The 55550-nt window shown below is 65.4% G+C and carries 56 protein-coding genes and 1 tRNA gene (2 of these 57 cut by a window edge); 25 read left to right on the top strand and 32 right to left on the bottom strand.

All coding sequences use genetic code 11. The features are described from left to right. Nucleotides 1-95 carry the beginning of a metal-sensing transcriptional repressor gene (locus tag HG718_RS14320; RefSeq protein ID WP_160586319.1) on the bottom strand. Its footprint begins 166 nt before the window's first position, so the window shows 95 of its 261 coding nt (coding positions 1-95); its start codon is at nucleotides 93-95; the stop codon falls past the left edge of the window. 88 nt (nucleotides 96-183) lie between these two features. Here HG718_RS14320 and HG718_RS14315 point away from each other — a divergent pair, with 88 nt between their 5' ends. The 3 genes from HG718_RS14315 to HG718_RS14305 are packed head-to-tail and all read left to right on the top strand — an operon-like array spanning nucleotide 184 to nucleotide 2082. Next, nucleotides 184-606: a hypothetical protein gene (locus HG718_RS14315; RefSeq protein WP_160586318.1), complete on the top strand. Its 423-nt coding sequence runs from the start codon at nucleotides 184-186 to the stop codon at nucleotides 604-606. Nucleotides 607-662: 56 nt separating this feature from the next. Further along, nucleotides 663-1391 carry a HupE/UreJ family protein gene (locus HG718_RS14310; protein WP_160586317.1) on the top strand — a complete coding sequence of 243 codons (729 nt, stop codon included), beginning with the start codon at nucleotides 663-665 and terminating at the stop codon, nucleotides 1389-1391. Between the two features lie 16 nt (nucleotides 1392-1407). Next, the gene (locus HG718_RS14305; RefSeq protein WP_160586316.1) at nucleotides 1408-2082 is read left to right on the top strand and encodes a transmembrane anchor protein; all 675 of its coding nucleotides are present in this window, start codon (nucleotides 1408-1410) and stop codon (nucleotides 2080-2082) included. A 102-nt stretch (nucleotides 2083-2184) separates the two neighbouring features. Here the strand turns inward: HG718_RS14305 and HG718_RS14300 are convergent, their stop codons facing one another. After that, the gene (locus HG718_RS14300; protein WP_160586315.1) at nucleotides 2185-3027 is read right to left on the bottom strand and encodes a helix-turn-helix domain-containing protein; all 843 of its coding nucleotides are present in this window, start codon (nucleotides 3025-3027) and stop codon (nucleotides 2185-2187) included. Nucleotides 3028-3192: 165 nt separating this feature from the next. On the opposite strand from HG718_RS14300, the gene HG718_RS14295 reads away from it, so the two are divergent. Both HG718_RS14295 and HG718_RS14290 read left to right on the top strand, forming a co-directional pair. After that, entirely contained in the window at nucleotides 3193-4044 is an 852-nt protein-coding gene (locus HG718_RS14295; protein WP_160586314.1) for a CPBP family intramembrane glutamic endopeptidase, read from the top strand. A gap of 19 nt (nucleotides 4045-4063) precedes the next feature. Continuing rightward, nucleotides 4064-5071, top strand: a complete 1008-nt coding sequence (locus HG718_RS14290; RefSeq protein WP_160586313.1) for a zinc-dependent alcohol dehydrogenase family protein — start codon at nucleotides 4064-4066, stop codon at nucleotides 5069-5071. Between the two features lie 20 nt (nucleotides 5072-5091). On the opposite strand, the gene HG718_RS14285 is transcribed toward HG718_RS14290, so the two are convergent. Next, the gene (locus HG718_RS14285) at nucleotides 5092-5784 is read right to left on the bottom strand and encodes a Crp/Fnr family transcriptional regulator (protein WP_160586312.1); all 693 of its coding nucleotides are present in this window, start codon (nucleotides 5782-5784) and stop codon (nucleotides 5092-5094) included. A 131-nt stretch (nucleotides 5785-5915) separates the two neighbouring features. Between HG718_RS14285 and HG718_RS14280 the strand changes: the two genes are divergently transcribed. Then, entirely contained in the window at nucleotides 5916-7049 is a 1134-nt protein-coding gene (locus HG718_RS14280; RefSeq protein WP_160586311.1) for a glutathione S-transferase family protein, read from the top strand. An 83-nt stretch (nucleotides 7050-7132) separates the two neighbouring features. Next, nucleotides 7133-8251 carry a bifunctional DNA-binding transcriptional regulator/O6-methylguanine-DNA methyltransferase Ada gene (ada, locus tag HG718_RS14275; protein WP_160586310.1) on the top strand — a complete coding sequence of 373 codons (1119 nt, stop codon included), beginning with the start codon at nucleotides 7133-7135 and terminating at the stop codon, nucleotides 8249-8251. Here the strand turns inward: ada and HG718_RS14270 are convergent. From HG718_RS14270 to HG718_RS14255, 4 genes are all read right to left on the bottom strand, one after another. Then, on the bottom strand, nucleotides 8248-8907 hold the full coding sequence (locus HG718_RS14270) for a TetR/AcrR family transcriptional regulator (protein ID WP_160586309.1): 660 nt from the start codon (nucleotides 8905-8907) through the stop codon (nucleotides 8248-8250). The genes ada and HG718_RS14270 overlap by 4 nt on opposite strands. Nucleotides 8908-8911: 4 nt before the next feature. Further along, nucleotides 8912-9394, bottom strand: coding sequence for a nuclear transport factor 2 family protein (locus tag HG718_RS14265; protein WP_160586308.1), 483 nt, complete (start codon nucleotides 9392-9394; stop codon nucleotides 8912-8914). A 79-nt stretch (nucleotides 9395-9473) separates the two neighbouring features. Continuing rightward, nucleotides 9474-9956 (bottom strand): 2TM domain-containing protein, encoded by a 483-nt coding sequence (locus tag HG718_RS14260; RefSeq protein ID WP_160586307.1) that lies wholly within the window; start codon nucleotides 9954-9956, stop codon nucleotides 9474-9476. A 168-nt stretch (nucleotides 9957-10124) separates the two neighbouring features. Beyond that, nucleotides 10125-11321 carry an acyl-CoA dehydrogenase family protein gene (locus HG718_RS14255; protein ID WP_160586306.1) on the bottom strand — a complete coding sequence of 399 codons (1197 nt, stop codon included), beginning with the start codon at nucleotides 11319-11321 and terminating at the stop codon, nucleotides 10125-10127. A gap of 186 nt (nucleotides 11322-11507) precedes the next feature. On the opposite strand from HG718_RS14255, the gene HG718_RS14250 reads away from it, so the two are divergent. Beyond that, nucleotides 11508-12050, top strand: a complete 543-nt coding sequence (locus HG718_RS14250; protein WP_160586305.1) for a methylated-DNA--[protein]-cysteine S-methyltransferase — start codon at nucleotides 11508-11510, stop codon at nucleotides 12048-12050. A gap of 3 nt (nucleotides 12051-12053) precedes the next feature. Here the strand turns inward: HG718_RS14250 and HG718_RS14245 are convergent, their stop codons facing one another. The 3 genes from HG718_RS14245 to HG718_RS14235 form a co-directional block, all read right to left on the bottom strand. After that, nucleotides 12054-12212 (bottom strand): YqaE/Pmp3 family membrane protein, encoded by a 159-nt coding sequence (locus HG718_RS14245; RefSeq protein WP_160586304.1) that lies wholly within the window; start codon nucleotides 12210-12212, stop codon nucleotides 12054-12056. Between the two features lie 101 nt (nucleotides 12213-12313). Beyond that, a complete protein-coding gene (locus HG718_RS14240) occupies nucleotides 12314-14557 on the bottom strand; it encodes a copper-transporting P-type ATPase (protein ID WP_160586303.1) in 2244 nt (747 codons plus the stop codon). 72 nt (nucleotides 14558-14629) lie between these two features. Beyond that, on the bottom strand, nucleotides 14630-15244 hold the full coding sequence (locus tag HG718_RS14235) for a TetR/AcrR family transcriptional regulator (RefSeq protein ID WP_160586302.1): 615 nt from the start codon (nucleotides 15242-15244) through the stop codon (nucleotides 14630-14632). Nucleotides 15245-15399: 155 nt separating this feature from the next. Here HG718_RS14235 and HG718_RS14230 point away from each other — a divergent pair, with 155 nt between their 5' ends. Beyond that, the gene (locus tag HG718_RS14230) at nucleotides 15400-16935 is read left to right on the top strand and encodes a flavin-containing monooxygenase (protein WP_160586301.1); all 1536 of its coding nucleotides are present in this window, start codon (nucleotides 15400-15402) and stop codon (nucleotides 16933-16935) included. Nucleotides 16936-16964: 29 nt separating this feature from the next. On the opposite strand, the gene HG718_RS14225 is transcribed toward HG718_RS14230, so the two are convergent. The 9 genes from HG718_RS14225 to HG718_RS14185 all read right to left on the bottom strand — a co-directional run bounded on the left by HG718_RS14225 (nucleotide 16965) and on the right by HG718_RS14185 (nucleotide 27523). Next, nucleotides 16965-17327 carry a hypothetical protein gene (locus tag HG718_RS14225; protein ID WP_160586300.1) on the bottom strand — a complete coding sequence of 121 codons (363 nt, stop codon included), beginning with the start codon at nucleotides 17325-17327 and terminating at the stop codon, nucleotides 16965-16967. Between the two features lie 111 nt (nucleotides 17328-17438). Continuing rightward, complete coding sequence (locus HG718_RS14220) at nucleotides 17439-18206, bottom strand: SDR family oxidoreductase (RefSeq protein WP_160586299.1); 768 nt, start codon at nucleotides 18204-18206, stop codon at nucleotides 17439-17441. 47 nt (nucleotides 18207-18253) lie between these two features. Beyond that, nucleotides 18254-19069 (bottom strand): enoyl-CoA hydratase/isomerase family protein, encoded by an 816-nt coding sequence (locus tag HG718_RS14215; protein WP_160586298.1) that lies wholly within the window; start codon nucleotides 19067-19069, stop codon nucleotides 18254-18256. A gap of 80 nt (nucleotides 19070-19149) precedes the next feature. Further along, nucleotides 19150-19776, bottom strand: a complete 627-nt coding sequence (locus HG718_RS14210) for a TetR/AcrR family transcriptional regulator (RefSeq protein WP_160586297.1) — start codon at nucleotides 19774-19776, stop codon at nucleotides 19150-19152. A gap of 40 nt (nucleotides 19777-19816) precedes the next feature. Next, nucleotides 19817-21010, bottom strand: a complete 1194-nt coding sequence (locus tag HG718_RS14205; protein ID WP_160586296.1) for an acyl-CoA dehydrogenase family protein — start codon at nucleotides 21008-21010, stop codon at nucleotides 19817-19819. Nucleotides 21011-21096: 86 nt separating this feature from the next. Next, the gene (locus HG718_RS14200; protein ID WP_160586295.1) at nucleotides 21097-21900 is read right to left on the bottom strand and encodes an enoyl-CoA hydratase/isomerase family protein; all 804 of its coding nucleotides are present in this window, start codon (nucleotides 21898-21900) and stop codon (nucleotides 21097-21099) included. A gap of 162 nt (nucleotides 21901-22062) precedes the next feature. Beyond that, on the bottom strand, nucleotides 22063-23118 hold the full coding sequence (locus tag HG718_RS14195; protein ID WP_160586294.1) for a WD40/YVTN/BNR-like repeat-containing protein: 1056 nt from the start codon (nucleotides 23116-23118) through the stop codon (nucleotides 22063-22065). A 308-nt stretch (nucleotides 23119-23426) separates the two neighbouring features. Further along, a complete protein-coding gene (locus tag HG718_RS14190) occupies nucleotides 23427-24791 on the bottom strand; it encodes a DUF1329 domain-containing protein (protein ID WP_027840538.1) in 1365 nt (454 codons plus the stop codon). Between the two features lie 167 nt (nucleotides 24792-24958). Then, a complete protein-coding gene (locus HG718_RS14185) occupies nucleotides 24959-27523 on the bottom strand; it encodes a DUF1302 family protein (RefSeq protein WP_160586293.1) in 2565 nt (854 codons plus the stop codon). A gap of 673 nt (nucleotides 27524-28196) precedes the next feature. Here HG718_RS14185 and HG718_RS14180 point away from each other — a divergent pair. The 3 genes from HG718_RS14180 to HG718_RS14170 all read left to right on the top strand — a co-directional run bounded on the left by HG718_RS14180 (nucleotide 28197) and on the right by HG718_RS14170 (nucleotide 32483). Continuing rightward, nucleotides 28197-29558: a parallel beta-helix domain-containing protein gene (locus HG718_RS14180; protein ID WP_160586292.1), complete on the top strand. Its 1362-nt coding sequence runs from the start codon at nucleotides 28197-28199 to the stop codon at nucleotides 29556-29558. Beyond that, the gene (locus tag HG718_RS14175; protein WP_205345608.1) at nucleotides 29555-30646 is read left to right on the top strand and encodes an SO2930 family diheme c-type cytochrome; all 1092 of its coding nucleotides are present in this window, start codon (nucleotides 29555-29557) and stop codon (nucleotides 30644-30646) included. Before HG718_RS14180 ends, HG718_RS14175 begins: the two co-directional genes overlap by 4 nt. Nucleotides 30647-30758: 112 nt before the next feature. Next, nucleotides 30759-32483, top strand: a complete 1725-nt coding sequence (locus HG718_RS14170; protein WP_205345607.1) for an N-acyl-D-amino-acid deacylase family protein — start codon at nucleotides 30759-30761, stop codon at nucleotides 32481-32483. Nucleotides 32484-32488: 5 nt separating this feature from the next. Here the strand turns inward: HG718_RS14170 and HG718_RS14165 are convergent, their stop codons facing one another. After that, complete coding sequence (locus HG718_RS14165) at nucleotides 32489-32872, bottom strand: limonene-1,2-epoxide hydrolase family protein (RefSeq protein ID WP_160586290.1); 384 nt, start codon at nucleotides 32870-32872, stop codon at nucleotides 32489-32491. Nucleotides 32873-32902: 30 nt separating this feature from the next. Beyond that, nucleotides 32903-33367, bottom strand: coding sequence for a tellurite resistance TerB family protein (locus HG718_RS14160; protein WP_160586289.1), 465 nt, complete (start codon nucleotides 33365-33367; stop codon nucleotides 32903-32905). Nucleotides 33368-33578: 211 nt separating this feature from the next. Here HG718_RS14160 and HG718_RS14155 point away from each other — a divergent pair, with 211 nt between their 5' ends. After that, nucleotides 33579-34028, top strand: coding sequence for a hemerythrin domain-containing protein (locus tag HG718_RS14155; RefSeq protein ID WP_160586287.1), 450 nt, complete (start codon nucleotides 33579-33581; stop codon nucleotides 34026-34028). A gap of 72 nt (nucleotides 34029-34100) precedes the next feature. Here HG718_RS14155 and HG718_RS14150 read toward each other — a convergent pair. The 6 genes from HG718_RS14150 to hemC form a co-directional block, all read right to left on the bottom strand. Next, a tRNA-Thr gene (locus HG718_RS14150) sits at nucleotides 34101-34176 on the bottom strand. A gap of 159 nt (nucleotides 34177-34335) precedes the next feature. Continuing rightward, a complete protein-coding gene (locus HG718_RS14145) occupies nucleotides 34336-35505 on the bottom strand; it encodes an alpha/beta fold hydrolase (protein ID WP_160586286.1) in 1170 nt (389 codons plus the stop codon). A gap of 38 nt (nucleotides 35506-35543) precedes the next feature. After that, the gene (locus HG718_RS14140) at nucleotides 35544-37295 is read right to left on the bottom strand and encodes a heme biosynthesis protein HemY (RefSeq protein ID WP_160586284.1); all 1752 of its coding nucleotides are present in this window, start codon (nucleotides 37293-37295) and stop codon (nucleotides 35544-35546) included. Further along, on the bottom strand, nucleotides 37292-38791 hold the full coding sequence (locus HG718_RS14135; protein ID WP_160586282.1) for a COG4223 family protein: 1500 nt from the start codon (nucleotides 38789-38791) through the stop codon (nucleotides 37292-37294). Before HG718_RS14135 ends, HG718_RS14140 begins: the two co-directional genes overlap by 4 nt. A 95-nt stretch (nucleotides 38792-38886) precedes the next feature. Then, complete coding sequence (locus tag HG718_RS14130) at nucleotides 38887-39594, bottom strand: uroporphyrinogen-III synthase (RefSeq protein WP_160586280.1); 708 nt, start codon at nucleotides 39592-39594, stop codon at nucleotides 38887-38889. An 18-nt stretch (nucleotides 39595-39612) separates the two neighbouring features. Then, complete coding sequence (hemC, locus tag HG718_RS14125; protein ID WP_160586278.1) at nucleotides 39613-40560, bottom strand: hydroxymethylbilane synthase; 948 nt, start codon at nucleotides 40558-40560, stop codon at nucleotides 39613-39615. Between the two features lie 132 nt (nucleotides 40561-40692). Here hemC and tsaD point away from each other — a divergent pair, with 132 nt between their 5' ends. After that, on the top strand, nucleotides 40693-41739 hold the full coding sequence (tsaD, locus tag HG718_RS14120) for a tRNA (adenosine(37)-N6)-threonylcarbamoyltransferase complex transferase subunit TsaD (RefSeq protein ID WP_160586758.1): 1047 nt from the start codon (nucleotides 40693-40695) through the stop codon (nucleotides 41737-41739). 171 nt (nucleotides 41740-41910) lie between these two features. Here tsaD and HG718_RS14115 read toward each other — a convergent pair whose 3' ends face one another. Both HG718_RS14115 and HG718_RS14110 read right to left on the bottom strand, forming a co-directional pair. Next, nucleotides 41911-42054, bottom strand: coding sequence for a hypothetical protein (locus HG718_RS14115; RefSeq protein WP_160586276.1), 144 nt, complete (start codon nucleotides 42052-42054; stop codon nucleotides 41911-41913). Nucleotides 42055-42609: 555 nt separating this feature from the next. Then, complete coding sequence (locus HG718_RS14110; protein WP_160586274.1) at nucleotides 42610-43245, bottom strand: TetR/AcrR family transcriptional regulator; 636 nt, start codon at nucleotides 43243-43245, stop codon at nucleotides 42610-42612. Nucleotides 43246-43320: 75 nt separating this feature from the next. Between HG718_RS14110 and HG718_RS14105 the strand changes: the two genes are divergently transcribed. From HG718_RS14105 to HG718_RS14080, 6 genes are all read left to right on the top strand, one after another. Next, complete coding sequence (locus HG718_RS14105) at nucleotides 43321-44325, top strand: NAD(P)H-dependent glycerol-3-phosphate dehydrogenase (RefSeq protein ID WP_160586272.1); 1005 nt, start codon at nucleotides 43321-43323, stop codon at nucleotides 44323-44325. Between the two features lie 129 nt (nucleotides 44326-44454). Next, nucleotides 44455-44733, top strand: coding sequence for a YciI family protein (locus HG718_RS14100; RefSeq protein ID WP_027845697.1), 279 nt, complete (start codon nucleotides 44455-44457; stop codon nucleotides 44731-44733). Between the two features lie 18 nt (nucleotides 44734-44751). Then, nucleotides 44752-45168 (top strand): EVE domain-containing protein, encoded by a 417-nt coding sequence (locus HG718_RS14095; RefSeq protein ID WP_027845696.1) that lies wholly within the window; start codon nucleotides 44752-44754, stop codon nucleotides 45166-45168. Between the two features lie 39 nt (nucleotides 45169-45207). Beyond that, the gene (locus tag HG718_RS14090) at nucleotides 45208-45699 is read left to right on the top strand and encodes a GFA family protein (RefSeq protein ID WP_244617557.1); all 492 of its coding nucleotides are present in this window, start codon (nucleotides 45208-45210) and stop codon (nucleotides 45697-45699) included. Nucleotides 45700-45715: 16 nt separating this feature from the next. Then, nucleotides 45716-46090 (top strand): Rieske (2Fe-2S) protein, encoded by a 375-nt coding sequence (locus tag HG718_RS14085; protein ID WP_244617556.1) that lies wholly within the window; start codon nucleotides 45716-45718, stop codon nucleotides 46088-46090. A gap of 51 nt (nucleotides 46091-46141) precedes the next feature. Beyond that, entirely contained in the window at nucleotides 46142-46543 is a 402-nt protein-coding gene (locus HG718_RS14080) for a DUF1761 domain-containing protein (RefSeq protein WP_160586268.1), read from the top strand. Between the two features lie 292 nt (nucleotides 46544-46835). Here the strand turns inward: HG718_RS14080 and HG718_RS14075 are convergent, their stop codons facing one another. Then, nucleotides 46836-47582: a creatininase family protein gene (locus HG718_RS14075; protein WP_160586266.1), complete on the bottom strand. Its 747-nt coding sequence runs from the start codon at nucleotides 47580-47582 to the stop codon at nucleotides 46836-46838. Between the two features lie 5 nt (nucleotides 47583-47587). Next, complete coding sequence (locus HG718_RS14070; protein WP_160586264.1) at nucleotides 47588-48082, bottom strand: GNAT family N-acetyltransferase; 495 nt, start codon at nucleotides 48080-48082, stop codon at nucleotides 47588-47590. 46 nt (nucleotides 48083-48128) lie between these two features. Here HG718_RS14070 and HG718_RS14065 point away from each other — a divergent pair, with 46 nt between their 5' ends. The 5 genes from HG718_RS14065 (at nucleotide 48129) to HG718_RS14045 (ending at nucleotide 55198) form a co-directional block, all read left to right on the top strand. Beyond that, nucleotides 48129-48572 carry a GNAT family N-acetyltransferase gene (locus HG718_RS14065; protein ID WP_160586262.1) on the top strand — a complete coding sequence of 148 codons (444 nt, stop codon included), beginning with the start codon at nucleotides 48129-48131 and terminating at the stop codon, nucleotides 48570-48572. A 32-nt stretch (nucleotides 48573-48604) separates the two neighbouring features. Continuing rightward, nucleotides 48605-49864: a CaiB/BaiF CoA transferase family protein gene (locus HG718_RS14060; protein WP_160586260.1), complete on the top strand. Its 1260-nt coding sequence runs from the start codon at nucleotides 48605-48607 to the stop codon at nucleotides 49862-49864. 410 nt (nucleotides 49865-50274) lie between these two features. Next, on the top strand, nucleotides 50275-52227 hold the full coding sequence (gene acs / locus HG718_RS14055; protein WP_160586258.1) for an acetate--CoA ligase: 1953 nt from the start codon (nucleotides 50275-50277) through the stop codon (nucleotides 52225-52227). Nucleotides 52228-52358: 131 nt separating this feature from the next. Then, nucleotides 52359-53216 (top strand): MBL fold metallo-hydrolase, encoded by an 858-nt coding sequence (locus HG718_RS14050; protein WP_160586256.1) that lies wholly within the window; start codon nucleotides 52359-52361, stop codon nucleotides 53214-53216. Nucleotides 53217-54370: 1154 nt separating this feature from the next. Further along, nucleotides 54371-55198 carry an SDR family NAD(P)-dependent oxidoreductase gene (locus HG718_RS14045; RefSeq protein WP_205345648.1) on the top strand — a complete coding sequence of 276 codons (828 nt, stop codon included), beginning with the start codon at nucleotides 54371-54373 and terminating at the stop codon, nucleotides 55196-55198. A 3-nt stretch (nucleotides 55199-55201) separates the two neighbouring features. Here HG718_RS14045 and HG718_RS14040 read toward each other — a convergent pair whose 3' ends face one another. Then, nucleotides 55202-55550, bottom strand: partial view of an extensin-like domain-containing protein gene (locus tag HG718_RS14040; RefSeq protein WP_205345647.1) — the final stretch only. It continues 398 nt past the right edge of the window; 349 of the gene's 747 nt are visible here — the last part of the coding sequence; the start codon falls outside the window, past its right edge — the gene reads right to left on this strand; the stop codon is at nucleotides 55202-55204.

Genomic DNA, 55550 nt, shown 5'->3' with positions numbered 1-55550 from the left:
TCGATCATGCCGATGACCGCGCGCAGATGCCCGTTGGCACGTTTGAGCCTGGCGATGATGGCAGGATGGCTTGCATGAATATGAGGCTGTGACATATAAGAACAATATCCCCCCAGGGGGGATAGAGCAAGCAACCGCCATCACAGCGTTTTGCCGTCCACCGCCGCCACCCGGGCTATCCTGATGAACTCTTTCGCACAGCAGGCAGATCGCGCCCTCTGCACCCTGCTCTGCATTGCGATCCTGGCCTGGTGCATCGGACCATCCATTCCGCATGTCCCGGCCATCGGAACCGCCGCAACAGCCCTGTCCGTCCATGGCCACAGCCACGGCGCTGCTGACCTGGGGACAGACGGCATCACTGCGGCGGCATTGCAGTCCGGCAACCTGGGCGCAGATGGCGATACAGGCGCCTCGGTGATGGATATCTACTGGGCTTTCCACGGGCACCCGCGCACCATGATCGACCATGATCACAGCACTGCCCTGCCCTTCATGCCCGGCGGCCTTGCCGCCTCACCCTGGGCATCAGACATGACAGCCGGAGCGCCTGGCCTCCTGCTGCCCGCACATGCCTCCCGCATAGAGCGACCTCCGCGAGGGTGATTGACCGGGCCTTCCAAGGCCCATCCCGTCAATCATTTCCCTACGGAGTAATCTGCATGCACCTCCTGAACCGGAGCGGGCACGCGCCATGCTGGCGCAGCCTGCTGCTTCTGCCTGCTCTCCTGCTTCTCTGCCTCGCAACAGGCGCAGAACAGGCATCAGCACACAATGTCACTGCCGGAGACGCCGGCTACATACAGGAAATCTGGGGCGTCAACCTCATCCCCTTTGCCTATCTCGGCGCCAAGCACATGGTGACCGGCTATGACCACATCCTGTTTCTCTTCGGTGTGGTTTTCTTCCTGTATCGGATGAAGCACGTTGCGATCTATGTGAGTCTCTTCGCGCTTGGACATTCAACAACCATGCTGGCCGGGGTCTATTTCGGCTGGAACGTCAATGCCTATGTGGTCGACGCCATCATTGGCTTCAGTGTCGTCTACAAGGCACTGGACAATCTGGGCGCGTATCAGCGGTGGTTCGGTTTCCAGCCCAACACCAAGATCGCAACCCTCATCTTCGGCTATTTCCACGGCCTGGGCCTCGCCACCAAGATCCTTGATTACAAGATCGCCGACGAGGGTCTGTTGCCTAACCTGCTGGCCTTCAACGTAGGCGTGGAGCTGGGACAGATACTTGCCCTCGCCGTCATCCTCATCGTCATGGGCTTCTGGCGGCGGCATCGGCATTTCATGCGTCATGCCTACACCGCCAATGTGGTGATGATGTCCATGGGCTTCATGCTCATCGGCTATCAGCTCACCGGCCTTGCCCTTGCTTCCTGATCCTCGGAGACCATCCATGTACAACGCAGAAAAGCCCTCCCCGGAGGAGCTCCCCAGCACCGCGCAACTCCTGCGCTCAACTGCCATTTCCGTCGCAGCAGCGGTGTTCATTCTCATCACCATCATCCTGCCAGCGGAGTATGCCATCGACCCCACTCGCATTGGCCGCCTTCTCGGCCTGACGGAGATGGGTGAGATCAAGCAGCAACTGGCAGACGAAGCGGAGCGCGACAGGTCCTCTTCGCTATCGCAGGATCCGGGCGCTCTGGTTACCGCGGGCCTGTTTGGCTCGGCCGTCAGCACGCTGCTGACATCCGTGTTCGGAGCACTTGTGGACGAGGCACACGCACAGGAGACTCAGGGCGAGTGGCGTGACGAACTGTCATTCACCTTGGCACCCGGCGAAGGCATCGAATGGAAGCTGATGATGAACGCGGGTGATATTGCCCAGTTCCGCTGGGAAACCGCCGGCGGGCGCATCAACTTCTCACTTCACGGCGACGGCACCGGGCCCGACAGCGGCGAGAAGACAACCTATGAGGAAGGCCGTGGCAGCACCAGCGAGAGCGGCGAGATCGTTGCGGCATTTACCGGTGCCCATGGCTGGTTCTGGCGCAACCGTGACCGGCAGGACGTCACCGTGACCCTCCGTCTCGATGGCACCTATAGCGAGCTGAAACGGACTTACTGATAGCTGTTCAGCACTCGCCTGCATGAAGAACGAGGGGCGGCCGCATCCACGCGGCCGCCCCTTTGATTTGAGGCTCCTATCTTTGTGCCACCCAGTCTCGCCTCAGTCAGCAGGGGTCATGGCGGGGGTTGTTTCGGCCATGTGGAAGCTTGCGCGGGTGGCAGCGTCCAGGGGCAGATAGGTGACGATGCGCCAGCCGAGATCGTTGTCTTCGGTCAGGGCGCCGAACGCGCTGACGAGGACGGCGAGGCGCAGGCGCACCCCGTCACGCGTGAGAACCAGTTCGCCGATCTCGCTTGGGGTGTCGGCGGGCAGCTCCCACCACTCACCCGGGGCTTCTCCCAATGTCTGCAAATCATCCCGCAGCGCGGCGAGTTGCGTGTCGCCCGGAGCCTGCAACGACTGGAGCATCAGCCGCGCCAGCGCCTGCCGGCCTATCTGCGAGCCATTGGAAACATGCGAGCAGATGCCTGCCGCCAGGTAGAACAGCTTCAACAGGTTCGGCCGGCCGTCGAAGGCAACGCGCGACAGGATATCGTCCACCTCGCCGAACTGGCGGATGAGACGGCCAAACCCTGAATTGTAGTCGTGCACGTTCCACAGCCGGTCCACCAGGACGGAGGGGACGGGATCATGCGCCTTGAGCAGATGCGCAAGACTGTCGCGGCTGGCGGCGATGCTGGCCTCGTCCGGCGGCGCAGAGGCAGGCGTCGGCACATAATCGGCGGCCATCAGCATGTCGGCCCGCGCCCGCGCCGGCACGTCGAGCGCATCACACAGCGCGGTCACCATGGCGCGGCTGGGATGCGCCTTGTCCGTCTCAAGGGTGCTCAGATAGCGCTGCGACACGCCGGTGAGGCCGGACAGGCTGAGCTGGCTGAGACCGCGGCCCTGCCGCCACAGCCTGAGATGATCTCCAAAGCTTCCTGGGTGTTCAGCGTTCATCCACCGTACCTGCTGTTGCCGTCTTGTGGTGCCTACGTGTGTTGCCGTGGCGAGAGAAGGCCGCCGCGCGATGACCAACTTGGTCATTGGCCCGGCCCCGGCCTGCCCCTTAGCGTCCGCCCCGACAATGCCACAGCGTTTCCCACAGGTGCGGATATTTTTCCCATGTTCAACCGGTTTATCCTTGTACTGACAACCATTCTCCTTGCCCAGATCGCCCTCAATGCGGGCTTCTGGCTGATTGGCCGGGAGAACCTTCCCCTGATGGCGGTCGGCCTAACGCAGCTTCTGCCGGGGCTCATCGTACTGCTGATGACCGGGACCTACCGGCGCAGGCTGTGGACGCTGGTCCGCCGCATCCCGCCCCTGCGCCCGCTGGCCGGGTGGTGGCTGTGGACTGCGCTCGTCATTTGCGCCTGCGGGGCCGCTGTCCTTTTTTTCGGCGTTGAGACATCCCCCGTCGATGCCGCGACAATCGCGGCCTACCCCTTTGCCTGGCTGCTGCCCGACGCAGCATCTGCAACGCCTGTGGCCTTTCTTGTGTTCCTGCTTCTTTGTGGGCCGCTGCTGCACCTCGTCACCGCGGCAGGGGAGGAAGTTTTGTGGCGTGGCTATCTGCTGGATGGCCTCACCGAACGTTATGGCGTGCGCGCCGCCGTCATCGGCTCCGCCTTTGCCTGGGGGGCGTGGCACATCCCCATGGTGATCGCGATTGCCTGGGTGTTCCCGCAGCCACTTTTGGGCAGCGTGCTGTTCACCCTGTCCCTCACCTCCTGGGGCATCGTGATGGCCTGCCTGCGGCTGCGCCATGAAAGCCTGTGGACGCCGGTTCTCATGCATGCCGTGGCCAATGCGTTCACCCTGGGCGCCTATGACCTGATTGCCGATCCGCACAGCAACTGGCTGACCTCCCCCTGGGGCGTGACGGGGATGGTGCTGACATTGCCCGTGGCGCTTTGGCTGCTCTCCCGGCTCAAGCCCGGCCGCCGCCAAGCCCCGAACCGTCACAGCTCCTGAAGACCCTGAGGACAAAGACATGCGTATTTTCCAGCTTGCAGCCCCCGGCATCGACAATCTCGTCCGCACCGAACAGAAGGACGGCACATGCGAGCCTGGCCCCGGCGAGATCTGCGTCCGCCTGCGGGCCGCCTCGCTCAACTTTCATGATTATGCCGTGGTGGCAGGGTTCATCCCCGTCGCGCCGAACCGCATTCCGCTTTCGGATGCAGCAGGCGAAGTGATCGCCTGCGGCGGGGACGTCACAGCGTTCGCGCCGGGGGACAGGGTGATGACGACGTTCTATCCCGCCTGGCAGGACGGCAGGCCCGCCCCGCATCTGACCCGCCTCATTACCGGTGACCGCAATGACGGCTATGCACGCGACAAGGTGTGCGCGCCGGAAAGCTGGTTCACCAAAGCCCCGGCGGGCTACAGCCATGAGGAAGCCGCGACGCTGCCCTGCGCCGCACTGACCGCCTGGCGCAGCCTCATCGAAGAGGGTCGGCTCAAATCCGGCGACACGGTGCTGGTGCAGGGCACAGGCGGCGTCTCCCTGTTTGCCGTGCAGCTGGCAAAAAACGCCGGCGCCAGAGTGATCGCCACATCGTCGTCCGACGCCAAGCTCGCCCGCGCCCAGGCGCTGGGGGCAGACCATGTGATCAACTACCGGACCGATCCGCAGTGGGGTGTCACGGCAAAGGAAATCATCGGCGGGGAAGGCGTGGATCACGTCATCGAAGTCGGCGGCCCGCAGACGCTTGGCCAGTCGATTGCCGCCTGCAGGGTCGGCGGCCACATTGCCCTGATCGGCGTCCTGACCGGTGTGAGCGGCGACGTGCCCACCGCCGAGATTTTTAAGTCACAGCTCAAGATCAGCGGCATCGGCGTGGGCAACCGGCGCCAGCAGCAGGATATGGTGCGTGCGCTGGAAGCCTCGGACATCCGCCCGGTGATCGACCGGGCGTTTGACCTCGACGACATCCAGGACGCGTTTCGCCACCTCGAAAGCCAGACGCATTTCGGCAAGATCGTACTGACCTTCTGAATGCGGCCTGCCCCCCGCCCCTAGACTGCGTCAAGCGGCTGCCGCTGATCCTGCGCGGCGAACCAGCGGCGCAGGCGGGAGACGTCGGAAAGCGTGATCTCGCCATAGCCGGGGACCACCAGCCCCTGCGCGGCAAGCTGCGTCAGCGCCTTGCCGATGGCGACGCGCGACAGGCCGAGCATCATGGCGAGATCCTCCTGACGGCAGGCGATCTGCGCGGAAGGCGCGCCCTCCTCCACCGCCGTCAGCAAGAGCTGCACCAGCCGCGCGGGCAGCTTCAGCCGCCGCTGCGCATCGACAAATTCAAGGATTTCATAATTGCGGGCGACGGTGAGGCTCATCAGGGCCCGGGCCAGCGCGGGCTCCGTGTCGAACAGGGGCCAGAAGCGGGTGGCGGACACATGCGCGATTTCGACATCGCCCTGCGCCCACAGGGTCTGCGTGCGCGGCAGGCCGGCGAACAGGGAGAACTCGCCAAAGGTTTCCCCCGGCCGTAGCAGGGCGGACGCCAGCAGCGCGCCGTCGAGGCTGAGATTGCCAGCCACCACCTCCCCGCGCGTGACGATGGAGAGCGCGGCGCGGTCATCCCCGCGCTCCTGCACGATCTGCCCGTCAGCGTAGCGCCGCAGTTGTCCCTCCCCGAGCAGCCTTGCCATCAGCGGCGGCGGCAGAAGGTCTTTCAGGGTCCGGGTCCTGGCGCGCAGCACCTTCATGACGCCATCCGTCGGCTGGAGAGACTGAAATGTAACTTTTTAGCATTCTACGGATGCCCGACCCCCTAAGGTCAAGCCCATCACCCCCGCATCACCGGCAACAGGCGGGCGGCACATACGGGAGAAAACCCATGAAGGTCTGGGGCGTCAGCGTTTCCTATTTCACCGGCAAGCTCGAAACCTATCTGCGCTACAAGCACATCCCCTACGAGATGGAGCCGCCCTATGCGGATGCTGTCCGCGTGCGCCGGATGGCGGGCGCCGTGCAGGTGCCGCTGATCGAGCGCGGGGACGGCCGCTTCATGTCCGACACCACGCCGATCATCCAGGCGCTGGAAACGGAGTTCCCCGCCCGCCCCGTCATGCCGCAGAACCCGGTCGTGCGCTTCATCGCGCTGCTGATCGAGGACTATGCGGATGAATGGCTGTGGCGCGTCGCCATGCATTACCGGTGGAGCTATGAGCACGACCGGGAATTACTGTCGCGCATCCTCGCCGATGAAGTGACCACCCATATCCGCCTTCCGCGCTTCGTGCGCCGCTTCATCCTGCGCAAGCGCCAGCGCGGCGGCTACGTGATTGGGGACGGGGTGACAGACAGCACCTGGGACCATGTGGAGCAGGGCTACTTCACCGCCATGCGCGCCATGCAGGACATGCTCCGGACTCGTCCCTTTCTGCTGGGCGACGCCCCCTCCATCGCCGATATTGGCCTGATGGGGCCGTTCCTGCGCCATTTCGGACAGGACCCGACGCCGGACGCCATCATGCGCAATGACTGGCCGGACATCGCTGAATGGGTGGCGCGCACCTGGAATGCCGGGGCGACGGTGGCCGACAGCGCCTTCCTCGACGACGTGCCTGCCGACGCAGCCGCGCTGCTGACGGAAATCTGCGAGACACATCTGGTGCAGCTTGAAGCCAATGCGCAGGCTGTGGCCGCGGGCGACACGCGCTTTGCCATGACAGTGCAGGGCTGCCCCTATGAGGACCTGCCCGCCTCCCGCTACCGGGTCTATTGCCTGGAGCGCCTGCGCGAGCAGTTCGCAGCGCTGGACCCTGCCTCCCAGGCGGCGGTGAAGGCCCTGCTGCCGTCCCCCCAGGCAGCCCTCATCTGGACCGACGACGTGCCCGCCGTCTCCCACTACGATCCGGACCGGCAGGCCCCCTACAACCAGGCCATCAAGGTGTTTGAGGCCAATCCCGTGGCCGAGAAATTCGAGTGGCTGCGCCGCCTCGGGCGCGCACCGGAAGCGGCGAATTAGACAGCAAGAACCGGAATGCGGCGGGCAGCTTGCCGGGGCAGCATGGGCGGTGGAAACTGAGACCCCGCGCCAAGGATGACCCCATGCCCTCGACATCGCTTGCAGCCCCGACCGGCACAAAGCCTGCCTGCCCCGACCGGTTCACCAGCACCGCTGCGCGCTGGGAGGCTGTCCGCACGCGCGACGCGGCGGCAGACGGGCATTTCGTCTATGCGGTGAAGACGACGGGTATCTATTGCCGCCCCTCCTGCCCGTCCCGCCCGGCCAAGCGGCAGAACGTGACTTTCTTCGACACGGCAGAGGATGCCGCAGCAGCCGGGTTCAGGCCGTGCAAGCGATGCGGCCGGGACAGCGATAAAGCAGCGCAGGCGCGCCGGGCGATGATCGCCAGGGCCTGCCGCATGATCGAGACGGCGGAAACGCCGCCGACCCTCGCCCGCCTTGCGGCTGAGGCCGGCCTCAGCCCGCACCACTTCCACCGCCTGTTCAAGCAGGCCATGGGCGTAACGCCGAAAGCCTATGCGGCAAGCCACAGGTCGCACCGCATGCGCGACGGCCTGACGGCAGGCGCAAGCGTGACCGACGCGCTTTACGACGCAGGCTACAACGCCGCCAGCCGGTTTTACGCCGAAGCAGACAGCACCCTGGGCATGAAGCCCGCCAGCTACGGCAGGGGCGGCAAGGGGGCACGCATCCGCTTTGCAGTCGGCGAAACATCGCTGGGGGCCGTGCTGGTGGCCGCGACCGACCGGGGCGTCTGCGCCATTGAGCTGGGGGACGACGCTGCCACCCTCGTGGATGCCGTGCAGGCACGCTTTCATGCCGCAGACTTCATCGGCGGCGATGCCGGGTTCGACAGGCTTGTGGCCCGGGTGCTGGCGCAGGTGGAACAGCCTGAGGCCGCCTTCGACCTGCCCCTCGACATTGAAGCGACCGCCTTTCAGGCCCGCGTCTGGCAGGCGCTGCGCAAGATCCCGCTTGGCAGCACCGCAAGTTATGCGGAGATCGCCCGGCAGATCGGCGCGCCCCGGGCCTCCCGCGCCGTGGCGGGCGCCTGCGCGGCAAATCCGGTGGCCCTTGCGGTGCCGTGCCACCGGGTGGTGCGCACGGGCGGTGCCCTGTCCGGCTATCGCTGGGGCGTTGACCGGAAAAAGACACTGCTTGAGCGCGAAGGCCCCGCAAGTGACAGCGACGCGTCCTAGGCCACGGCCTCCAGGGCCACGTCCAGCGACAGGCGGCTGCGCTTCAGCGTGTCGCGGAACACGGCGGGACGGTCCAGCGCCTGGGCCATCACCAGCCCGCCCTGGATATCCACCATGCAGGCCATGGCCAGCATGCCGGCCTTGTCCGCCGCCACGCCGCCGCGCCGGAGACAGGTCTTCAGCGCCGCGACCCAGCGGGTGAAGTACCCGGCGATCTCCCGGTCGAACGCATCCCGCGCGTCATAGAGCGAGAAGGCTCCCAGCAGGCAGATGCGGCGGCCCGAGTGGAAATAGTCATCCACCGCCTTGAACATGCCTGCCACGGCCTTGGCAGCCTCGGTATCACCTTCAAGCGGGGCGAAGACATGATCCTCGAACCAGCCATGCACATGGGCCAGCACGGCACGGGTCATGCCTTCCTTCCCGTCGGGGAAGTAATTGTAGAGGCTCCCCTTGCCCAGGCCCGTGGCCTCGGTGATCTGCCCGTAGGACGTGCCGTGATAGCCATATTCGCGGAACAGCTCCGCGATCAGCACCACAGCACCTTCCCGGTCCACCCGCCCCCTGGCCGATGCCCCGGCAGGGGCTGTTGCCTTCTTCCGTGCTTTCGCCTTTGCAGGAGGCGGGGCCGGGGCTGTCGTCGTCGTGCCTGGCATCGGGTCAGAGCCCCAGTTCCGTGAGGCCGGGATAATCATCCGGACGCGGACCTTTGTCCCACAGGAACTTGCGGTCGGCTTCATTGATCAGCACGTCGTTGATGCTGGCCTCGCGGCGGCGCATATGGCCGCTTGCGGCAAACTCCCACTGTTCATTGCCATAGGAGCGGTACCACTGGCCCAAGGCATCATGCCATTCATACTGAAAGCGCACGGCGATGCGGTTTTCGTGAAAGCCCCACAGCTCCTTGATCAGGCGGTAGTCGAGCTCACGCTCCCACTTTGCGGTGAGGAATGCCTCGATGGCCTCCCGGCCCTGGAAGAAATCTGACCGGTTGCGCCACACGCTGTCCGGCGTATAGGCGAGCGCCACCTTGGCCGGATTACAGCTGTTCCACGCATCCTCTGCCATCCGTGCCTTGCGGGTGGCAGTGAGAAAATTGAACGGCGGCAGCGGCGGGCGGTCGGCTTCAGCGGATGCACTCATGAGGCTACTCCAAACAACTTGTACCAATTGGTACAAACTTAGGAACGCGCGCGTCAGCCGTCAAGAGCAGACACTCGGCCTATTCGTCGGCGGAAGAACGGTTGCGGTCCAGCCGCTTGCGGATCTGGCGTTTTTCCCAGTCGGCATCAAACAGGGACACCACCTCAAAGACCGACAGCCCGTGCGCGGCCACGCCGATACCCCAGCCGAACAACGGCCACAGGAACCACAGCCGCTCGGCGTCGGAAAACAGGTTCACCAGGGCAAGCGCGGCAATCACCACCACATAGGTAGCCAGATGGCTGTAAAACGCCTTGATGTCGCGCACATAAGCGACCGCGCGGCGTTCCTCTTCAGTCAGATCTTTCTGGGCATACATGCTCGTTTCCTCGGCAAGGGTGGCGACATCCACCTCAAAAGCCGCAGCCAACGCACCGAGCGTGTCCATGCTGGCATTGCCGCCCCGTTCGAGCCGCTGGATGGTCCGCACACTGAGACCGCTGATGTCGGCCAGCGTCTCCTGCGACCATCCCCTTTCGACACGAAGCTTTCGGATCAACACCAGCCGTCTCCCTTCCATGCGTGGCCTGCGGTACCCCGGATCATCGCCGCGGGTAACCGCAAAGGACCACGTCACCATCCCGCCAGCCGCCCGCCAGATGCCTGACAGCAGCCTGATTAACCCCGGAAGGGCGGCATGAAAGCGGCTGAAGTCAGCCGATTTTCGCGACTAGAGCCCCAGCACCCGCTTGGCGATGATGTTTTTCTGGATTTCGTTGGTGCCGCCATAGATCGACTGCGCCCGGGTGGCGAAATAGGTGGAGACCGCTGGCGGCGCATAGGCAGTGACCGGGTCCGCCGCCCAGTCCGGCGACGCGGAATCAGGCGTTCCCACCACCGCGGCGCGGCCACAGGCTTCCAGCATCAGCTCGGTAATCGCCTGATGGGTTTCGGTCGCCAGGATCTTCACGATGGACGCTTCATTCCCCGGCGCCCCGCCATCGGCCACCGATGACAGGATCCGCAGCACCGTCGTCTCCAGCCCGTCCACCTTGATCTCGGTGTCGGCCAACCTGGCAACAAAGCTCATGTCATTGATGAGGGCTTCGTTGCCGCCCGCGAGCGCTGCCTTGGCGATGTCCTTGAGGTCCGACAGCATCTTCCGCTTGGCGCCGATGCGCGCATAGGAGGTGCGCTCATGGCCGAGTAGATAGGTGGAATATTCCCACCCCTTGCCCTCTTCGCCGATCATGTACTCGGCGGGCACGCGCACATCCTCGAAGATCACCTGGTTGAGGTAATGCTTGCCGTCGATGCCGATGATCGGCACCAGCGTGACGCCGGGCCGGTCCATCTCGCAGCAGATGAAGCTGATGCCCTGCTGCTTGCGCTCGCCCTTGGAGGTGCGCGCCAAAAGGAATATCCAGTCCGCGTGCTGGGCCGCCGACGTCCAGATCTTGTGGCCGTTGAGCACGAACTCGTCGCCGTCGCGCTTTGCAGAGAACTGCAGCGACGCAAGGTCGGAGCCCGAGCCGGGTTCGCTGTAGCCCTGCGCCCAGCCCATCTCGCCGGAGCGCGTGGGGCCGAGCCATTTTTCCTTCTGCGCGTCGGAGCCGAAGGTGTAGATCACCGGCCCCACATAGATCACACCCATGGGCGTCACCGTCGGCGCGCCCGCGCGCTCCAGTTCCTCATCGAAGATGTACTGCTCCTCGATCGACCAGCCCGGCCCGCCGAATTCCTTCGGCCAGGCAGTTGCAAGCCAGCCCTTGGCGCCCAGCGCCATTTCGGCCTTGCGCACTTCGGCGGTCGACAGCGAATGGCCCTTGCGGACCTTGTCGAGAATGTCTTGCGGGTACTCGGTGGCAAAGAAGCTGCGCACCTCCTGGCGGAACGGTTCAAGCTCCGGGCTGAAGCTCATATCCATGGGGCTCTCCCTGTATCGGCGGCGCCGGGCCCGGTGACGGACACAGCGCCTTTTGTCTGGTTCACCGCAAGCTTAGCGCAGACGCTGGCACCGCACGACAGGTCACGGGAAAATGATGGGCGGAAGCCGGACCCGATGACCCCACGGAGAGGTGCGCGGACGGGCCTGCACGGCTAGACTTGTGCCATGACCCGCGTCTCGCCCTATTCAGTTCTGGCCCGCAGCCTGTCCTATGACTGGCATGACAGCCCCGTCGGCCCATTGCTGCTGGCAGGCGACGACGCATCCCTGCATCTGATCGGATTTTCGACCGGCCCGAAGGAAATCGGTCCGGCGGATGGATGGCAGCGGGCGACAGCCCCCTTTACCGAGGTGCGGCGCCAGCTGGACGACTATTTCGACAGGAAGCGCACGCGGTTCGACCTGCCGCTCTCCCTCGGCGGCACCGCCTTCCAGAACGCCGTGTGGCAGCAACTTGCCGCGATCCCGTTCGGCGCGACGTGGTCCTACGGGCAACTGGCCAAGGCGCTTGGCAGGCCGGGCGCCAGCCGCGCGGTCGGTGCCGCCAACGGGGCCAACCCCCTGCCCATCGTCCTGCCCTGCCACCGCGTCATCGGCGCCGATGGCTCCCTCACCGGGTTCGGCGGCGGCATGCAGACCAAGACATTCCTGCTGGAGCTCGAGGGCGCGCTTGCGCCTCCCGGCCCCGAGCAGTTGTCCATGATTTGAGCCCTAGCGGCGGGCAATGATCCAGACGGCGTGGACGATGCCGGGGATGTACCCCAGAAGCGTCAGCAGAATGTTCAGCCAGAACTGCGCGCCAATGCCGACCTGGAGAAAGACGCCCAGGGGCGGCAGAAGAATAGCCAGAATGATGCGGATGAGGTCCATTGCTCAGCTCCCGTCATGAAACATGCCCCGCGCGGGCGGCGTGAAGACACGCCGTCCGCGCTGCTTGCACTGATAACCCCGTAATGCCGCTGTTTGTTCCCCTACAGCCGAACGGTGCGCAGGCGCAGGGCGTTGCCGATCACGGAAACGGAGCTGAGGCTCATGGCCGCGGCGGCGATCATCGGGCTCAGCAGGAGCCCGAACACCGGGTACAGCACCCCCGCTGCCACCGGCACGCCCAGCGTGTTGTAAAGGAAGGCGAACAGCAGGTTCTGCCGGATATTGCGCATGGTGGCGCGGCTGAGCCGCATGGCGCGCACAAGCCCCATCAGGTCACCCCGCACAAGGGTGATGCCGGCGCTTTCCATTGCCACATCTGTACCCGTGCCCATGGCGATGCCCACATCCGCCTGCGCCAGAGCCGGGGCATCGTTAATGCCGTCACCCGCCATGGCCACCTTGCGGCCGGCTTGCTGAAGCTCCTGCACGATGCGGTGCTTGTCCTCCGGCAGCACCTGCGCGTGCACCTGGGCGATGCCGAGCTCGCGCGCCACGGCCTGCGCCGTGCCTTCCGCGTCGCCGGTGAGCATGACGATGTCGAGCCCCATGGCGGCAAGGTCACCCACCGCCTGCGCCGTGCTGGCCTTGATAGGGTCCGCCACGCCGATGAGGCCGGCAGGGCTGCCGTCAACGGCAACCGCCATCACCGTCTGTCCGGCCCGGGCCAACTCGTCCATGCGGGTGCGCATATCGTCGGTGAGCTGAACACCACCGGCGGCCATCATGGCCGCATTGCCGACCGAGACCCTGCGGCCATCGACACGCCCTTCGACGCCCTTGCCGGTGAGGGAGTGAAAATCCACAACCTCAGCAAGCCGGTCCTGCCCCCCGGTCTCGGTTGCCGCCTCGACAATCGCCAGTGCCACCGGGTGACCGCTGCCCTGCTCGACCGAGGCGGCAAGCCGCAGCACCTCGTCGCGCGCAAAGCCGTCATTGGTCTCAAGCGTCACCAGCGCCGGTCGGCCTTCGGTCAAGGTGCCGGTCTTGTCGACGACCAGCGTATCGACGCGCTCGAGCGTTTCGAGGGAGGCCGCTTCGCGGAACAGCACGCCGCCCCGCGCCCCGCGCCCCGCACCAACCATGATGGACATGGGCGTCGCCAGGCCGAGCGCGCAGGGGCAGGCGATGATGAGGACGGAGACCCCGGCCACCAGCGCAAGAGACAGATTGCCGGTGAGGCCCCACCACGCGGCGAAGGCAATGACAGCGACCGCCACGACCGCGGGCACGAAATAGCGGGCGACACTGTCCGCCAGCCGCTGGATCGGTGCGCGGCTGCGCTGCGCCTCGGCGACCATCATCACGATGCGTGACAGCAGGGTGTCTTCCCCCACCCGCCGGGCTTCCATCACGAAGCTGCCGGAGAGGGTCATGGTGCCGCCGGTGACACTGTCAGCCGCAGCCTTTGTCTGCGGCATTGATTCGCCGGTCACCATGGATTCATCCACCGTGCCCGCACCGGACAGGACGACACCATCCACCGGCACCTTGTCGCCGGGGCGCACCCGCAGCCGGTCACCGGCCCTGACATCCTCCAGCGCCACATCCTGCTCGCGCCCGTCCGCCTTCACCCGGCGGGCGCGGGCCGGCGCCAGATCCATCAGGGCCCGGATCGCGCCCGACGTGGCCGAGCGGGCCCGAAGCTCGAGCACCTGGCCCAGCAGCACCAGGGTGACAATGACTGCCGCCGCCTCGTAATAGACCCCGACGCGCCCGAACATGCTGCGCATCGAGGCCGGGAACAGCTGCGGCGCGGCGGTTGCCAGCAGGCTGTAGAAGAAAGCCGCCAGCACGCCGAGCATGATGAGGGTGAACATGTTGAAGTTGAGCGTGCGCAGGCTCTGCACCCCGCGCGCCAGGAAGGGCAGCCCGGCCCAGAACACCACAGGCGCCGCCAGGGCAAGCTGCAGCCACTGCGCCATGCCGTAGCCGAGCCATTCCCCCAGCCATGTCTTGAGCCCGAGGCCCGGGATCATCTCCGCCATGGCAAAGGTGAAGAGCGGCAGGGTGAAGACGAGGCTGACCCAGAACCGGCGGCTCATGTCATCAAGTTCGGACGTGTCTTCTTCCGCTGGCGGCAGGCCCTCGGCTTCCAGCGCCATGCCGCAGATCGGGCAGGTGCCCGGCGTCGGCTGCCTTACCTCGGGGTCCATCGGGCAGGTATAGACCGTGCCCTGATAATCCGGCGGCAGAAGGTTATAGCGCCCGTCATCCGCCGCAGCGGCAGCCGCCTCGTCGCGGCCCGCGCAGCAGGAATGGTCATGGGATGAATGGGAATGGCTCATGGGTCGTCTCTGTTGCTGTGCCGGGCGCAGTCCCGGCCTGCCCAAGAGATGCGCCTTCCACCAGGGGGAAGGTCAAGACCCGTAAATCGTGGCGTTCCAGATATTGGCACAGGTCCGCCCCATCTCGTTTGGGTCATCGGGCTCTGCGCGCAGCAGATTGTCGCTCGACAAGGCATTGTTCATCAGGATCAGCGCCCGCGCCACGCGCTGCGGGTCCGTCACCTTTGAGCGGCCCAGCATCATCTGCTGCAGGATGAACCGGGCCGTGAGATCGACAAAGTAATCGAGGATGCGCTCGCGCCAGGCATCATAGACGCTCTCGCTGATGCTGGACGCCTGCCCCAGCGCGATCATCGCCGGGCGGTGCACATCCATCGCCACGAACATGTCGGTCAGGTGCCGGTGCGTATCCCCCAGATAATCATCGGTGCCGCGGCCATGCAGCCAGTCATCCACCGGCTCGCGGATCGCCTTTTCCAGCCGGTCGAGAAAGCCGAGCGCCAGGTCATCCACGCTCTTGAAGTAGTGGTAGAAGGACGACCGCGTCATGCCGGTGCGCTTCATCACCGCGTCAACGGTGAGCGCGCTGAACGGCATTTCCGCCAGCGCCGCTTCCGTGGCGTCGATGATCTCGTCGCGCGCCATTTGCGGCGAACGCCGGATGCGCTGATGCGACCGAACCGCCATGTCCCCTCCGATACGCCCGCTGCCGTTACCCGGCGCGGGTCTGGGTGTTGAACCCCAAATCTACGGCCTCGCCCCCTTATTGACAAGCCGTCAATAAGGGGGCACGCTCACTTCCAAGAAGCCTGCAAAAGGCAACAGACTGGGAGAGACGCGCCATGAACATGCATGCAAGCGACATGTCCGCCATGGGCTGGGCCAAGCGCGGGGAACAGCCGCGCATCGCCATCATCGGGGCCGGCATGTCCGGCATCGCCGCCGTGGTGAAGCTGCGCCAGGCCGGCTACACCGACATCACCGTCTATGAGAAAGCCTCCAAGGTGGGCGGAACCTGGCGCGAGAACCAGTATCCGGGCCTGTCCTGCGACGTGCCCTCGCGCTGGTATTCCTTCTCCTTTGCGCTCAACCCGGACTGGTCGCACCGCTTTTCCTACGGCCCGGAAATCCAGGCCTATATGGAAAAGACCGCGAAGGATTTCGGCGTTACCGACATTGTGCAGTTCAACACCGCCGTCACCGACCTCACCTATGAGGCCCCGCGCTGGCGGCTGACCACGGACAAGGGCGACGTCGAATATTTTGACGTGGCGATCTCCGCCACCGGCGTGCTGCACAAGCCGTCTTTTCCCAATATCGACGGCCTCGACAGCTTCGCAGGCGACAAGTTCCACACCGCCCGCTGGGATCACTCGGTGAAGCTCGAGGGCCGCAAGGTCGGCATCATCGGCACCGGCTCCACCTCCGCGCAGATCGTCGGCGCCATCACCCACAAGGTGGGCACGATGAACGTGTTCCAGCGCACGCCGCAATGGATGATCCCGCTGCCGCAGAAGGAATATTCCTCCGCCTGGAAATGGCTGCTGCGCAAGATCCCCGCCCTGCAGCGCATGACCTACCGCTTCTATTCGACCACCATGGCGAAAAATTTCGGCGCCGCGACCACCGGCGACCAGAAGAAGCTGGCCGACATCCAGGACGCCTGCACCAAGCATCTGAACGAAGCCGTCGCCGACCCGGAGCTGCGCGCCAAGCTGACGCCCTCCTACCAGGCCGCCTGCAAGCGCCTCATCTTCTGCTCGGACTTCTACCCGGCCATCTCCCGCGACAATGCCAACCTCATCACCGAGGGCATTGAGCGGATCGAGCCGAACGGCATCCGCACCGTGGACGGCAAACTGCACGAGCTTGACGTGCTGATCCTCGCCACGGGCTTTGATGCCGGTGCCTTCATCCTGCCCACCAAGGTGACGGGCGAGAACGGCCAGGACCTCGGCGAGACCTGGGACGGCTCTCCCCGCGCCCACCGGGCCGTGGCCGTGCCGGGCTTCCCCAATTTCTGGCTGCTGGAAGGACCGACGGGCCCCGTCGGCAACCTGTCGCTGATCTCGATCAGTGAGCACCAGGTGGATTATATCATCAGCATGCTGAACAAGATGCGTGATGCGGGCCTTGACGCCGTCTGCCCGCGCCAGGACGCCTATGCCGCCTACAACAAGGCCATGGCGGAACGCGTGCCGCAGACCGTGTGGGCGTCAGGCGGCTGTGACAGCTGGTACTTCGACAAGTCCGGCACGCCCAACCTCTATCCCTTCCCGCCGCAGCAATATCTCGACGACATGCACCGCCCGGACTTTGCCGAGTTCCGGCTGATCGAAGATGTGGCGGAAGACAGGGAATTGCAGGGCGCTGCATAAGCAGCCGGCCCGGACAGCGCCTGCGGGCGCTATACCAGCGTATCCAGAAGTGTTTCGGTGGTCTCGGCCGTTGCCCTGAAGGCAGCGGCCGTTGCCTTGTAGGCCACCTCCGCGCGGGTAAGCGCGACGCTAGCTGTCACGAGGTCCCCCTCCTGGCCGCCTGACGCAACCGTACCCACCTGCGGGGTGAACCGCGGCGCGGCCGCACCGGCATTTGCGCCCCCTGCCCCCGGCGCACCCGCCCCGAGACCATTGGGCCGGGCAATGCCTGCCGTCTTCTGATAGGCGGAACTGGCGGACTGGGCCGCGCGCACCACGTCGCTGGCTGCCTTGCCGACACCGGCACGGGCAAGCTTCAAACCGTCTGCAGCTGTGGAAAGCGGGCTGACCATGGGGCGAGAATGCCCGGCAGCCAGTAGCCGGATCAATCGCCGAGCGATGGAAGTGCTAACCAAATCCTAATCCCCGTCCCGCGAGGGGACAGGGACCAGGACCTGTGAGGATTACATGGCGGAAATGCCGCCATCGATCTTGATCTCGGCACCGGTCACGAACCGGCTTTCATCGCTTGCCAGATAGAGCACCGCATAGGCCACGTCATTGGGCTCGCCGATGCGGCCGAGCGGCACCTGCTTGGCCAGCTTCTCTTCGCCATTGGTGGTCTTGGCGAACAGCCCCTCAAGGATCGGGGTGCGGATGAAGGTGGGGTGCACGGAGTTTGAGCGGATATCATAGCCACGCTTGGCGCAATGCAGCGCCACCGACTTGGAGAACAGCCACACACCCGCCTTAGCCGCGTTATACGCGCCCATATTGTGCCCGGCGATCAGGCCCGCGATCGACGAGATGTTGACGATGGAGCCCGGCTGATGCGCCTTCATGTGACCGAGGGCGTATTTGCAGCCGAGGAACACGCTGTCGAGATCAACCGCCTGAATCTTCTTCCAGTTTTCGAAGGTCTCGTCCTCGACGGGCGCCGACCCGCCGATGCCAGCATTGTTGACCAGGATGTTGAGCCCGCCGAGAAAGCCGACGGCGGTCTCCAGCGCGTCCTGCCATTGCTGCTCGGAGGTGACATCCAGCTCGACGGCGAGAGCCATATCCGGATGCGCCTTGTTGATCTCGGCGGCCACCTGCTCGGCGCCCGCGAGGTTGATGTCGGCGATCACGACGCGCGCGCCTTCCTCAACCAGCAGCTTTGACGTTGCAGCCCCAAGGCCCGATGCCCCGCCCGTGACCATGGCCACCTTGCCTGAAACACGTCCGCTCATTGTTGTCTCCTATTTTCTCAGGTTACGGATGAATTGGTGTCGCGCGCTCACTCGCCGGTGAACCGGGGGGCGCGCTTTTCGAGGAAGGCGGTGATTGCCTCCGTCTGATCCTTGCCGGTGGCCGCCAGCGCGAACTGGTCGCGGTCCATATAGGTGGCGACCGGGTTGAGCGCCTTGGCGGCCATCTCAAGCGACTGCTTGGACATGCGCAGCGGCACTGGCGGCACCGCGGCGGCCCGGGCGGCAAGATCCATTGCCGCGTCCAGCGCTGTACCGTCCGGCACGACCTCCTCGACGAAACGCCAGTCAAGCGCGTCCGGCGCCTTGAGCGCCTCGCCGAGAATGACGAACAGCTTGGCTCGCGCCGGGCCCATCAGATTTACCAGCCGCGGATTGGAGTGCCAGCTCATATTCATGCCGAGGGGGATTTCCGGCAGGCGGAAAGAGGCCGACTGCGCGGCGATGCGGATGTCGCAGGACCCCACCAGCGCCACGCCGCCGCCGATGCAATGACCCTCGATGGCGCAGATGGTGAGCTGCTCGAGCGCTTCCCACGCGTCGCACATATCCGGCCCCACCCGCAGCGCATGCCGCCGCGCCATCAGCCCGCCGTCGCGGCCGGACGCCATCTCCGGGTCCTTGAGGTCCGCCCCGGCGCTGAAGATTTTGTCGGTGCCGGTAAGCACGATCACATGGGTGGAGATGTCATCGTTGAACATGCGGGCAATGTCGGTGAGCTCCCGCATCGCCGCCCGCGACAGAGCATTGAGACCGTCCTTGCGGTCATAGCGCACCAGCGCAACCGGGCCGCGCCGCTCGATGGTGGTGAAGTCGCGGGTTTCGATCTCGCCTGTCTGCGGCATGGCGGTCATGACACTCCCTGTACGCTGTCGTCTTTTGGTTGGAGGCGACACGCTAACGGAACGCGGACCCTGCGGAAAGCTCAGCGTGCAAGCCCGAGCCAGAGAAGCCGGCCCGCCGCATCGATGACAGGGTCTGTCAGCGCAAGGGCGCCGGTACGGGCGTCCCGCGCGAGCCCGGCGGCGGCGTGATGCAGCACCGAAGCCGTGACTTCCGGCGGCGACATGCGGATCTCCTGCCGGTCCATGGCAGCGCCCACAATGCCTTGAAGTGCCATCCGGTAGGCACGGGTTGCAGCCCGCGCATCCTCCTCAAGCTCGGCCATGGCGGCGTGGGAGTCGAGGAAGGCCGACGCATCCGGATGGTCCCGGTGCCAGACCACGAGGCGGTGCCAGTCTCCCGCGAACCGCTCGGCCACAGGAAGACGCGTGTCGCCCCGCGTTTCCATCATGGCGGTCAGCGCCGACTGCCAGTGCAGATAGACCGCGTTGAGCAGCGCATCCTTGGTGGCGAAATGCCGGTAGATGGTGCCGGTGGCCACGCTGGCGGCCTGGGCGATCTCGGGAACGGCGGTCGCGTGATAGCCCTTGCGGGCGAACAGGGCGAGGCCGGCATCCAGAATGCGCTGCCGCTTTTCATCTGCCCGCGCCGGGCTTTCCGGTGGCACGGGAGCGGATGGCGGAACGGGAGGAGGCGTCTTGTCCGTCACTGCCGTCTCCCCCCGCTTGTCCTGTGGCTCTGATACGGCGTCAGAGCGTCGTTGTGTCGGTCTCAAGGCCGAACAGCAGCCGGCCCGTCAGCTCCCATGTGGCGGGTGCCGTCATCATGTGCTGGGTGGCCACATGCACATCACGGAAGGCGCGCTGGATGGGTGCCTTGCGGTGTACGGAACTGCCGCCGCCGATCAGATACATCCGGTCCACCACCCGCGCGGAGGCCGTGGTGGCGTGGGTGGCGGCGAGGCGGATATCCCGGCGCATCTCGACGGGAATGGCGCCCTGGGACGCGGCTGTGTCCCAGGCAGTATCCACCGCTTCGGTGAGGAAGGCCCGGGCCGCGCGCAGCTCGGCCTCGGCCTGGGCCAGTTCGGCCTGAGCCTGCGGACGGTGCGCCAGCGTCTTGCGGCTGCCCTGTGGCACTTTGCCCCCGCCCATCTCGATGATCTCGTTGATGGCCTGGCGCGCCAGCCCCGTGGCGACGGACGCGATACCGACCGCCAGCAGGCCGAACACCGGGAAGGCATAGAGCGGATTGTCGTTGGCCGGGGGCCGGGTGATATCGGCACCATGGCCGACGGGCACCTGAACGCCAGCCGCTTCAAAATCGCTGCTGCCGCTGCCGGCAAGACCCGACGGGTCCCAATTGTCATGCAGGGTGAGGTCAGCGGCGCGCATGGCGAACATCTGGGTGCGCGGGGCGCCCCGCTCATCCAGCACCGGCTCCCCGCCTGTGATGAGCCGGGCACCGCCGAACACCCATTGCGCGTTGTGCGAGCCGGAGCCCCACGCCCAGCGGCCAGACACCCGTGCCGTCTCGCCTTCAAGCTCCGCCTTGCCCATCGGCGCGAAGACACCGGCAGTAATCGTGTCCGGATCATCGCCGTAAATGCGCGCGGCAGCGTCCGGCGCCAGATAGGCGGCGGTCAGCCCCGTGGTCGAGCCGATCATTACGCACCAGGCGGCCGAGCCGTCCGCCTGGGCCAACGCGTCAATGACGGCGGCGATCTGCCGGGGCGTTGCTTCAAGGCCGCCAAGGGCCTTGGGCACCGCCATGCGGTAAAACCCCGTGCGCGCAAAGCGGTCGGCAATGTCCTGCGGCAGCTGTCGGGCTGCCTCGATCTCGGCTGCGCGATCGCGCAGCTCGGCACTGAAGGAATGCGCCGCGGCCACCAGCCCGTCTGCCGTGGTCGGATGTGTCACGATCGTCGCCGTATCCGTCGCCATCTCTTGCTCCCTGACTGTTTCGGGCCGGTTGGTCCGGCCTTGTCGTTTCGTGTTCTCTGGCCTGCCGGCTGACCGGCCTGCGCGTGCTACCGGCCCGTGAAGGCCGGGGCCCGCTTTTCGAGGAAGGCCGACACGGCCTCCCGGTGATCATCCCGTGTGAAGGAGATCATCTCATAGGCGAGCGAGGCGTCAAACACGGTTGCCGCGAGCCTCTTGAGCTCCATGTTGACTGCGGCCTTGGTGTGCTGGATGGCCTGCGGCGCGCCTCGGGCAAGCTTGCGCGCAAATGCCATGGCCCGCTCCTGAAGCTCCGCATCCGGAACGACATGGTTCACCAGCCCGATCCGCTCGGCCTCCGCCGCCGGGACCGGGTCGCCGGTCATCAGATATTCCTTGGCCCGCGCATAGCCGACAAGCTGCGGCCAGATCACCGCACCGCCGTCACCGGCGACAAGGCCGACCTTCACATGCGGGTCCGCCACCTGGGCGCTCTCGCCCATGAAGATGACGTCGCTGAACAGGGCAAGGGTGGCCCCGAGCCCGACGGCGGGGCCGTTGATGGCCGCCACGATGGGCTTTTCCACGTCCAGAAGGCTCGTGACGATGCGGCGGCCCTCGGCGACGCCCGGCCCGGCCACCGTGCCGTCGAGCGCGGCCTTCATCCAGGCGATGTCGCCGCCGGCGCAGAAGGCGTTCCCTTCGGGGTCGCCGGTGAGCACGATGACCGTGCTGTCAGCATCTTCCTGCGCATCGACAAAGATGGAGGCAAGCTCGTGGTGCATCTGCTCGTCCACCGCATTGCGGAGGGCGGGGTTGGAAATCATCAGGGTAAGGATGGTGCCGTCGCGCTCCGCGCGGATGCGGCTATAGCCGGAAAACCGGTCACTCATGAACTGCCGTCTCCCCTTTGGCCTGATCGGCCTTTTATGGTTCAGGCAAAAAAGTACCGCCGCCCCGCATCATGCGCAATTGCCTGAACGGCGGGCATGAGCGGGAACGACGGTTGCTTGTGTCAGGCAGCCATGCGGCGGCCTGTCCGGTAATGAACGGCATCAGCTGCCGCTGCGGAAGGCCTCCGCATTGTCCGGATGCTTCACGGCACCGGGCTCACCGAAGATGATGACGTGCCCGTCGGGCCCGTTGACCACGGCGGAATAGCCCTTGCGGTCCGGACGGTCGACCACGTCGAAGCTGCGGCCATTGTCGGTGCTGTAGGCAACACCGCCATTGAGACCGGCCAGCACAACCGTGCCGTCTTCCAGCAGCGTGGCGCCGCCGAAGGACTTGCGGGAACCCGTGTCCACCTGGGCCCAGGTCGTGCCACCATCATCGGAGCGCCAGACATTGCCGCGCATGCCGTAGATCAGGATGGAGCCGTCATTGAGGGTGATGCCCCCCCAGAACGAGCCGAAATAGGGTGTCTTGATCGGCTCCCAGTTGGCACCGTTGTCGGTGGACCGGAAGATGAAGCCGGTCTCAGCCGCGATGAACAGGCTGCCGCTGGGGCCACGGAACAGGCCGTTGAGATGCGGCTCATATTCCAGGCCTTCGAGCGGCGGGGGCGGGTCCGGAATGACCGACTGCAGGTTCCAGGTCTCACCGCCGTCGGTGGTGGAGAGCGCCGTGGAGAATGCGCCGACGGCGATGCCGTTGCGCGCGTCGGCAAACATCACGGAGAACAGCGGCATCTCGGCTTCCGGGTCGCTGTATTTCAGCTCCCAAGTCTCGCCGCCGTCTTCGGTCTTGATGATGACAGCGTCATGGCCGACCGCGTAGCCGGTCTTGTCGTCGACGAAATAGACGCCGGTGAGAAGGGCCTGGGTCGGCACCTGCGATGCCTGGCGCCAGGTCTCGCCCCGGTCGTCGGAAATCACCACATGGCCGAACTGGCCGACGGCGACAATGCGCTCGCCGAGATCAGCGGCGGCAACCAGCAGGCTCCTGGCCGCAAGGTCGGACGGCGTTGCCCAGCCCTTGCTTTCCAGCTCGCGGATCTGCGCGGCTTCTTCCTGGTTGACGGTCGGCACGGCCTGGGCCGGCAGGGAAGCGATACCGGCCATCATCAGCGCGGCCGCACTCCCCATCAGAACGTTTTTCAGTTTGCTCATCGGTTTACTCAATCCACTCGGTTATGAGCATGCGGCCCTCCTGACGAGGCCCGGTGCGTGTCTGGGGCGCCGGTCGGCATGGTGCCATGCAACCGGCCTTGGTGGATGTCACCACCCGGGATCACGCTGCCCTCCCTGTTATCTTGCCAGTGTCGCATAACCCGCGGGTTAGCGAAATGGGCGGACAAGGTAAACCGCCCTGCCGCCATGGAGTAGCTGTATGGCATAGGGGGGTTCAGGCAGCAAACGGGCCGGTCCTCGGGAATGAGGACCGGCCCGCAGGTCAGTCGTGTCAGATCAGGATCGTCTTAGCGCACACCAAGCTGGCGAATGGCGCTCGGCGTGTAACGGTCCGGATTGAGCTCGTCGGCGAAGTAGTTGATGCCGGGCTCTTCGTTCTGCATGGCGAGGGCGAGATAACGACCGTTGCCGGTGTCATACACGATCTCGGCAGCCGAACCGCAGAGCGGCACGTTGTAGCGCTGGATCGTGTGCAGTTCCTGCACGCGCCACAGTTCACCACGGCCGTCATAGAGTTCGGCCTGAGCCAGCTGCCAGGCATCCTCATCCATGTGCTTCACACGGCGGCTGTAGATGTGGCGGGTATCGGAGCGCAGATTGGCTTCGATGGTCCACACACGGTGCAGCTCGTAACGGATCTTATCCTGGTTCAGGTGACGGGCCTGAATGAACTCGTCGTACTTCGCCTGTTCCGCGTCATAGGTGTTGTAGGCGATGAGCTTTTCGCTCTTGCCCTTAACGGTCCAGTCGAAGCGGTCCGGGGCGCCGTTGTAGCCGTCGAACGAGTCCGAAGTGGACAGGCCGTCGGAGTTGGTGCCCGGGTTGTCATAGGCGATGTTCGGCGCGCGGCGCACACGGCGCGTGCCCGGCGAGTACTGCCATGCCTTGCGCGGATCAAGCGCACGGTTGAGGGTCTCGTGCACCAGGATCACGTTACCCGCCGCACGGGCCGGAGCCGTCGTGTTGGCGATGTAGTAGATCGAGATGTTGTCGAGCTCTTCTGCCGCACCCTTGGAGGGATCCGACCACTGCAGGATCGCTTCGTCCTGCACCGTCTGCAGGGTGTAGTCGCCCGTCGCGGTCACCGGCGCAGCGGTGAACTGGCGGGTGAGCTTGAAGGAGCGATAGCGCAGCGTGTGGTTCCAGATACCTTCCAGACCGCTGTTGATGATCGGGAACGGCGTCCCCATGATGCCCTTGCCGACACCATTACCGCCGCCGACCAGCTCAGCCACCGTGGCGTTGCGCTTGTTGGCTTCGTAGACGAACTCCGGGAACGCGCAGGTACGGCGCGTCTGGTAGACGTTCATCTTGTAGGTGTCATAGGTCGAGAGCATCTTCTTGTAGCCCTCGGTCAGCACGGAATCGTACTGGCCCATATTGCCCGGCGTGACGGTGTATTCCACCGCGTCGCTGGCAAACGGATTTGCGAGACGCTCGCCCTGGGTCACCGTAATGCCCGGCGGCGGCGTCGGGATGCCGCCGGTCCAGGCCGGAATGGCACCGCCATTGCCTGCCTTCTCGGCGCCCATCGGCGTGAGATCCTTGCCCAGGCGGTCCGCCTGGTCCTGCGACACCTTTGCCGAGGCAACCGTCACGCCCAGCGCGACACTGCCCAGCAGAGTGGCCGCAAGAATGCCACTGGATTTCATCAAATCTTCCTCCACTGAAGGTTTTTATCGGCCTTGCCAGCGCGTCATCACGCGCGCCGGTCGCGGTCCGTTCGTGTTCCCCACGAGTATTTTTAGCGACTTCCGGGCCGCATTGCCAGCAAAGGCATGCGGCCCGGGGTCAGTGCGTATGTATCTTTTTTGTAATCTTAGAACGAGTAGCTCGCGCTAAGGGACACGAAGTCCTGGTCCAGGTTGCGGTGGTACTTTTCCTTACCCATGAAGTTGGTGTACCCCGCGGTCAGGCGCCACTGGTTCTGGTAGTTGGCCGACACCGACAGACCAAGGGTCTTGCGGTCTTCCGAGAAGTTGGAGACCGGAGCCGGCGTGAAGCCTTCAAGATCGTGGCGGTAGGAGATCTGCGGAGAGATCGTCCAAGCCGAACCAAAGGCGTTGTTGTAGTCCAGACGGGTGAGCAGGACGACACCGTAAGACGTTTCCGTCGCACGGCAGCCCGAACGGTTGTCCAGGGCCAGCACGCCACCCAGCGGCAGGTCCGTACCGGACACGCACACATTCTGGAAGCGGTAGAAGCGGTCCTGCGGCGCACCGGTGTTGGTCACCTCATCCGGCACATCCGGCACGTGCACCAGGCCGAATTCCGTCACCAGGATACCGATGTCGGCACCCAGGAAGTCGATGAGCGGGTTCGAGTTGGTGTAGGTGGCCGTCGTACCGATCTGGAACGTGAACATCTCTTCACGCACAAAGGCCGGGTTGGACTGACCAATATTGCCGACATTGCAGTTCGTGCCGACATCAAAGCCATCGCGCAAGGGCGACGTGCTCAGTTGATTAAGGGGGGAAGACCCCAACGCACCCAGAATAACGCCAGACGCACCGGCACCGCTGAGAGCATCGCCAAAGCCCACGACACCGGAGCATTGTCCGGAACCAGCCGCAGCAATGGTCTGCTGATCGGTATCAGTCTGGAACGGCATGTTCGGACGGAAAGTGAATTCGCCCTGGACACCCCAGTCACCGATAGTCGTATTGAAGCTGATACCCCAAAGCTCAATGTCCTCGGGATAAACCAGCGTTGTGGTCAGATCCTGCTGGAGCCCGAGCACAGGCTCGCCGTCAATGACCAGGCCACTCGGCACAACAGACGTATCTGCCGTCGCTGCGACCAAAGCACAGTTGATTCGCGCAGCATCAAATGCGTTGGCACCGTTGGCCGCAACACTTGGCGCAATCGTACCAGCAGCAGGGTTCGCAGCTGCCGTCAGGATCGTATCGGCAAACGCAGCAAGATTTCCGAGGATACCGTTCGGGTCGGACACTGCCACGTTTACCAGCGATGCCATTGCTGGATCAGCATATGCACCGCCACCCAGGAAATTTGCACAGCCAATACCGCGAGGGGCTTTTGAACCGGCAGCACCGCCTGCGGTCTCAGACCCCAGAATAACCTGCGGCAGCGCACCCACAGTCGGGGCAACCTGCGCGTAGGGCAGACGGCTGTGATAGTTGACGTAGTAGAAGCCAAACTCGGTGGAGTTCAGGTCTTCGGAGTACCAGCGCAGGGCAACACCCCACTGGCCGCTGTCATCCGGATCCTGGTCAGCGCCGCGGCGCGTACCCAGAAGCGGGTTGAGAGCGATAAGCTCCTGTTCGGCGCGGCCAACAGTGAGGGCCGTGTCAAAGTCGCGGAACGAGCCGTCCACGCAGCCAGGGAAGGCATTGAGTGCCTGCGCTGCGGCTGCCTGGGCACCAGGCTGCAGCGGAGCGGGCAGGAGCGCAGTTAGGCCACCACCAGCTGCCGAGAGGGCAGTAAGCCCTTCAAAGCCAGAACCCGCGCAATTCTGGCGCACGGAGTTCGGGAAGGCACTGCCGGAATAGAAGCCGATGCCCTGGTTGCCGCCGAATGATGAATTCGGGTTGGCAACGTCGGAGCCGGCGAAGTGCGTGCCGGCCACGTCGAGCTGGAACGGCTCCCAGTCAAGCTGGTAGAAGGCTTCAAGAGACAGGTCGAACGGCAGGCCAACGGAGCCGTACAGGGCCCAGACCGGAAGCAGACCTTCCTTGATTTCCACGCCCGGGCGGCGGAACGCGCTGACATCAACCGGGTTGACGACGTTCACACCGTTGAAGATGAAGGTCCCTTCACCCCAGGAGATCACCTGCTTACCGGCGCGGATGTTGACCGGCAGGCTGCCCACATCAAAGTCACCGGAAATGTAGAGGTCGAGCAGGCGGATATCGCGGCCCACTTCCTCAATGTTGTTCCGGTCGATGCCCGAACGGTTGTAGCCGTCGTCACGCGCCTGGATGAAGTCGTAGAACTCGGTCACGCGGCTGAACAGCGTGAAGTTCCGCCAGGTGGCCTGGATGTCGTGGGTGGCCTTGATGTTGGCGGAGGTCAGGTCGCCTGAATCGAAGTTCAGGATACCGTCGTCGCCGTTGATCGAGGCACCGAAGCTCTGGTCAGGCGCGGCATTGGTGGTCACCGTGCCGGTGACACCCAGCGCCGACGCAGCGGCCGGGTTGGCCACGGCCGTGATCGGGCCCTGGTTGCCGCCATTGGCTTCAGACAAAAATGCCTTGCGCTCATTGGCGACACTCATCTGCGCGCCAACGGACACCGTTGTATCAAAGAAAATTTTCACTTCGCCGAGTTCGGTCGACAGCGCTAGCGCCTGCCCCCCCGAAGCCAGCAGACCCACACCCACGGCACTGCCGAGAAGTGCGGATCGCAATGTGCGAGTAGTCATATGAGCGATCCTCCTCGATCCTCGCTTTTCAGACGTAATGACTACGCAAGGAGGAGAAGGGTCACTCTTGATACATAAGAGTGGAAGTCCCTGTCCCCCCGGCCAGTCAGCATCCCTCACGACTAGACCACTGGATGGACCCCATCCGAGTCAACCGGATTGTGACGGTTTATGACGGCGCCCCGACATCATTGACCCCGGGTATGGCTTTTTGGTCACGATTTGAGCAGATTGCTAAATGAAAGACTCATTATTCACGAATTGCTGCGCCGCAATATTTCTTTGAAACCGGGGGGTTAACAGCATTTAACGGAGCAGTAATCATTCGATTCGCTGCTTCAATTTTAGGCATTCCGGGCAAGTGCAGGCGCGCAACAGCGCCCCGATAAAGCGCACTGCGTGCGCAAATTCATGCCCAGAAATCCACGCTCGCGGGCGCGTCGCCGCTTGCCCTAAATGATCCCCTTTACCTGCCCTTAGGACCCATCGCGGAGGCTGTCGGCGCGGCTCCATGGGCACCCGGCCCGCCCAAAGCACACCACGAGCCCGCCATGAACCCGCCACACGCCGAACGTGGCAATTTTCCGCTGCCCCGCCCCCATCCGGGCGCGCTAGGATTGGATGCCGGCACCAGAACCGGCCCAGGCAACAGGACTTTCGGGGGACGATCACCATGCCGCCTATCGCAGACATCCAAGACACAAGACGCTTCCTGCCCGGCACGACGGCTGCCCTCTTGGCGGCCCTGCTGGCCGCGCCGCTGACGGCAACAGCCCCCGTCGCGGCCTCGGCACAGGACGGCGGCACCGGCGATACCCCCGCAGCCGAAACGACCGAGGCCACAGAAGCCACAGAAACAACCGACGCCTACACCGCCATCCAGCAGGCGCTGATCATGGCCGAACCCGGCGCGGTCATCGAACTCGGCCCGGGCCGCTACGAACTCAGCGACGGCCTGTCGCTCAACGTGGATGACGTGACCATCAAGGGCGCGGGCATGGACAAGACCATCCTGTCCTTCCGCGGTCAGGAAACCGGCGCCGAAGGCCTGCTGGTGGAAAGCTCCGGCGTGACACTGATGGATTTCGCCGTCGAGGACGCCAAGGGCGACGCCATCAAGGTGATCGGCGCAGACGGCATCACCTTCCTGCGCGTGCGCGCTGAATGGACCAACGGGCCGGATGCCCTGAACGGCGCCTACGGCCTTTATCCCGTTGCCTGCAAGAACGTGCTGATCGACGGCGCGGTGGCGCGCGGCGCGTCGGACGCGGGCATCTATGTGGGCCAGTCCGACAACATCATCGTCCGCAACTCGCTGGCCGAATACAACGTCGCCGGTATCGAGATCGAGAACAGCTACGTGGCCGACGTCTATGACAATGTGGCGCGCCACAACACCGGCGGCATCCTGGTGTTCGACCTGCCCGGCCTGCCCCAGCAAGGCGGCCATTCTGTGCGCGTGTTCAACAACACGGTGATCGACAACGACACCCCCAACTTCGCCCCCGCCGGCAACATTGTCGGCGGCGTCCCCATGGGCACCGGCGTGATGGTGATGGCCAACTCCAAGGTCGAGGTGTTCAAGAACCGCATCGCCAACAACGCCACCACGGGCGTCCTCATCGTTGCCTATCCCAACGAATATGAAGACGAAAAATATTATCCGTACCCGGAAGGCATCTCCGTCTACGACAACAGCTTCGAGAATATCGGCTTTGCGCCAGACAACGAGATCGGCGAGCTGATTGCCTCCATCTCCGGCACGCCGGTGCCCGACATCGTCTGGGACGGCAACGTGCCCTTCTGGCACTACCTGGCCGGCATTCCTGAAAACCGGGGCATCTATGTCGGCGAGAATGCAGGCAGTGCCGATGACGGCAGCGCCAGCTTCATGGATCTCGACGTGATCCCCTTCTTCACCCTGAGCTGGTTCCATTCCCCGTCCACCGACCTGCCAGATCATGCAGGCGGCGTGGACGCACTGCCGGGCGCCACCCTGCCCGCCGACCAGGAAGAAAAGGCCCGCACGCTGTGACGGCACCGATTGCCATATGCCGCAAGATCCTGGCGGCGGCGCTGATCGCAGCCGCCAGTGCAGCCCCGCAGATGGCCGCAGCCGGGGTGGACAGTGCTGCCATTCAATCCGGCACGCCGCTCAAGACATTATCCGCCTACGGATTTTTCGACGATGTGCCCGCGCACAGCCCGGCAGACCGCGTGCTGCCCTATGACCTGATTACCCCGCTGTTCACCGACTACGCGGAGAAGCTGCGCTTCGTTTATGTGCCGGAGGGCAAGACAGCGGCCTACAACCCGGACGAGGTGTTCGACCTGCCGGTGGGCTCGGCCCTGATCAAGACCTTCACCTACCCCGCCGACATGGCGCGGCCCGGCGAAGATCTGCGTCACGTGGAAACGCGCGTGCTCGCCCGCACGGACAAGGGATGGCGCGCCTACCCCTATGTGTGGAACGCCGAGATGACGGATGCCGTCCTGTCACCGCTGGGGGCGAAACTGGATGTGAGCTGGCAGACCGTGTCCGGCGCCACGCGCACCATCTCCTATGCGGTGCCCAACATGAACCAGTGCCGCTCCTGCCACGTGAAGGGCCTGGGCCGCGACCGCGAGACCACGCCCATCGGCCCCGAGGCCAAGCACCTGAACCACGACTTCGCCTATGCGGACGGTGTCACCAACCAGCTGGTGAAATGGCGCCAGGCAGGCCTGCTCACGGGCGGGCCGGATAATCCCGCCGACGCCCCGCGCCTCGCCCGCTGGGACGACCCCGATGCCGGTCTCACCGAGCGGGCACGCGCCTATCTCGACATCAATTGCGCCCATTGCCACGCACCGGACGGCCCGGCGCACACCTCCGGCCTTTATCTCGACAGCCGCGAGACCGACCCTGCCCATCTCGGTGTCTACAAGCGCCCGGTGGCCGCCGGCCGCGGCTCCGGCGGGCATGACTTCTCCATCGACCCCGGCAGCCCCGCGACCTCGATCATCCCCTACCGGATGAACTCGACGGACCCGGGCATCATGATGCCGGAACTCGGCCGCACCACGATCCATGACGAGGGCGTGGCGCTGATCCGCGACTGGATCGCGGCGATGGACGAGTGAGCCCGGCCGAGGCCCGCATCAAGGCTGACTCGCCGCCCGCATCCCGCTAGTCTCCCCCCAAATGGCCAGGGCCCGATTGATGGCCCGGACGACGTTTCAGGGAGCAGACGACATGACCCACGATCTCATCATCCGCGGCGGCACCATTGCCGACGGCTCGGGCGAGGCGACCTTCACCGGCGACATCGCCATCAAGGATGACCGGATCACCGAAGTGGGCAAGGTCGCAGGCACGGCATCCCGCGAGATTGATGCGCAGGGCGCGCTGGTGACGCCCGGCTGGGTTGACATCCACACCCATTACGATGCCCAGGCCACCTGGGACGGCGCGCTGGCGCCTTCCTCCTGGCATGGCGTCACAACCGCCGTCATGGGCAATTGCGGCGTCGGCTTTGCACCCGCAGCCCCGGAAAAACGAGAATGGCTGATCGGCCTGATGGAAGGCGTGGAGGACATCCCCGGCGCTGCGATGACCGAGGGCCTGCAATGGGAGTGGGAAAGCTTCCCCGGCTATCTCGACGCGCTCGACCGCCGCTCCTACGCCATGGACATTGCCGCCCAGGTGCCGCACGGGGCCGTGCGCGGCTATGTGATGGGCGAGCGCGGGGCGAAGAACGAGGAAGCCAGCGCCGAGGACATCGCGCAGATGGCCGCGATCGTGGAAGAAGGCGTGCGCGCGGGCGCCGTCGGTTTCTCCACCTCCCGCACCTTCCTGCACAAGGCGATCGACGGCGAATATGTGCCCGGCACCTTCGCCACGGAGGATGAACTCTTCGGCATCGGCCACGCGCTCAAGCGCGCGGGCCATGGCGTCTTCCAGATGACCTCCAACCACAAGGACATGGACCGGGAATTCTCCTGGATGGAGAAGATGGCGCGCGAGCTGGGCGTCACCGTCACCTTCAACCTGGTGCAGACCGACGAGGCCCCGGAACTGTGGAAGAAGATGCTGGGCCTGCTCGACCAGGCGCAGGCGGATGATCTGCCCGTCTATGCGCAGGTGGCCGGCCGCCCCGCCGGCATCCTCATGGGCTGGGAATGCTCCGTACACCCCTTTATCGCCTTCCCCAGCTGGGCGGAGCTGGCGGCCCTCTCCGCCGCAGACCGCCGCAGCCGCGTGGCGGACCCTGACTTCCGCGCCAGGATGCTGGCCGAGACACCGGCCCCGCTGGAAGGCTTCGGCCTGTTTGTCACCCGCAGCTTTGAGAAGATGTTTGTGCTGGATGCGGGCGGCGGCCAGGCCCCGGACTACGAGCCTGCGCCCGAGCAAAGCGTCGCCGCTATTGCCAAGGCGAAGGGCGTGACGCCCGAAGAAATCATCTATGACGTGATGACGGCCAATGGCGGGGAAGGCCTGCTCTACTTCCCGCTGTTCAACTACACCTCCGGTGCCATGGACCCGATCCGCACCATGCTGCAGCACCCGCGCACCAATATCGGCCTCGGCGACGGCGGCGCCCATTGCGGCGCCATTTGTGACGCGTCGATCCCCACCTTCATGCTCACCCACTGGGTGAAGGGCCGCGCCCGCGGCGAGCGCCTGCCGCTCGAATTCGTGGTGAAACGCCAGACCCGCGACACGGCACTGCTCTATGGCTTCGCCGACCGCGGCCTCATCAGGCCGGGCCTCAAGGCCGACATCAACGTGATCGACCTCGATCACCTGTCGATCCCCGCCCCGCACATGGTCCACGACCTGCCCGCCCAGGGCCGCCGCCTCGTGCAGGAAGCCCGCGGCTACACGGCGATCCTCAAATCAGGCCAGGTGACTTTCGAAAACGGCGAAGACACCGGCGCCCGTCCCGGCGGGCTGCTCAGGGGGCCGCAGGCGGGGTGACGCCCCTACCCTGACACCCGCGCCATATCGGCCTCGAACTTCTTGAGGTCGAAATAGTCCCGCCAGGCGCGGATGATGCTGCCGTCTATTTCAAAGGCGCCCATCACCGGCAGCTCAAGCCACTGGCCGTTGATGAGGAAGCGGTCGGTGCGCTCGGTGAGGACGGTGCCGGAGGGCGTTTCGGCGATGCCGTGCATCACCCAGTCGATTTCGCTGGCGGAGTTGAAGAACATCTCCAGCACGCCGCGGATCGCCTCGGTGCCGGTGACAGGATCAAGCGGCAGATTGTGATAGAAGCTCTCCGCATCAAAAAAGCTCATCAGCCTGTCGAAATCGCGGGCGTTCCACGCGGCGACAAAGGCATCGACGACATCTGTGTTGGCGGACATGAGCCCCTCCCCGTTCCGGTCTGGTTGAGATTACTTCCCCATCAGCGCGAACAGCTTCGGCCGCATGCGGTCCGCATAATAGTCGGGCACGCGCAGCAGGGTGGCGGCGCGGGTCATCAGGTTTTCCTCAAACACATCCACCACGCCATCCGCGGCGACGATCTCGAACATCATTTCCAGGACACCGATGCGACCGTCCCGGTCGAGCTGCTCGGTGACCGTGCGGGTGAACTTGAACAGGTCCGTCGCCTCGCGCTCGGCGCGCTTGGCCTCGTCGAACAGCTGCTCGGCCTCCCGGTCGGTGAGATCAAAGCGGGCCTTGAGCAGATCAACGAGCTTCATCGCTTCCTCGATCACTTCCTCCCCGTCCACCGTCAGCGAGCGCACCAGCAGGGTGGCGATGGCCAGCCGCAGATCATGCTCTTCAGGGGCACCGTCGCCGGTGTCGCCCACCAGCGATTTGAACCGGGCGGTGATGTCGTCGAGAAAGCCCATGGGGATACGCACTCCATCTGATCGGTCTGCAGGGACGGGCCGGCACACAGGCCCCCGCCTCAGGCCGGCGAGGACCGCCGGTGCCCCGCAATATAGGCAGCCCTGCAGGCAGCGCTACCCCGGCGCCCAGGCCCGGAACAATTCAGCGCCGACCGTGTTTCCGTTGCATGGTTGAGAGGGGGGACACTTCAGCAAGAGAGCGCATTTCCCCATGAGCGACATCTTCGACGAGATCATCAAGGACCACGAATATCACCGCGCCCTGCTTCAGCGCGTGGTGGAGACCCACGGCAACAGCATGGAGCGCCAGAACGTGTTCCAGGAGCTGAAGCTGGACATCACCGCCCACGCGGACGCCGAGGAGCAGACCTTCTATGCGGCCCTGCTGTCCAAGCCCGACGTGCAGGACCAGGCCCGTCACTCGATCGCCGAGCACAAGGAAGCCGACGACCTGATCGAGAAGCTGGCGGAGATGGATTTCTCAAGCCCCGGCTGGATCGCCGCCGCCGAGGAGCTGCAGCACAAAATGGTGCACCACATGGACGAGGAAGAAGAAGACGTCTTCAAGCTCGCCCGCCAGGTGCTCTCCGAAAACGAGATCAACCAGCTTGGCACCAAGTTCCGCCAGCGCAAGCAGCAGGAACTGGCCAGCGCCGCATAAGGCTGCATGCCACAGGCGACACTCCGCCCAAGCGGCATCACGGAAACGGGTCTGAGAAATGGCCGGGGCCCGTGGTGCCGCTTGGGTGACTTGAACACCCGACCCCATCATTACGAATGATGTGCTCTACCAGCTGAGCTAAAGCGGCTTTGATCCACGGCGGCGGGCCCCGGTGATGGGGGGCTGCCCGGTCAGAGGAGGCGGAAAATAGGGGCATTGGCGCGCCATAGCAAGAGTGCCGGAGCGTCAATTTTCAGTCCCGCGTTCCGGCCCTGACCCTAGGCTGCCATGGTTAACAAATGCTGACCTAGTTGGCGGGTCCGGCTGCCTCTTCCCCCGCTGCGTCTTCCTCCGCAGCCTCTTCCACCACTGCATCGCCTTCCGGCGCTTCTGCACCAGACACGTCTGCGTCAGGCACATCTGCGTCAGGCATTGGGGCGAGGCCCGATTGCGGGCCTGTCACCGTCAGCGAACCGTCGTCTTCCAGCGTCACCGTCGCCTCAAGCGCCGGCATGCGGGCGGCATTGGCTTCCATGAAGCTGCGCACATCGGCCGCGCTCACCTCGGCCACTTCCTCCATCGGGATGTGGCCCACATTCTCGTAGATCACCAAGGTGGAATTGGGCAGCAGCGCGTGGAAGCGCTCCCCCACGCTGACCGGGATCAGCGGGTCCTTGTCGCCCCACATGACGAGCGCCGGCACTTCCAGCTGCCGCACCGTCTCGTCCGGCACGGGCGCGCGCGGCGTGGCGAAGCGCTTGAAGGTGGCCGGGCGCGTGCCCTCCATCACGTTGAGCTCGTAATAGCGGTCCACCATCTCGTCAGTGACGACGGACTGGTCGACGAACACCCCGCGGGTCGCGTCCTCGAAGATGAATCGCGGCGTCACCAGCATCAGCGCGTCGCCCACCACCGGCATGCGGACGAGGGAGAAGGCAAAGGACGCGTCACCGCTCGACACCTCGTCCTCCTCGCGCGCAATGCCCGCGGCACAGACGAGGATCAGCCCGTCCAGATCATCCGGATAGGAGACCGCGTAATTGAGCGCGACCGCCCCGCCCATTGAATTGCCCGCCAGCGTGAAGCTGCCCACATCCAGCGCTTGCACCACCTCGCGGGTGAATGCAGCCATGCCGGACACCGAGTAATCCTCGTTCGGCACGGCACCCGTCAGCCCGTGGCTCGGCATGTCGATGGAAATGATGCGGTAAGTATCGCCCAGGGCCGCCACCCAGGGCTCCCAGGTGTGCAGGGAGGCGTTGGAGCCGTGCACCAGCACCAGCACGTCCCCGTCCGGCCGGCCCTCATCGCGGACATGGGCGACGGCGCCCGACGGCAGCTCGATGAACTGCGAGGCGTCGCTGGCATATTTCGCCACCAGCTCCTCGCGCGGGATATCGAATTTTACCCAGGCCGCCGCGATCACCGCAATGGCAATGACCACGAGGGCGAGCACGCCCAGAACGATCCGCTTCATCATGCTGTCCCCCTTCGCGGACGAACGGGGACGCGCTGCTACCAGGAGCTGCGCCGCTCGTCGTCCTCGTCAAATGCATCCGGACCGGGATCATCAGGCCGCCGGGGCATGAAATCAATCTCTTCATGGATATCGTCGAGGACAGCCGCCTGGGCCGGAACCGCCCCCGGGGCAGACGAAACCGGGGCAGACGGTGATACGGGCGCGGAGGACGCCGCCGCAGCAGGCGCGGCCTTCATGGGTGCCGGGGCCGCAGGCGCCACAGGTGCCGCAGGCGCAACTGCCGGGGAGGTGGTCTTGCGGTCCATCGGCGCATCAACGGCGGGGGCAACCGGGGACACGACCCTGGGCTCGGGGGCGGCCGGCACGGGCGCGGGCAGCACGACGGCCTCACCCATCTGCGCCATGGCTTCCTCGGTGGAGGAGACCCGCGCGGGCATCACCGCATCCGTCGGCGCGCGCCATTCAAGCCGGTCGAAAGCACCTGTCGTGGGCACCACCGGCGACCAGTCCGGTGTGCGGTAGCCATCGGCCACCCACTGGGCATCCGCCGGGGCCTTGACCGAGCGCGACAGCCATTCACGGGTACCGCCCATATCGCCCATGCCTTCGGAAATCTCCGCCATCAAGAGGCAGATGCGCCGCGTGGGAAACGGCTCCGCATAGGAGGCAAGCTGCGCGCGCGCGTCATCAAAACGGCGCGCGGCAATGGCTGAGCGCGCCACCAGCACGCGGCTTTCCACATGGTCCGGGTTGCGGGACGCCAGCACCCGGGCGCGCTTGTAGCGCTGCTCCGCTGCCTCGTCCGGGAACAGGTTCATGAACACACCGGCCAGCTCCGGATGCGGTGCCCGCGCCCAGCCATCCTCGATGATCTTCTGCGCCCGCCGGGCCCGCCCGTCCTCGAAGACAAGCCGCGCCGCCAGAGCGGCAGCCGGCACGAGATCAGGCGCAAGATCGCGCGCCTCGATGGCATGGCGCAGGGCCTGGGCGCGGATCGCGGCCACGCTCTTGCCGCCGCCCTCGGGCAGATCCTCTTCATCGCGCGGGCCCTGCGGCTCGGCGATGCGGGCGGCTTCCTGCTGCGCCAGGCCCGTCAGCAGCACCGCCCGGCGGCGGCGGGCATCGGTGCGCTCCAGAAGGCCCTGGCCGAGTGCCTTGTCGAGGGTCTCAAGCGCAGCTGCATAGTTTTCCTGCCGCGCCTCGATGGCGAACTTGCCTTCAAAGGCCCAGGGCGTGGCGGGGGAGGCATCAAGCGCGCGGGCCGCATGGGTGTGCGCCTGCTCAAGATCACCCGCCACCATGGCGTGCTCGTAAAGGCCCTTGAGCGCCAGCGCGTGGGTCTCGGGTGCGGCCAGCATGGCGCGGAAGGCGCGGCCGCTTTCAGCCTCGTCGCCTGCAAGCTTGGCCGCCTGGGCCGACAGCAGCAGCGTCAGCGCCGGCTTGTCGAGCAGCTTGTCGGCCTTGTGCGCATAGGTCAGCGCTGACTGCCCATCGCCGGACGCAACCGCCAGAAGGCCGCGCGACAGGGCTTCATAGCCGCGCACTTCCTTCCGGGTGCGCCAGAAATTCACCACATTGCCCGGCCCGTGCAGGACGAAGCTGATGATCCGCTCGGAGAAGATCGCAAGGCCGATGAGCAGCGCCACCAGACCGAGCGCCGCAGCCACGCTCAGGGCGATCTGCGTATCGCCCACGGTCGCGACAATCTCGCCCGGCGCGCTGGCAATGCCCGCCGTGACGGCCGCGATGACGGCAACGATGAGAAAGTACCACAAGCCCCGGATCATTGTGCCTGGCCTTCCCCGTCATCCGTTGACGGAGCATTTGCGGATGCCCTGCCCGGCGCATGGGTCTGCGCCAGGTCAGAGAGAAGCGCCGCGCGCATCTCCGCCACCAGCCGGTCCGCCTGGGCGCGGGCGCGGGCATCGTCCAGCCAGGAGGCAAGCTCCCTTGCTGCCGCCCCGTCAATGGCTTCTGCCTCGTCCACCGCAGCGGCCACATCCGCCTTGCCGAGGGCAAGGTCAATCCGGGCGAGCCGCGCTTCAAGCCCGTCCCCCTCAAGCGCGCCTGTCTGGCGCACGGTGACGACCGACAGGGCATTGCCCGCAAGCCGGTCCCAGAACCCGTCGGCTTCGCCTGCGGCCTGCGCCCGCAGCGCCGCGCGTGCCACGGGCTGGAAATCCTGCTGCAGCCGGGCGGCGTCCTTGACCCCGCGCGCGGCATGGCTTTCAAGCGCCGTCACTTCCTCCGCATCCGGAGCAAGGGCCGCGACCGCCTCGAGCTCAACCTCGAAGGCGTCGCCCTCGCTGACAGCGCCCGCAAGACTTGCCAGCGCAATGCCGAGGGCGGCACGGCGGGCTGCTTCCGGCTGGTCGATCCGGCCTTCCACCTTGGCAAGACGGGCCTCGAAATCCGCATCAGCCTGCGCCTGGGCGTCGAGCCTGCTGTCGGTGGCCGCGATCGTGTCGCGGACCGCTTCCGCACGGGCACTCAGCGCGCCGATCTGGCTGCGCACGGTGCCGAGTTCCGTTGCCTGCGTGGTCTGCTGCGCACCGATGGCGGCAACGCCTGCCTCCATGGCGGCCACCCGCCGCTCGGCGGCCTGGGCGTTGACGATGGTCGCCTCGGCCTCGGCCACGCGCTCTTCAAGCTGGGCAATCACCGCCTGCAGGGCTTCGATCTGGTCCGGCTGGACGGCTGTCTCAGCCACCGCGACGCCTGCTTCGGCATCCGCAAGCCTGCCGTCGATTTCAGTAATGAGGCGCAGGGCGGCGTTGAGGTCGTCGGCGCTGGCCAGCTTCTCAGCGTCTTCGCCGGTGGCCGCGGCAAGCTGGGCCTGGACATCCGCAAGCCTGCCCTCAAGCGCGGTGCGCGCCTCCTGGGCGCTGCGCAGTTCACCGCCCAGGCGCTCGACATCGCGCAGCAGCGCGGCGATCCGCGTGTCGGCCGCGTCAAGACGCCCCGCCACGTCGCCGCTGGCAACCGGCCCGCTCACCGTGCCGCCGGTCAGCCCGCCGCCGGTGAGGGCCGTCGTGTTGAGAAGACCCGCCTGCCAGAAGACGCCGGTCAGCACCGCCGCGCCGATGAAGAACGCGCCGATGGAGGCCGCCACCGCCATGCCGCGGCCGGAGCCGCCATTAGCAGGTGCCGGGGCCGTATCGTCCGCCGGCTTGTCCGTCACGTCTTCCGCCGTGCCGTCGATCACCCGCGCCTTGCGCTTGTCGTCGCCTGAAGGCTCAGCTTCCGGGGAGGTCGGGGTGTCGGGGGTGTCATTGCTGCTCATGGACGCGCACGCATTCTTGTTCTGGCCGGGCCCGGCCGGTCTTTTCTGGCCAAGCCTGACCGATCACGGAAAGGAGATATGAAGGTAGCCTTCCGTCAGGGCGACAACAAGGCAAGGAGTTGGCCAGTTTCCGGGGCGGACGCGACCTTTTTGGGCGTCCGGGACAGGCCGCCGAGCGCGTCTGCCACCGCCTGCGACAGGCAATAGGCCGTGACGCTGCCCGCAGCATCCGACAGCCCCGCCGCCGCGACCAGCTCGGCATAAAGCCGGGCCGTGCGCGGGGAGAACAGAAGCACCCCGTCCAGACGATTGGCGTTGAGAGCGTCCGCTGCCAGCGCCGGCAGGGCATCGGCGGCCTGCGCCTCATAGGCGATGACCCGCGCAACATCATAGCCGCGGGCAGACAAGTCACCCGCGAGATCGCCCGCCGCCGCCTTGCCGGACAGATGCAGGAGCCTGCCCGCCCCCGGTGCAACGCGATCAGCAACCAGGGCCGCGAGGGAATGGACGTCACCGCCCGCTGGCGTCACCTCACCCCAGCCCGCCGCCCGCGCTGCCTCGGCACTGGCCGGGCCCACCGCATAAACGGGGATGCCTCGGGGCGGTGTGCCGATCATCTCGGCGAAGGCGCGGACGCCATTGGCACTGGTGAACAGCACGCCCGCAAGCCCTTCCGTCTCGAACGCAAAGGGGCGCGGGGCGATGGCCATCAGCGGCGCGATGACCGCCTCATGGCCGCGCGCGCGCAGCTCGTCCGCAAGCAGGGCGGCATCAGGCTCGGGCCGGGTAATGAGGAGACGCATGGGGGAAACCTGTCAGGATCAGGCCATGTTGGCGACGAAATCCTCGCCCGCTTCCGCCTTGAGCTTCGCGCCTGCCTCCTTGCCCATGGCAAGGGCATCCGCCGCTGCTGCCTCGCCCTCATAGCGGAACACCTGCGACCCGTCCTCCGCCAGCAATACGGCGGTGAGCTTCACCAGATCATCGGCCACCAGCACCGCATGGCCGCCAATGGGCGTGCGGCAGGTGCCGTCAAGCTCGGCCAGCATGGCGCGCTCGCAGGCCACACAGAGATGCGTGTCCGCGTCATCGAGCGCTGCCACAAGATGGCGGACGTCGTCGTCGGCCTTGCGGGTTTCGATGCCGATGGCGCCCTGGCCGACGGCGGCGATCATCTCCGGCGGCTCAAGCAGGCAGGTGGCCTTGTCTTCAAGGCCCAGCCGCTTGAGGCCCGCCAGTGCCAGCATGGTGCCCTGCACCTCGCCGCGCGCCAGCTTGTCCATCCGCGTCTGCACATTGCCGCGGAAATTGATGATCTCAACGTCAGGCCGCATGGCCTTGATCTGCGCCCCGCGCCGCAGCGACGCGGTGCCGACGACAGCCCCTTGCGGCAAATCGCGCGGATGGGCTGCCACCGGGCTGAGCCACACATCGCGCGTGTCCTCGCGCGGCAGCATGGCGGTGATCTCGAATTCTGCGGGCACCACGGTTTCCACGTCTTTCATGGAGTGGACGGCGATGTGGATGTCGCCGCTGCGCAGGGCGGCCTCGATCTCAAGCGCGAACAGCCCCTTGCCACCGATCTCCGACAGGGGCCGCGACTGCTCGCGGTCGCCCTTGGTGCTGATCGGCACGATTTCCACAGCCCCGGCCTCAAGCCCGTGCACGGCGATCAGCCGGTCGGCCACCTCATTGGCCTGCACCAGCGCCAGCGGGCTGCCGCGCGTGCCGAGGCGCAAGGGGGATGTGGCGGTGAAGCTGGTGGACATGAAACCTCGACGGATCAACGCTCTATGTGCTTTATGCGCGGTTTCCGCGCGGGGCCCATAAAGGCAGGCCCCGGCGGAAGTGACGCGATGGATAGCACAAACCGCCAGATGACCAACCAATCGAGCCACGAAATTACCGTTCTGGGCCTTGAAACCAGCTGCGACGAGACCGCCGCCGCTGTTGTGTCGGGCGTGCCGGGCCGGCCGGGCACCATCCGCGCGAACCTTGTGCTGTCCCAGTTCGACGAGCACGCACCCTATGGCGGCGTGGTACCGGAGATCGCCGCCCGCGCCCATATCGACCATCTGGATTCGCTCATCGCCTCCGCCCTGCGTGAAGCGGGCCTCGGCCTTAACGACGTGGACGCGATTGCCGCCACCGCCGGTCCCGGCCTGGTCGGCGGGCTGATGGTGGGGCTTGTGACCGGCAAGGCCCTGGCCTTTGCAGCGCAAAAACCCTTCGTGGCCGTGAACCATCTGGAAGCCCACGCGCTGACCGCCCGCCTCGTCAGCGGCACGCAATTTCCCTATCTGGTGCTGCTGGTCTCAGGCGGCCATTGCCAGCTGCTGGAGGCACGCGGCGTGGGGGACTACACCCTGCTCGGCACCACGCTGGATGACGCTGTGGGCGAAGCCTTTGACAAGACGGCGAAACTCTTGGGCCTGGGTTATCCCGGCGGGCCGCATGTGGAGAAATGGGCGCGCAAGGGCGATGCGAAGCGCTTTGACCTGCCGCGCCCGATGAAGGGCCGTCCGGGTGCGGATTTTTCCTTTGCCGGGCTCAAGACGGCCCTGCGCCAGACCGTGACCAAGCTGGTGCCGCTGACGGAAACAGACCTCGCCGACGCCGCAGCCTCTTTCCAGCTTGCGGTGGCCGACGCCATCGAGGACCGCACCCGCAACGCCATGCGGATGATGCGGGAGCGAGCCGGAACCGGAGACCCCATCCCCTTCGTTGTGGCAGGCGGCGTTGCGGCCAATGCAGCCCTGCGCGAGCGGCTTGAAACTTTGGCGCAGGCGGAAGGCTTTGACCTCACCGCCCCGCCCATGGCGCTGTGCACCGACAATGCGGCGATGATTGCCTGGGCCGGTGTCGAGCGGGTGGCGATAGGCTCCACCGACACGCTGGACGCCAGCCCCCGCCCGCGCTGGCCGCTGGCGGATCTCACCGCTGACTGAGTTCTTCTGATCAAAAAAAATGGGGCCGTACCCGAAAGCACGGCCCCAGTCGGAAACCCTTCGCCTGGGGTCCGGGGATGAGGACCCATATCGGCCAAGGGAGGAAGAGGGTGCGGACCCGGCGGCGGGCCCTGAGAGGAGGGGGACCAGGGCCGCCGGACCCGAATGCGATCAGAAAATGTCGGCTGCCTGGAACACCAGGGCCGCCGTGTACCCGGCCATGATCACCGTCCCGGCGAACACCACGATCTTGGTGGTCAGCGGAACCGGCAGAAGCTCAGGCAGGTCAGTCGAAGTCTTGCTTGCGTTGCTCATCGGTCGTCTCCATCCACACGCACGCGAAAAAGCAGCTGCCGGCGGGATGTCCCGCGGGCCTCGGGGTGCCGGTCAGACGGCACCGCCACGGGTCATCACTTCCGCAATCAGCGCCACCGCATAGACCGCGACGGCGAGGGCCGGCAGATACCGGCTGACGGGGCTTGCAAGCCTCAGGGATGCGTAAGTCATGGGATAGCCCTCCAGCAGCTTTACCCGTGCCCCGACCCCGGATCCCGCTGATCCCGGCCGACCTGGACACCACCGGACCCCGTCCGGCTTCTGGGATATGGGGCACGGGTCCGGCTGTCACAATGAATATTTTGCAAATTGTTCATTGTTTAGACGGAGTCCAAGAGAGGAGCTAATGGCTTGTTCTGATTGAGAAAATCGGGATTTGTCAGGAGGCCCGCTTTTGAACCGGCATGGCTCACATGCGAAAAAGCGGGGCTTTCAGGCGCTTTTCCGCAGCCTTCCATGCCCAACCCTGCGCCATGAAACGCAGGTGACTCTTTTTAAGGCAGATGCCCTGTCCGGGACGGGTAAAGAGGCCGGTCAGGCGGTCTGGCGATCTGGCGCCATGCCGCCGCCGGCAAACAGCTTGCGGTCCGGGCACAGGCCGCCCAGCACCAGGTCAAAGACGCCGGCCAGTTCGCGCTCGAGATTTTCAAGCGTCAGCCGCGACCACAGCTGCGGATAGCTGAACTTCATGGTGGCCGACTGGATCATCTCCGCCGTGAAGGCCACGTCGCTGGTGGCGAACTCGCCCAGCTCGCGCCCATTGGCGATGATCTCCATCAGGATCGCCCGCTCCTGCTCCAGCATGTCGTTGGAGAAATCCGGCCGCTCCGCCGACACGGTCTGCGCCAGCTCGATGATCTTGGGGTCTTTTTCGAGATTGGTGTAGGTCATGCGCAGCTTGCCGAACAGGTAGTCCCGCATGGCCTGGGTGGCCGTCTTGCCCGGCGCGCGGACGGCGCGGGCCAGCTCTTCCATGGTCTCGGTCGCCGCCTTGCGGGCAATGGCCTCCGCCAGGTCCAGCTTGCCTTCGAAGAAGCGATAGAGATTGCCGGGCGACATGTCGCAATCCTTCGCGATCTCCGCCATGGTGGTCTTGCCATAGCCGTAATGGAGAAATCGCGTCCGTGCCGCTTCCAGTATGCAGTCCCTGGTATCGTCTTTTTCTGTCATGGGGCGGGAGTGTAAGGTCCGCGGGTGAATAATCAACGAACCATTCAATCACAACACCGCAGGACTGATCACAAAGTGGCCCAAAAGCCTCTCTCCCATATCGGCATCATCGGGGCCGGCGCCTGGGGCACGGCCCTGGCTGCCGTGGCCGCCCGCGCCGGACGCAAAGTCACCCTCTGGGCCTATGAGCCGGAAGTGGCCGACAGCATCAACCGGCAGCACCTGAACGAGCTTTATCTGCCCGGCATTCCGCTCGATACGTCGATCCGCGCGACCACGGATCTCAGCGCGGTGTCCGCCAATGACGCCCTGCTGCTGGTCTGCCCCGCCCAGGCCCTGCGCAGCGTCACCGGCTCCATGGCGCGCCACGTGAAACCCGGCACCCCGGTTGCGATCTGCGCCAAGGGCATCGAGCAGGCCACCGGCAAGCTGATGACCGAGGTGGTGGCCGAGACCCTGCCGGAGGCCGTGCCCGCCGTCCTGTCCGGGCCGTCCTTCGCCGCCGACGTGGCCAACGGCCTGCCCACTGCCGTAACCCTCGCCTGCGCCGATGACGCGCTTGGCGAAGCGCTGGTGGAGGCGATCGGCATCCCCGCCTTCCGGCCCTATCTCGCCAGCGACCTTATCGGCGCGGAGCTTGGCGGCTCGGTGAAGAACGTACTGGCGATTGCCTGCGGCATTGTCGAGGGACGCAAGCTGGGCGCGTCCGCCGCCGCCGCGCTGACCGCCCGCGGCTTTGCCGAACTCACCCGCCTCGGCGTCGCCCTCGGTGCCCGGGCGGAGACCCTCGGCGGGCTCTCCGGCCTCGGCGACCTCATCCTCACCTGCGGCTCCCGGCAAAGCCGCAACATGTCGCTGGGCGCAGCCCTGGGCGAAGGCCGCGACCTGGCCGAGATCATCGCCGAGCGCGTGACCGTTGCCGAGGGCGTGGCCACCGCCCCCGCCGTGGTGGCCCTGGCCCGCCGCCACAACGTGGAAATGCCCATCTGCGAAGCGGTCGCCGCCATCGTCACCGGCGAGGCCAGCGTGGACGACGCCATTGGCGGCCTGCTCGCCCGGCCCTTCAAACGCGAGGCCTGATCACGTCTTTTCGCACGCCGATACCCCGCGCCGCGCTTGCGCCTTTGCAACGGCTCGCCCATCTTGCCGCCCGACTATCAACCGCGTCACCGCCTCAGTCCCACACTAAGAACACCAAGGACCAGACCCATGCTCTACGCCCTTTACTGCGTCGACAAACCCGACAGCGAGGATCTGCGCCTCGCCAACCGCGACGCGCATCTCAAATATTGGGCGGAAACCGGCAAGGTGAAGCTGGGCGGCCCGTTCACCGATGACGCGGGCGAGCACATGGAAGGCTCCTTCCTGGTGATCGACGTCGCCACCCGCCACGAGGCCGAGACGCTGCAGGCGGACGACCCCTACCAGCTGGCCGGCCTGTTCGCGCGCGTGGACATCCGCGCCTGGAAGTTCCTGCTGGGCAATTAGCGCTGGGGAGAAGAAACAATGGCGTACTGGCTTTACAAGTCCGAACCCGGAACATGGTCCTGGGACGACCAGGTGAAATGCGGCGCCAAGGGCACCGAATGGGACGGCGTGCGCAACTACATGGCCAACAACTTCATGAAAGAGATGAAGATTGGCGACAAGGGCTTTTTCTACCACTCGGTGAATGAGAAGCAGATCGTCGGCATCGTCGAGGTGATCGGCGAACACGTGCCCGACCCGACCGACGCCAAAGGCAAGTTCGGCATGGTGCAGCTCAAGGCCGTTGAGCCCATGCCGCGCTTTGTGACGCTTGCCGAGATCAAGGCCGAGCCGGGCCTTGAAGAGATGGTGCTGGTCAACAATTCCCGCCTCTCCGTCCAGCCGGTGACGGCCGCGGAGTGGAAGAAGATCTGCAAGATGGGCGGGCTGAAATAGGCCATCCGCCTGCGGATAATGTCTCACCGGAGGGCATGGATGATGACACCGCTTGAGACCCCGCCTTTGCCGCTCACCGGCGGCTGCCAGTGCGGCGCGGTGCGCTACACGATTTCCGGCCCGCCGGTGGTCTTCTATCTGTGCCACTGCACCGAGTGCCAGACGCAATCCTCCAGCGCCTTCGGCGAGAGCCTGCGGGTCAGGCTGGCAGATTTTGACATCACCGGCCCCACGAAAGTGTTCCTGCGGCCGATCGCCAAGGGAGGTCACCAGACCTGCACCTTCTGTGAGATTTGCGGCACACGGCTGACCCATCAGCGCGACGGCTATGGCGACAAGCTGAACGTCAAGGCCGGGACGCTGGACGATGCACAATGGCTGGTCCCCGCCGGGCATATCTGGGCGTCGTCGAAGCAGGCGCATATGGACCTTGCGGCCTATGATTTGGTCTATCCGCACCAGCCGGAAACGGACACAGACCTCGAAGCCCGCTGGCGCGCCATGACGCCCGCCTGGCACCCTGAGGGCTGAGACGGGAGCCGGGCCGATGACCATGCCTTCCTACAGAGACCGCCCCGGCGCCCCCGCCCCCGGCACGCGCCTGTGTGCCCTGGACGAGATCCGCGAGCCGGGCGCCCGCGGCTTCCTGTTCGGCGAAGGCACCACACGCTTCGACATGTTCATCGTGCGGCAGGGGGACAAGGTGGTCGGTTATGTGAACGAGTGCCCCCACGCCTTCACCCCGCTGGAGACATGGGCGGACAAGTTCCTGACCCTCGCCGAAGACGAAATCATCTGCTCCACCCATGGCGCCCTGTTCCGCATTGAGGACGGGCTGTGCACCTCCGGCCCCTGCACCGGCAAGCGCCTGATCCCCGTCCCCGTTGCCGTTAAGGACGGGATGGTTATCATTTCCGGCTGACGCTGATTTCTCGGCGCGCACACTGTTGGCAGGCACAGGGGGAGGATGCCAATGGACCTCATGTCCCAGATCAACTGGCTGGCCGTGCTGGCCGCAGCCATTGCGGGCTTTGCCACCGGTGCTGTCTGGTATGGCGTCTTCGCCAAGCCGTGGATGGAGGCAGCGGGCCTTAGCCAGGAAGACCTGACCCAGAGCCCCGCACTCTATGCGGGCGCCTTCGGCCTGCAGCTGGCCATGGCCTTCACCATCGCACTCGTGCTGGTCACCACCGGCATCTCGACCTGGCTCGGTGGCGCGCTGCTGGGCGTGGCCCTCGGCATCGGCGTCGTCACCGCCAACAAGGCGCTCAACGCAAGCTTTCAGGGTACGGACAAACGCCTGGTGCTGATCGACGGCCTCCACGCCGCCACAGCCTTCGCCTTCATGGGCGCCATTCTGGGCGGCTGGCAGTAGGGGCTCACGGCAAGGCGATAGAGACCCTCCGGTCAAGCCGGAGGGATACGGTGGTGGGGATATGAGGCCAGGTGATTTAACTACCCCGCGGCCCCGGACTTGATCCGGGGCCTACTCGCCTGTGTGATTGGGCATGGCGTTGGCTGGTCGGCTCTGACAGTCCGACGCTCGCTGCGGCAAGCGGGTCTGCGAGTGGACCCCGGATCAAGTCCGGGGTGACGGAACGTAGGTGAAAAAATCCCCGCCCGTCCTCCGGCTTGACCGGAGGACCTCTTACCGCTTGCCGGGACGCCTAAGACGCCGCGAATTTCGCAAAGCTCTCCTGCAGTCCCTTGGCCGACAACGCCACCAGCTTGCCGCCGTCTTCGGGCGTTGCGAGCGACGGGTCGGAGCCCATGCGGCCGTCGGGGAATTTGGCGCGGTAGTCGGCCGCGTCGGTGTAGCGGCCGTTGGGGGCGATCTGCGGGGACATCTCCGCCTGCTTGATGCTGTCCGGATAGGCCCATTGGGTGACGGCCACTTCCGACGGGGTGGCGTGGCTGCCATGGCTCTTGCCGTAGGTCTTCATGCACATGTCCATGACGGGCTTGTAGTCCCACCAATTGTCGAGCTTGCACTTCACCGGCCCGCGATTGGACGCGTCACCAGCAAGCGAACGGTCCGCATAGATTTCCGAGAATGCCGCATTGATGGTGGCGATGTTGCCGCCATGGCCGTTGAAGAACAGCACCCGCTCAAACCCGTGCACGGCGAGCGACGACACCCAGTCATGGATGGCGGCGATCATCGTTGACGGCCGCAGCGTCATCGAGCCGGCAAAGCCCAGATGATGCTGCGCGCAGCCCACATTGAAGGTGGGCCCGACCAGCATGTCCGCGTCCTTCTGCGCCTCATGCGAGATGATCTCAGGACACAGCGCGTCCGTGCCGATCAGCCCGTTCGGCCCGTGCTGCTCCGTCGAGCCGATGGGAATGATGATGGCTTTCGAGCGCGTGAGATAGGCGTCGATTTCCTGCCAGGTGGAATGGTGCAGCAGCATGGGGCCTAGCTCCTTGTGAGATATTCGAATTCGATTTCGTCGCGGATCGGGATTCCGTTCTCGCCCGTCATCGGGATCTGCGGTTTCAGCCTGCGGGCCGCGTCAATGGCGTTGATCCCCACCCGCGCGATCCGCATGCCGATGATCTGATAAAAGCCGATGGCGCGCAGATTGTCGTTGGTGGTCACAAGCTTTACCCGCCGCAACCCCACACCCCGCGCGACATCAAACATGTCCGCCATCAGCGCCCGGCCGGCGCCCCGTACAGCCCCTGTCGCCGCAAGGGCAACGACCTCAAGCTCGTCATCCTCAATGAGATAGGCAGCACAGCCCGCAAAATCATCCCCCGCCAGGGCGACCCTGACCGGCAGGGTATAGGGATCGACCGCCCGGCCGAGCGACACGACGCTGTCTCCCCAATGCTGCCGCAACAGATCATGCGCCTGCGCCATCAGCGCATCATCCGGGTCCGCAATCCGTATGTCGGGCGATCGGGTCATAACGCCCAAGCTTGACCCATCAGGCGCCCTGACGGCAAATCGCCCCATGTCAGAGATCCTCCTGCGCCCCGCCATCCCGGATGACGCCGCCGCCATTGCCCGCGCGTTTACGCCCGCGCGCCGGGCCATGCCCGGTGTGCCGGACATTCACACGGCGGAGGACGACCTTGCGTTCATCACCCGGTCGATGCTGCCGGACAACACCGTGACGGTGGCGGAACTCGGCGGCACCCTTGCCGGGGTCGCAGCCTATGCCGATGGCTGGCTCACCCACCTCTATGTGCATCCCGACCACCACCGCCGCGGCATCGGCGCGGCCCTGCTGGCCCATGTGATGGCGTACTGCCCGCAAGGATTGAGCTTGTGGGTGTTCCAGAGCAATGCGCCGGCCCGTGCGTTTTACGAATCCCATGGCTTCCGCTGCGTCGGCCTCACGGACGGACAATCCAATGAGGAAAAATGTCCGGATGCGCGCTATAGCTGGCCATGAACCCGCCACCTGAAGAAACGGACCCGCATCCCATGACCGCCACCAAATCGCCTGACACCGAAAACACCGGCCCGCTCGCCGGGGTGAAGATCGTCGACTGCACCTCCGTGGTGCTCGGCGCCTATGCCATGCAGATCCTGGGTGATCTCGGGGCCGAGGTGATCAAGATCGAGGCACCGACGGCGGAAGGCTCCCCCGGCGGCGACATCCTGCGCTGGGGCGGCAAGTCACCCAAGGGCCCCGGCATGGGCCCGCTGTTCATGACGTACAACCGCAACAAGCGCTCGGTGATGCTCGACCTCAAGAGGGAAGAGGCGCGCGAAGCACTGCGTACCCTCATCAAGGACGCCGACGTCTTTGCTTCCAACATCCGCTATGCGGGCATGGAGCGGCTGGGGATAGACTATGACAGCGTCAAGAAGATCAACCCGGAGATCGTCTATGTGCACGCGGCAGGCTTCGGCAAGGACGGCGCCTATGGCGGGCTGCAGGCCTATGATGACCTGATCCAGGCAGCCTCCGGCGGCACCGACCTCTTGCCGCGCGTCAACCAGCGCGCAGGGCTTGAGGGCGAACAGTTCGAGCGCCCCGCCTATCTGCCGAGCCTCGTCGCCGACAAGACCACAGGCCTGCACATGGTCTATGCGACGCTGGCAGCGCTCTATCACAAGCAGCGGACGGGCGAGGGCCAGTTCGTCGAAGTGCCGATGCTGGAATGCTTCACCAGCTTCACCATGAGCGAGAACCTCTACGGCCACTGCTTCGAGCCGCCGGTCGGCGGCTACGGCTATTCCCGCGTGCTCAACCCCAACCGGCGTCCCTTCAAGACCAAGGACGGCTATCTGTCGATTGTTCCGTATTCGGACCGCCAGTGGGATGATTTCTTCGAGCTCGGCGGCCGCAAGGGCCTGTTGCAGGAAGACGACCGCTTCAACACCTACCAGAACCGCACCCAGAACGTGCTGGCGCTCTACGCGCTGGTGGAGGAAGTGGCCCAGACCCGCACCAGCGAGGAATGGATCGACCTGCTGAAGGAAAAGAACATCCCCGCCATGCGCGTGAACCGCCTGGACGACGTGACCAGCGACCCGCATCTGCAGTCGATCGGCTTCTTCGAGCACTACGACCACCCGCAGGAAGGCACCTATGTGGCCATGAAACAGCCGGTGAATTTTGAAAAAACACCCGCGACGCACAGGCACCACCCGCCGGCGCTGGGCGTGGACACGGAAGCTGTGCTGCGAGACGCCGGGTTGAGTGATGCGGAGATCGCGGCGGTCTCGAAGGGCTGAAGGTATGTGCGGGCGGTCAGGCTGTCGTCCCCCACCCGGAGACCCTCCGGTCAAGCCGGAGGGACAGCGGTGGTGGTGGGGCGGTTGAGGGCGACTTGTTTCGGCCTCACACCCAGCCACCCCCACTACTGTCACCCCGCGACTTGATCGCGGAATGACAGAAGAAGGGCTGTGGGGAGTTAGCAAATACCCGCCGCCCCGGCCCTCCCCATCGAGGAGTGGGAACCGACCTGCGCAACGCTGACGGCCGCACTTTTTGACCCACCGCAACCCGCCTGCCCTTGCCCGGCAGGCGTCGGGGCACCAGAATGCGGGCCAACAAGATGTTCGGGGTTGGGACGGCTGAGAACGACACGGGGGCGTGATGACGCCCCGCCTCCCGCACCCCCTTACGGGATCAGGGAGCAACCATGTCCGACCAGCTAATCAAAGTCCCCGCCGACTGGGCCAAGTCCGCCTATGTGGACGACGCGAAATACACCGAGATGTACGAGCAGTCGATCAAGGACCCGGTGGGGTTCTGGGCCGAGCACGGCAAGCGCGTCGACTGGATCAAGCCTTACACCAAGGTGAAGGACGTCTCCTACAACCAGCGCGATTTGCATATCCGCTGGTTCGAGGATGGCACGCTCAACGCCTGCTACAACTGCGTCGACCGCCATGTAAAGGACAAGGGCGACGAGGTGGCGATCATCTGGGAGGGCGACGACCCGTCCGTCGACCAGACAATCACCTACACCCAGCTGCACCACCACGTGCAGCGCTTCGCAAATGTGCTGAAGGATCAGGGCGTCAAGAAGGGTGACCGCGTCACCATCTATATGCCGATGATCCCCGAAGCGGCCTACGCCATGCTCGCCTGCGCGCGCATCGGCGCGGTGCACTCGGTGGTCTTCGGCGGCTTCTCGCCGGACGCGCTGGCCGGACGCATCCAGGACTGCGACAGCCGTTTCGTCATCACGTCTGATGAAGGCGTACGCGGCGGCCGCCCGATCCCGCTCAAGGAAAACACCGACGACGCGCTTGATAGCTGCCCGGACGTTGAAAGCGTCATCGTGGTCGAACACACCGGCGGCGCCGTCACCATGAAGGAGGGCCGCGATGTCTGGTATCACGAGGTAGCCGGGCGGGTGGACCATGAATGCCCGTGCGAGGAAATGAACGCCGAAGACCCGCTGTTCATTCTGTATACGTCCGGCTCCACCGGCAAACCCAAGGGCGTGCTGCACACCACCGGCGGCTATCTCGTCTATGCGTCGATGACCCATCAATATGTCTTCGACTACAAGCCCGGCGACATCTACTGGTGCACGGCGGATGTGGGCTGGGTGACCGGCCACAGCTACATCCTCTATGGCCCGCTGGCCAATGGCGCGACGACGCTGATGTTTGAAGGCGTGCCCACCTATCCGGATTCATCGCGCTGCTGGCAGGTCTGCGACAAGCACAACGTCAACATCTTCTATACCGCCCCCACCGCCATCCGCGCCCTGATGCGCGAAGGCGACGAGCCGGTGAAAAAGACTTCGCGCAAGAGCCTGCGCCTGCTCGGCTCGGTGGGGGAACCGATCAACCCGGAAGCCTGGCTCTGGTACCACAAGGTGGTGGGCGATGAGCGCTGCCCCATCGTTGACACCTGGTGGCAGACGGAGACCGGCGGCATCCTCATTTCACCGCTTCCCGGCGCGACCGACCTGAAGCCCGGCTCCGCCACGCGGCCCTTCTTCGGCGTGGAACCCGTGCTGGTGGACAATGACGGCCACCCGCTGCACGGCGCCACCTCCGGCAATCTGTGCATCGCGGATTCATGGCCCGGCCAGATGCGCACGGTCTATGGCGACCACAAGCGCTTCTTCGAGACCTATTTCAGCCAGTTCAAAGGCAAGTACTTCTCCGGCGACGGCTGCCGCCGGGACGAGGACGGCTATTACTGGATCACCGGCCGCGTCGATGACGTGCTCAATGTCTCCGGCCACCGCATGGGCACGGCGGAAATCGAAAGCGCGCTGGTGGCGCATGAGAAGGTGGCGGAAGCTGCCGTCGTCGGCTACCCGCACGACATCAAGGGCCAGGGCATCTATGCCTATGTGACGCTCAAGCAGGGCCAGGACCCGTCGGACGACCTCAAGAAGGAGCTCGTCCAGTGGGTGCGCAAGGAGATCGGCCCCATCGCTTCACCCGACCTCCTGCAATGGGCGCCCGGCCTGCCCAAGACCCGCTCCGGCAAGATCATGCGCCGCATCCTGCGCAAGATCGCTGAGGACGATTTCTCCAATCTCGGCGACACCTCCACCCTCGCCGACCCCGGCGTCGTCGATGACCTGATCGACAACCGCCAGAATCTCGGCGGCAAGAGCGCGTAAAAAATCGAGGCACGCACCGGGCCGGCCGGTGCGTGCCTCTTCCCGCCTCACAACTTGCGCAGCCGCTCAGCGCTCCCCACATGTCCCTCAACAATCACGCAAGAGTGAGCAGGGACAGGACGGGACGCACCATGCAGACATGGAAGGTGGGTGACATCACGATCACGCGGATCGTGGAATATGAGGGGCCGATGCCCGGCGGCGGCGAGGGCTCCATGGTGGAGGCGGCCTATCCGGATGCGGTGAAGCAGATCGACTGGCTGCGGCCCCACTGGGCCACTGATGACGGCATGATCATCGCCGCGATCCACGCGCTGCTCATCGAGACACCATCGACCCGCATCGTCGTGGACACCTGCGTCGGCAACGGCAAGATCCGTCCCGGCACCTTCTTCGACAATCTGCAGACGCCCTTTCTCGATCACATGAAAGATGTCGGCTGGCACCCCGACAGCGTCGACATCGTGCTGTGCACCCACCTGCATGTGGACCATGTGGGCTGGAACACCATGAAGGTGGGCGATGAATGGGTGCCGACCTTCCCCAATGCGCGCTACCTGATGGGCGAACGCGAATATGAGCACTGGGAGGCCGAGGGCGACGCGGCCCAGGCGCAGATCATGGCCGACAGCGTGGCCCCGATCTTCGACGCGGGCCTCGCTGTCCTGGTGCCGATGGATTATCAGGTTACGGACGGTGTACGGCTGGTGCCGACGCCGGGACACACGCCGGGACACGTGTCGGTCGAGATCATCTCAAAGGGCGAGACGGCGGTCATCACCGGCGACCTCACCCACCACCCCTGCCAGCTGGCCCATCCGGAATGGTCGTCCGGCTTCGACACGGATCAGAAACAGGCTGACGCCACCCGGGCTGCTTTCTTCCGGCAATATGCCGGCAGCCCGACCCTCATCATGGGCACCCACTGGGCCACCCCCACGGCGGGGCACATCATCCACGACGGCAATGCCTACCGCCTCAAGGCCTGAGGCCCGGCAAGCCCCACGCCGCACTGCCATCCCGCAACCGGATCGCGGGATGGTAACTCTGGGGGCAAACATCCTCCGTACCCCTCCGGCCTGACCGGAGGGTCTGCTCTCGATGCCGCTTGCCGCAGCGCGCGCGGAACCGGCACGGCGGGAGCCGGGCACCCTGTGCTCAACAGCCAAAGCGAGTAGACCCCGGATCAAGTCAGGGGTGACGGAAAAGGCAAGGGAATGAGCAAAGTCATCTCCCCCCTCGCGGGAGAGGTCGGTGCGTCAGCACCGAGTGAGGGGGGATGCTCTGGCATTAGAGATCAAGCTACGGAATGACAAATGGAGATTCGGAATATCATCCGCATCCCTCCGGCTTGACCGGAGGGTCTACTCTCGGTGCCCCTTGCCGCAGCATGAGCGGAACCGGCACGGCAGGAGCCGCGCACCCTGTGCTCAACAGCGGAGGCGAGTGGGCCCTCCGGTCAAGCCGGAGGGATGCGGGAGTTTGAGAGGGTATGAGGGCAAGTTTTCCCCACCCCCTGCCACCTGCCGCATACTCGTTGCCATGACCTCCCGCCACACGGGCAGCCGGGCCGACCGGACCTGGGTGGGAGGGCGGATGCCCGGAAGGCCGGGCGAGAGGCGGCCCCTTGGGAACGTGGGGTGCGCGCGCTCAGCCGCGATGCGCAAGTAACGGGTGCGCATTGGATGGGTGGTGGTGTCCCGAACCCGGTCACGCCCTGAAAAAGCTGGCCCCACCGCGTCCAGGCCCGTTCCAAAGTGTGGAGGGTGGAAGCAGGGTTCGCGGGGTTGGACACGCAGGGTAATGCCTGCCCCGCCCCGGTCCGGCCACCGCTGGCAACCATCCGCGCGGGACGCGCCTGAGGCTTGCGACCCAAATCTGTTTATTGCTGCTACCGGCGCCGCGTGAGCGCCGGGCGCGTCCTGCTCTCCCCTGTGCCCGTGACGGCAATGCCGTGTGCGGAGGGTTTGGCGTGGGTGTTGCTCCTTCTCCGTATCCCTCCGGCTTGACCGGAGGGATACGGCGTGGGGCTGACGGTGAGGGAGGAATAATGGGCGGCGGGCCCTACCCCGGCTTGACCGCGCGGGATGGGGGCTGTGCAATCGGGGGCAGGAGAATGATGCAGCAGGATGGACATTTCCCCGTGACCGATGCAAACAACACCGCCCGCCGGACCGCCCTCATCACCGGGGCATCAGCCGGGATCGGCAAGTGCTTTGCCGAACACTACGCAGCCTGCGGCCATGACCTGATCCTCACGGCCCGCCGCACCGACCGGCTGGAAACGCTGGCAGCGCAGCTTGCTGCCGACAACGGCATAACGACCACCGTGATCGCCGGAGACATGGCCGACCCGGCCACACCGCAGCGCCTGTGGACCGAGATCACCGGCCGCGGGCTGACGGTGGACGTGCTCATCAACAATGCGGGCTATGGCATGACCAACAACTTCGTCGATTATCCGTGGACGGAACACCGGGACTTCATCCAGGTAATGGTCACCGCCTATGCGGAGCTGTGCCACCTGGCGCTACCGGGCATGCTGGAGCGCCGCCATGGCCGCATCATCAATGTGGCATCGCTGGCAGGGCTTGCGCCGGGCACCATCGGCCACACGCTTTATGGCGCGTCGAAGGCCTTCCTCATCAAGATGTCCGAAAGCCTGTCGCTGGAAACCGAGGGCACCGGCGTGCATGTGACGGCGGTCAATCCGGGCTTCACCCGATCGGAATTCCACACCACGGCAGGGGTGCAGGAGACCGTGGACCGGATGCCGAAATGGATGTGGATGCAGGCCAAGGATGTGGTGGCGGAAACCCACGCCGCCAGCGAGGCGGGCCGTGCCACCGTCATACCCGGCCGCGCCAACCGGATGACCGCGTTCATCCTGCGTCATGTGCCCGCCAACCTGGCGCTGACCCTGTCGCGCCGCCGCTCCGCCATGCAGGACGACGCCGCGGGCAAGGCCTAGCTGCTAGCGGCAGATGCCCCAGCGGCCGCGCTCGAAATGGAAATGGTCGCGGTGCCGCTCATTGTAGTCAGGCGACAGGACGGTGCGGAACACGTCGCAGGACCCGTCCCGGACGGCGCGCAGGAACGCAGCCTTGTCGCCGCCGCCGTCCCAATCGCGCAGCAGGGAGACCTCGCGCCCGTCCGCAAGGATGAAACCGGCAATGTCGATGGCCTCCGCCCGCGCATGGGCGCTCAGCCGCCCCGTGAGAGCCCCGTTCACATTGCGGCAGGAATAGGTGCCGAAATGCACGACACGCGCGACCTCGCTGCCCAGATGCTTGCGCGCCAGCGGCGCCACCACATGCAGTTCC

Source organism: Pyruvatibacter mobilis, from assembly GCF_012848855.1.
GTDB lineage: Bacteria > Pseudomonadota > Alphaproteobacteria > CGMCC-115125 > CGMCC-115125 > Pyruvatibacter > Pyruvatibacter mobilis.
This window is presented reverse-complemented; position numbering and strand designations above follow the sequence as displayed.

Excerpts from the sequence above, each read along its gene's own strand:
- HG718_RS14315 (WP_160586318.1), top strand. The coding sequence starts at position 184 with ATGAACTCTTTCGCACAGCAGGCAGATCGCGCCCTCTGCACCCTGCTC.
- HG718_RS14310 (WP_160586317.1), top strand. The coding sequence starts at position 663 with ATGCACCTCCTGAACCGGAGCGGGCACGCGCCATGCTGGCGCAGCCTG.
- HG718_RS14305 (WP_160586316.1), top strand. The coding sequence starts at position 1,408 with ATGTACAACGCAGAAAAGCCCTCCCCGGAGGAGCTCCCCAGCACCGCG.
- HG718_RS14300 (WP_160586315.1), bottom strand. The coding sequence starts at position 3,027 with ATGAACGCTGAACACCCAGGAAGCTTTGGAGATCATCTCAGGCTGTGG.
- HG718_RS14295 (WP_160586314.1), top strand. The coding sequence starts at position 3,193 with ATGTTCAACCGGTTTATCCTTGTACTGACAACCATTCTCCTTGCCCAG.
- HG718_RS14290 (WP_160586313.1), top strand. The coding sequence starts at position 4,064 with ATGCGTATTTTCCAGCTTGCAGCCCCCGGCATCGACAATCTCGTCCGC.
- HG718_RS14285 (WP_160586312.1), bottom strand. The coding sequence starts at position 5,784 with ATGAAGGTGCTGCGCGCCAGGACCCGGACCCTGAAAGACCTTCTGCCG.
- HG718_RS14280 (WP_160586311.1), top strand. The coding sequence starts at position 5,916 with ATGAAGGTCTGGGGCGTCAGCGTTTCCTATTTCACCGGCAAGCTCGAA.
- ada (WP_160586310.1), top strand. The coding sequence starts at position 7,133 with ATGCCCTCGACATCGCTTGCAGCCCCGACCGGCACAAAGCCTGCCTGC.
- HG718_RS14270 (WP_160586309.1), bottom strand. The coding sequence starts at position 8,907 with ATGCCAGGCACGACGACGACAGCCCCGGCCCCGCCTCCTGCAAAGGCG.
- HG718_RS14265 (WP_160586308.1), bottom strand. The coding sequence starts at position 9,394 with ATGAGTGCATCCGCTGAAGCCGACCGCCCGCCGCTGCCGCCGTTCAAT.
- HG718_RS14255 (WP_160586306.1), bottom strand. The coding sequence starts at position 11,321 with ATGGATATGAGCTTCAGCCCGGAGCTTGAACCGTTCCGCCAGGAGGTG.
- HG718_RS14250 (WP_160586305.1), top strand. The coding sequence starts at position 11,508 with ATGACCCGCGTCTCGCCCTATTCAGTTCTGGCCCGCAGCCTGTCCTAT.
- HG718_RS14245 (WP_160586304.1), bottom strand. The coding sequence starts at position 12,212 with ATGGACCTCATCCGCATCATTCTGGCTATTCTTCTGCCGCCCCTGGGC.
- HG718_RS14240 (WP_160586303.1), bottom strand. The coding sequence starts at position 14,557 with ATGAGCCATTCCCATTCATCCCATGACCATTCCTGCTGCGCGGGCCGC.
- HG718_RS14235 (WP_160586302.1), bottom strand. The coding sequence starts at position 15,244 with ATGGCGGTTCGGTCGCATCAGCGCATCCGGCGTTCGCCGCAAATGGCG.
- HG718_RS14230 (WP_160586301.1), top strand. The coding sequence starts at position 15,400 with ATGAACATGCATGCAAGCGACATGTCCGCCATGGGCTGGGCCAAGCGC.
- HG718_RS14225 (WP_160586300.1), bottom strand. The coding sequence starts at position 17,327 with ATGGTCAGCCCGCTTTCCACAGCTGCAGACGGTTTGAAGCTTGCCCGT.
- HG718_RS14220 (WP_160586299.1), bottom strand. The coding sequence starts at position 18,206 with ATGAGCGGACGTGTTTCAGGCAAGGTGGCCATGGTCACGGGCGGGGCA.
- HG718_RS14215 (WP_160586298.1), bottom strand. The coding sequence starts at position 19,069 with ATGCCGCAGACAGGCGAGATCGAAACCCGCGACTTCACCACCATCGAG.
- HG718_RS14205 (WP_160586296.1), bottom strand. The coding sequence starts at position 21,010 with ATGGCGACGGATACGGCGACGATCGTGACACATCCGACCACGGCAGAC.
- HG718_RS14200 (WP_160586295.1), bottom strand. The coding sequence starts at position 21,900 with ATGAGTGACCGGTTTTCCGGCTATAGCCGCATCCGCGCGGAGCGCGAC.
- HG718_RS14195 (WP_160586294.1), bottom strand. The coding sequence starts at position 23,118 with ATGAGCAAACTGAAAAACGTTCTGATGGGGAGTGCGGCCGCGCTGATG.
- HG718_RS14190 (WP_027840538.1), bottom strand. The coding sequence starts at position 24,791 with ATGAAATCCAGTGGCATTCTTGCGGCCACTCTGCTGGGCAGTGTCGCG.
- HG718_RS14185 (WP_160586293.1), bottom strand. The coding sequence starts at position 27,523 with ATGACTACTCGCACATTGCGATCCGCACTTCTCGGCAGTGCCGTGGGT.
- HG718_RS14180 (WP_160586292.1), top strand. The coding sequence starts at position 28,197 with ATGCCGCCTATCGCAGACATCCAAGACACAAGACGCTTCCTGCCCGGC.
- HG718_RS14170 (WP_205345607.1), top strand. The coding sequence starts at position 30,759 with ATGACCCACGATCTCATCATCCGCGGCGGCACCATTGCCGACGGCTCG.
- HG718_RS14165 (WP_160586290.1), bottom strand. The coding sequence starts at position 32,872 with ATGTCCGCCAACACAGATGTCGTCGATGCCTTTGTCGCCGCGTGGAAC.
- HG718_RS14160 (WP_160586289.1), bottom strand. The coding sequence starts at position 33,367 with ATGGGCTTTCTCGACGACATCACCGCCCGGTTCAAATCGCTGGTGGGC.
- HG718_RS14155 (WP_160586287.1), top strand. The coding sequence starts at position 33,579 with ATGAGCGACATCTTCGACGAGATCATCAAGGACCACGAATATCACCGC.
- HG718_RS14145 (WP_160586286.1), bottom strand. The coding sequence starts at position 35,505 with ATGAAGCGGATCGTTCTGGGCGTGCTCGCCCTCGTGGTCATTGCCATT.
- HG718_RS14140 (WP_160586284.1), bottom strand. The coding sequence starts at position 37,295 with ATGATCCGGGGCTTGTGGTACTTTCTCATCGTTGCCGTCATCGCGGCC.
- HG718_RS14135 (WP_160586282.1), bottom strand. The coding sequence starts at position 38,791 with ATGAGCAGCAATGACACCCCCGACACCCCGACCTCCCCGGAAGCTGAG.
- HG718_RS14130 (WP_160586280.1), bottom strand. The coding sequence starts at position 39,594 with ATGCGTCTCCTCATTACCCGGCCCGAGCCTGATGCCGCCCTGCTTGCG.
- hemC (WP_160586278.1), bottom strand. The coding sequence starts at position 40,560 with ATGTCCACCAGCTTCACCGCCACATCCCCCTTGCGCCTCGGCACGCGC.
- HG718_RS14115 (WP_160586276.1), bottom strand. The coding sequence starts at position 42,054 with ATGAGCAACGCAAGCAAGACTTCGACTGACCTGCCTGAGCTTCTGCCG.
- HG718_RS14110 (WP_160586274.1), bottom strand. The coding sequence starts at position 43,245 with ATGACAGAAAAAGACGATACCAGGGACTGCATACTGGAAGCGGCACGG.
- HG718_RS14100 (WP_027845697.1), top strand. The coding sequence starts at position 44,455 with ATGCTCTACGCCCTTTACTGCGTCGACAAACCCGACAGCGAGGATCTG.
- HG718_RS14095 (WP_027845696.1), top strand. The coding sequence starts at position 44,752 with ATGGCGTACTGGCTTTACAAGTCCGAACCCGGAACATGGTCCTGGGAC.
- HG718_RS14090 (WP_244617557.1), top strand. The coding sequence starts at position 45,208 with ATGATGACACCGCTTGAGACCCCGCCTTTGCCGCTCACCGGCGGCTGC.
- HG718_RS14085 (WP_244617556.1), top strand. The coding sequence starts at position 45,716 with ATGACCATGCCTTCCTACAGAGACCGCCCCGGCGCCCCCGCCCCCGGC.
- HG718_RS14080 (WP_160586268.1), top strand. The coding sequence starts at position 46,142 with ATGGACCTCATGTCCCAGATCAACTGGCTGGCCGTGCTGGCCGCAGCC.
- HG718_RS14075 (WP_160586266.1), bottom strand. The coding sequence starts at position 47,582 with ATGCTGCTGCACCATTCCACCTGGCAGGAAATCGACGCCTATCTCACG.
- HG718_RS14070 (WP_160586264.1), bottom strand. The coding sequence starts at position 48,082 with ATGACCCGATCGCCCGACATACGGATTGCGGACCCGGATGATGCGCTG.
- HG718_RS14065 (WP_160586262.1), top strand. The coding sequence starts at position 48,129 with ATGTCAGAGATCCTCCTGCGCCCCGCCATCCCGGATGACGCCGCCGCC.
- HG718_RS14060 (WP_160586260.1), top strand. The coding sequence starts at position 48,605 with ATGACCGCCACCAAATCGCCTGACACCGAAAACACCGGCCCGCTCGCC.
- acs (WP_160586258.1), top strand. The coding sequence starts at position 50,275 with ATGTCCGACCAGCTAATCAAAGTCCCCGCCGACTGGGCCAAGTCCGCC.
- HG718_RS14050 (WP_160586256.1), top strand. The coding sequence starts at position 52,359 with ATGCAGACATGGAAGGTGGGTGACATCACGATCACGCGGATCGTGGAA.